The sequence below is a fragment of the Rhizobium sp. Rhizsp42 genome (genome assembly GCF_047304155.1).
In the GTDB taxonomy this organism is placed as follows: Bacteria; Pseudomonadota; Alphaproteobacteria; order Rhizobiales; family Rhizobiaceae; genus Rhizobium.
Genome location: NZ_JBGLYS010000032.1, coordinates 1 through 55,439, shown reverse-complemented (window position 1 = coordinate 55,439; position 55,439 = coordinate 1). Strand labels below are relative to the sequence as shown.

The following is a 55,439-nucleotide window of genomic DNA, read 5'->3' as shown; positions in this document are numbered from 1 at the left end:
GGACGTAGCGCTGGAAGTACCACTGCGACTTCTCGCGGTCCGATGGTGCCGGAAGCGCCACGACGCGGGCGACGCGCGGGTTGAGGCGCTGGGTGATGCGCTTGATGACGCCGCCCTTGCCGGCGGAATCGCGACCTTCGAAGATCACGACCACCTTTTCCTTGTGATAGGTGACCCAATCCTGCAGGCGGATCAGCTCGGACTGCAGCGCGATCAGCGAACGGAAATACTCGATGCGCGGCATCGATGGCGGGTGCGCCTTGCGGTAGATCTTGCGGATTTCCTCGGACAGCGCCGGCTCGGAGAGCTCGAGCTCGTAGTCTTCATCCAGCGTATCGGCCAGTTCGGCCTCGAGCCAGTCGGTTGAAGGCGTGCCTCTCATGGTGGTCATCTCGATCCCTGTTCAGATTTGTCGCTTCGGACGCTTGCGGAGGTGTCTTGCTTTGCGCCGCATGACGATATCATGAAAGCACGCACGGCAAGGCCACTCATGGCGCCAAATAAGCAGCGTGTCATGAAGGATATATGACGCTTCGGCCGGACGCAGAGATGCGTGCGGAAAGAGATCGGCAGGTGAGCGTGCTGTCGGGCTTTCGGATCAGCTCAGCGCGTCGGGGCGGTTGGCCTCTTTGACGTGGTCGTCGCTGTGCTTGCTGCGAATGCGGCGCACGGTGAGCCAGACGCCGAGGACGACGAAGGGCACGGCGGCGCCGGTCAGCGTCTCCGGCGCGATCTCGACGCCGACGCCATGCAGGAGCTTGGCGAGATAGCCGACGAGGCCGATGACGTAATAGGAGATGGCGGCGACCGAAAGGCCTTCGACTGTCTGCTGCAGACGCAGCTGCAGATGGGCGCGCTTGTCCATCGAGGCCAGGATCTCGGTGTTGAACTTTTCCAATTCGACATCGATCCAGCTGCGCAGAAGGGCCGTTGCGCGGGCGAGCTTGCGCGACAGGTCCGCCTGCCGCTCCTCGACCGACTGGCAGGTGCGCATGGCGGGCGCCAGCCGACGTTGCAGGAAGGCGCCGAGCGTTTCGTTACCGGGGAGCGCCTTTTCGGCCAGCATGGCGACGCGCTCGAGCACGATGTTGTAATAGGCGCGGCTGGCGCCGAAGCGGTAGAGGCTGAGCGCCGCGTTTGCTTCGAGCTCGGCGGCGAGGCGGGTGATCTCCGACAGCGTGGCGTCGGCTTCGGCGCGCGCATGCTGCTTCATGCCCTGCGTGATGGCGGTGAAGCTCGTTTCGATCTGGCGGATCTCGGGCGACAACGTCTGCGCCAGCGGCAGGCCCATCATGGCGAGCGTCCTATAGGTCTCTATGTCGAGCAGGCGCTGGGCGAGCATGCCGCGGGCGCCATCCGTCATGCCATGGTCGAGCACCAGGAACTTGGTCAAGCCATCGCCGTCCTGGCGGAAATCGGTAATCACGGTCGCCTGGCTGTCGGCCACCATGCTCTGACAGAGGCTGGTCGGGTCGAAATTGGCGATGACGTCGGCGACATCCTCGCTATCAGGGCGGATCTCGATGCGCACGCCGGAGATGAAGGCACCCGGTGCCGCGAAGCTGGCGCCGAAGGGATTGATCGGGATTTCGGCGCCGAATTCCACTGGTGCCGGCGTGTCCCAGAAATAGGTCGAGAATTCCGTGTGGCGCTCCCAGCGCAGCGTGCCGCTGCCCCAGCTCATCGTGTGGTGGCTGGTGTCGGCGGCGGGTGCCGGAACACCCTGGGCGAGCGAGAGCGCCTTCAGGATCGCCTGGTCGGCGGCGAAGTTGGCCTCGGTGAGGAAGGCGACCTGGAAGATGACGCGGGAGACGGGGATGAGCGTATAGGGGCGCGAATGGATTTCGCCGAGCGCGCGGGCCCGGACATCGGCTACGGGAAACGAAAAGCTACGCTTCGACAAATCTTGCCTCCTGACTGTGCCCCCACGGCCAGTTCTTCCCTTGGCTATTATCAAATGGCCCGGCGCGTACGACGTGGCGGTTTGACGCAGAACGATCATGCGCCGGCCAATCGCGCCGTGTCGAGCGTTTCAGCTCCGTCCGCTGGGCCGAGGTCAGTGCGAAGCCGGCAATGGCCAGCGTGTCACCTTGCCGGCAAACAGCGCCCACCAGACGATGACCGGCTGCAGGGCGAGGCGCGGCAGATGATACCACCAGCCCAAGGCGGCCGTGGTCGAGCCGAGGTCGTCTATGGCGTGCTTTATGTTGGCCGGAAACACACAGACGGCATAGAGCGCCAGGCAGATGCCGGCAGAGTGGCGTAACCGTTCAGTCGTCAAGCCGATCGCGCCGGCGATTTCGCACAGGCCGGTGAGCGCGATCACCTCGGCCGGGAAGGGAACCCAATCCGGGGTGATCGACAGGAACGCGGCTGGGAAGAGCAGGTGCGCGCAGCCGGCGATCATGTAGAGGCCGGCCAGGATAAACCTGCCGGTTGGGCTTTCCGCGTGGTCGGTGGAGGCATCGTCTGCGGCTTTGGTCATGCAGCATTTACGCAAATGACCGGCGTCTGGATGATGCGACATATGTCGCCGATGCGCCCGGTGTGTCAGGCGGCGTCGGCGAGCTCGATCAGGGCGCGGGCGGCGCTTTCGTCTGTGATCAGCGTGTTGCAGCCGATCCGCTTGATGGTGGCGCTGATGGCAACCGCCCGGTGAGCGCCGCCGGAGGAGAGCACGATGTGCTTGGCCTTCTTCAGCGTATCGAGATCGACGGACATCACCCGGCTGTTGATCGAATGATCGACCGTGTTGCCGTCCTTGTCGAGGAAATTGAACATGGTATCGCAGACGCAGCCGGCGTCGATCAACTCCTGCAGTTCGCCCTTTGAGATCCATCCCTCCGACAGCGAGGTCGAATGCGGGCCGATATCGCCGCAGCTGACGATCGCGAGATCAAGCGTCTCGGCGAGCCGATAGATGGTGTCGAGGCCGCACTTTTCGATGAGGTTGCGCTTGGTCTCGGTGGAATCGACCAGAAGCGGCGCGAGGAACATGTAGCACTCGGCGCCGAGCTGGCTTGCGAGCCGCCAGGTGTAGTCGATCGGGTTGGTCTGGTGGACAGCTACGATGCCGCCGAGGAGCGAGACGACCTTGCAATTGTCGCGGCGCGGCGGACGGAAGCTCGACAGCGAGGCCGTCATGGTGCGGCCCCAGCCGACGCCGATCGTGTAATTGTCGGGGATGGCTTCGGACAGAAACTGGCCGAGCGCCAGGCCGACGCTCTTGGCCAGCGCATTCGGATCGGAGGTGACGGGAGCGGGCACCACGATCGCCTCGTCCAGGCCATAGGCGCGCTCCAGCTTCACCGACAGCTCGACGCAATCGCCGATCGAATCGTTGATCCAGATCTGCACCTCGCTGCGCTTCATCGCCTCGTCGAGCAGCCGAATGACAGTCGTGCGGCTGATGCCGAGTTGCTCAGCGACATCTTTTTGCGTCAATCCCTGGTTATAATAGAGCCAGGCAGCGCGCAGTCTGAGCGAGGAGGCTTCCGAATAGGCGGTGTGCGTGCCGCGTTTTAGCTTGACCACATCTCCTCCAAAAGCAAAGGCGCCCTAGATCCTGCTTAAGACAGGGCATGGTTTGTCGCCGCGATAATGACCGGTGTGACACTTATGTCAATTGAAATGCACAAATGTCCTTGACATTATGGCCCTGGAATAGCGATAGTCTTGGTAACTGGTCGTTCCGTCCATTGTAGGAGGCACTGTGCGGGCATATGGCAAATCGCAGCGGTCTTGCGCCGGGGCTGGATTGCCCTTTGACGTCCTCGTTGCGGCAGCCCGAGACGGGAACGATGGGGTACTCGCCGACGTTTATGATGTAAGCCAAACGCGCGGGCACGATTTCACAGACAGCGACTTCAAAGACAGTACGGGCAATCCGTAGATCACCTCATTCGCCGGGCCTCAAGTGCTCCGGCTCGCAGCTCAAGTCAAAAGGACACGCGACCATGACATCCAAGCTTGACCAACTCCGCGAGATCACCACTGTCGTCGCCGACACCGGTGACATCGAAGCCGTTGCCCGCCTGAAGCCGGTCGATTGCACGACCAACCCGAGCATCGTTCTCAAGGCACTCGGCACGCCGATGTTCGCCGACGCGATCAAGGAAGCCGTTTCCTGGGGCAAGAAGCAGGGCGGCAATTCCGAAGCCGTTGCTTCCGCCGTAGCCGACCGTCTCGCCGTTTCCGTCGGTGCAGCACTCTCCAAGCTCGTTCCTGGCCGCGTCTCGACCGAGGTCGACGCCGACCTTTCCTTCGACACCAAGGCGTCGGTTGAAAAGGCACACGGCATCATCGCCGGCTACAAGGAACGCGGCATCGAGAAGGATCGCATCCTGATCAAGCTCGCTTCCACCTGGGAAGGCATTCGCGCCGCCGAAATCCTGCAGAAGGAAGGCATCGACTGCAACCTGACGCTCCTTTTCTCGCAGGCACAGGCGATCGCTTGCGCCGACGCCAAGGCATTCCTCATCTCGCCCTTCGTCGGCCGTATCCTCGACTGGTACAAGAAGTCGACCGGCAAGGAATTCACGCCTGAGGAAGATCCGGGCGTACTCTCCGTTCGTGAGATCTACAACTACTACAAGGCCAACGACATCAAGACGATCGTCATGGGCGCCTCGTTCCGCAGCGCCGGCGAGATCGAAGCACTGGCCGGTTGCGACCGCCTGACGATCGCGCCGAACCTGCTCGACGAACTGTCGAACGACCAGGGCAAGCTCGAGCGCAAGCTGTCGCCCGAGGGTGCCAAGCCGATCTCGAAGATCGCCGTCGACGAAAAGACCTTCCGCTGGATGATGAACGAAGACGCGATGGCGACCGAAAAGCTCGCCGAAGGCATCCGCGCTTTCGCCAAGGACCTCGGCACGCTGCGCGCCATGGTCACCAAGGAACTGCAGCTCGCAGCCGCCTAAGGGCTTTGCGTACTTGAATGGAAGGGCGGTGCCTGTGGCGCCGCCCTTTTCGTTTTGAGGGAACTCGAACCGCGTTCAGTCGATCGCCCAGATCCGCTTGGCATTGCCCTGATACAGCTTGTCGCGATCCTCGGCGCTGCAGCCTGATGTCAGCGCGTGCGTGGCCGCCACCCAGGGCGTCAACCCGCCGCCGAGTGTGCAGACGGGCCAGTCGCTGCCCCAGACGATGCGTTCCCAGCCGAAGCTTTCGATCGTGTGTTCAACATAGGGGCGCAGGCTGTCGACGGACCAGCGTTCGAGATCGCCATAGGCGATGACGCCGGAGATCTTGGCGGTGACGTTGGGGCGGCGGGAGAATTCGGTGATGCCGCGATGCCAGACGGCGCTCATGCCCGATTTGATCGGCGGATTGGCGCAGTGGTCGAGGATGAAGCGGACACCGGGGTTGAGGTCGACAAGATCGAGAATGCGTTCGAACTGGTGCGGGAAGACGCAGAGATCGAAGGTTAGCCGGGTATCAGCCAGCCGCGCGACGTTCTCGCGAAACAGCGGCCGCTCGGAGGTGTCGTCGGGGGCCACATGCAGCACGCGGCGGAAGCCCTTGATGAAGGGGTCGGCGAGGCAGCGTTCGAGATAGGCCGGAAAGCCTTCTTCCTCCGGTCGGCAGGCGGCGATGGCGCCGCGCACGAGGCTTTTAGGCCTTTCGGCGATCTCCTTGATGAAGGTCGTTTCCTGTTCGATCGCATCACCTGACACATCGACTTCCATGTGCAGCACATTGGTGATGCCGCAGCGAAGCGCGTCGCGCGCATAGTGCTCGTAGAGGCTGTCGCGGTCGAGATCCGGCACGTCGGGGAGCCAGGGATAGTCCAGGCGGTTACGGTCGATGACGTGCAGATGTGTGTCGAAGAGCATGCGGTTCCTCTCCCTTCATGCAGGCTGTCCTGTCGTCCTTCAGTCTCCCACCGGATTTTTCGATTGCTGACACCGGCCTCCCACCCGTGTCAGCGTCCGGCGTCGGACAATGTGATTGACGACATAATGAATATAATGTTTGCATATGAATGAATGCGCCGCAAGCGCCACGCATAACGGGAGGAATTATGAGCCACGGTCTGGAAGGCAAGAAGGTCGTCGTCACGGCGGCCGGTCAAGGGATCGGACGCGCTAGCGCGGAGCGGTTCATTTCGCTCGGCGCCCATGTCTACGCCACCGACATCAACCAGGCGTCGCTTTCGACGCTCGCGGGCGCGACGACCACGGTTCTCGATGTGCTCGATGGAAACGCGGTGCGGGCTTTAGCAGACGAGATCGGGCCGATCGACGTGCTCTTCAACTGCGCCGGTTTCGTGCATGCCGGCTCGATCCTCGATTGCGAGGAGAAGGACTGGGACTTCTCCTTCAACCTCAATGCCAAGGCGATGTACACGACCTGCCGCACCTTCCTTCCCGGGATGCTCGACAAGGGCAAGGGCTCGATCGTCAACATGGCGTCGGTGGCCTCGAGCGTGAAGGGCGTGCCGAACCGCTTTGCCTATAGCGCATCGAAGGCGGCCGTGATCGGGCTTACCAAGTCGATCGCATCGGATTTCGTCGCCAAGGGCATCCGCGCCAACGCCATCTGCCCGGGGACCGTCGATAGCCCCTCGCTGCACGAGCGGCTGCGCGCCACCGGCGATTACGACAAGGCGCTCAGCGACTTCATCGCCCGCCAGCCCATGGGCCGCATCGCAACCGCCGAGGAGATCGCGGCACTCGTCACCTATCTCGCCGGCGACGAGGCCGGGTTCACGACAGGCCAGATCCATGTGGTCGATGGCGGCTGGACCGGCTGAGGCCATATTGCTCTTGCCGGTATCAAGCTGATATCGTTGGCGATCTCGCAGCGGCGGAGCATTTGATGGCAGAGGTTACGTCTGGCGGCAGCGGCCGTCCCCTTCGGTTGCTGCGCAAGCACGCGATCTTTGTGATCGCGGTGCTCGTCGGCCTCGCGGTCTTCCTGCTTCTGACGACGCGCGAGGTGACGGCGCGTAACTTGTTGGCCGGCTGGAACGTCGCCGCGGTGATGTTCATCGTCGCCACATGGCGGCGGATGCTGAAGGCGAGCGTGGCGACGATCCGCAAGCGTTCGGCGGATCTCGATTTCTCGGATTCGCTTCTGATGTTCCTGTCGATCTCGGCAGCGCTTGCCAGCATCGCCGGCATCGGGCTTGAGCTGCATCAGGTCAAGGAGGCGGCGCCCAGCGTCGCGCTGACGCGGGCGCTGGCGGCCGTCGTCACCATCCTGATCTCCTGGGTGTTCCTGCACACGCTGTTTACCGTGCATTACGCGCACCGCTTCTATGGCGGCGACGATGATGGCGACGGCGTCAAGGGAGACGGGCTGAAGTTTCCCGAGGGGCTGGACGAGCCCGTCTACTGGGACTTCCTCTACTACTCCTTCACGATCGGCGTCGCCTCGCAGACCGCGGATGTGGCGACGAGCTCGACTGTCATGCGCAAGCTGACGCTCCTGCATTCCGTGCTGTCGTTTCTCTTCAATACGACAATCCTGGCGCTCGCCATCAATGTCGGCGCAAGCCTCCTTTAGAGGTAGGCGCGCGCGATAGAGCCGCTTGGCGATCTGGTGTAAGAGAAGTTTTCTTCACCTGGGGTTGTTTTGGGGGCTTCATGGGGTCGTTGTCGCGCGAGAGATTGGCGGCGCTTGCCGGTTGCGATGCGGAGCAGCTGGACGCCGTGGCGCGGCTTCAGATCATCGAGGCCGGGCCGGAGGGCTATGCGGCGAGCGATGTCAGCCGGCTGCGGTTGGTGCTGGCACTGAACGCCGCCGGCATCGCGCTGGAAACGCTCACCACCGGTCTCAGGCAACAGATCGTCTCGCTCGATTTCGCCAGCCAGCTGATGTTCGAGCCGGTCACCATGTCGGACAAGTCGCTTGCGGACGCGCTCGCCGATGCCTCGCTCGATCTCGGCCGCGTCAACGCGCTGCATTCCAGCGCCGGGCTTTCGCCGATGTCGCTGAAGCGGGCGCTGCGGGAGGATGATGAGGAGTTCATCCGGCTGATCACCGAATGCACCGGGCTCGGCGCTTCCGACGAGGGAATGCAGCGGGTGCTGAGGGTCTTCGGCCAATCGATGCGGCGCTGCGTGGATACGATGCGCGATCTCTTCCGCGCCGAGGTGGAGGCGCCGATGCTGGCCGCCGGCCTCAGCCATCGCGAGGTGCTCGCGGCGGGTGCGACCACCCGGCTTTCGCTGCAGCGCATCGGCATCCGCATGCTTTTCCTGCTGCAGCGGCGGATGCTTGAGGAGGCGGTGTTCGACAATGTGGTCGGGCGGCTGCAAGATGCCTTGCGCGGGCTGGGTGCCGAGGCCGAAAGCGATCAGGCGCTGCCGGCGGTGGCCTTCGCCGATCTCACCGGCTTCACGGCGCTGACGCGCGATATCGGCGATGGCAGGGCGGCCGAGAAGGCGGCGAGCTTCGAGGCGCTGGCGCAGCGTCTCGCCAACCTTGCCGGCGGGCGGATCGTCAAGCCGCTGGGCGATGGGGTGATGATGCTGTTTCCGGATGCGGAGGCGGCACTGAAGGCGTCGCTGTCGCTCGTCGCCGAGAGTGCTGCGCATCAGCTGCCGGAGGTGAGAGTGGGCGTTGCGACCGGTCAGGTGGTGCCGCGCGATGGCGACATTTTCGGCCACACGGTCAATCTGGCGGCGCGGATCGCTTCGGTCGCCGCACCTTCGCAGGTGCTCGTCTGCGGCGGCACGCATGATGCCGCCACAGACGAGAGTTCGGAGATGGATTTCGAGGCGCTGGAACCGGTATCGCTCAAGGGCGTCGCCGATCCCGTATCGCTGTTTTCGGTCAAGACCGGGCTATAGATTGGCTTCCTAGAATATTGCCTGGCCAGCCATCAGCGCGAGGATCAGGAAGATCACGAAGATGATCAGCGCGATACCGAAGAGAACGCGCGCGATCGTCGCCGTCGCCGCGGAAATCCCGGAAAAGCCGAAGAAGCCCGCGATCAGCGAAATCACGAAAAAGATAAGAGCCCATTTCAGCATGGAGGCGTTCCTTCTAGTTGGTCCGATAGAAGACGCGCCAGAGCGAAAAAGGTTCCATATCCAATGAGATAGCGGTGACGTTTTGCGACGTTGGGGGTTAGGCGACACGTCATGACCATCAATCCAAACCAATTAGTATTGACTAATTGATTAGTGATTGCTATTGAATGCATATGACAGAAGCCGAGACCATCACGACAGTCATGCGCGCGCTTGCCGACCCCACGCGGCGGGCGGTGTTCGAACGTATCGCCAATTCCGACGAGATCACCGTGGCGGAGCTCACCCGCAGCAGCAATGTGACCCAGGGCGCGATCTCGCAACATGTGAAGACCTTGAAACAGGCAGGCCTTGTCAGCGAGCGGCCGGAGGGCCGCAACGTCTATTATCGGGCGCAACCGGCCGGCCTGGAGCCGCTGGCGGATTGGATGAGCCACTATGGCGTTTTCTGGCGCGAGCGCTTTGCCGATCTGAGGGACCTCTTGAAGGAAATCGACCCATGACCGACCATGCCGACACGTCATCCATCGTCCTGGACGAGGTCTTTCCGCATAGGCGGGAGATCGTCTGGAAGGCGCTGACCTCAGGCGCGTTGATCGGGCGATGGCTGATGGAGCCCAAGGGGTTCGAGGCCGTTGTCGGCAATCGCTTCACATTCCAGACCAAGCCGGCCGACGAATGGGACGGCACCATCCGGTGCGAGGTGCTCGAGGTCGTGGAAGGGCAGCGGCTTTCCTATGCCTGGAGGGGCGGCCACGAGAGCAATCAGGGCTACGGCTCGAAGCTTGAGACGATCGTTACCTTCACCCTTGCCGAAGCGGAAGCGGGCACGCGGTTGCGCCTGGTGCATTCGGGCTTCGTGCTGCCGAAGAACGATGCCGCCTATCGCAACATGAGCGAGGGCTGGAAGAAGGTCGTCGAGCGCCTGGACACTGTTGTCGCGGAGGAGGCGTCGCAGACGCTGCATTAAAGTCAGAGGAGGAGAATGTCATGAACGCATCCTATACCGGCGGCTGCGCCTGCGGCGCCATGCGCTACGAGATCGCCGGCGAGCCCGTCGTCATGCTCGATTGCCAGTGCCGCCAATGCCAGCGCGACAGTGGCACCGGGCATCAATCGCACCTGACCTTCGTCGCCGCCGAGGTGACGCTGAAGGGAGAGGCATCGCAGTGGCAGAGCGTGGGCGATGGCGGTACGGTGAAGCGGCGCGCCTTCTGTCCGACCTGCGGCTCGCATGTCTATCTGACATTTCCCGACATGCCGGATGTGTTCATCGTCACGCCATCAAGCCTCGACGATCCCAGCCGCTACAAGCCGCAACTGGTGGCATGGACCGCCGCCGGCCACACCTGGGATCACCTCGATCCGGCCTTGCCGACATTCGCGGCCATGCCGCCGCGCTGACAATTCACCCTGTCTACGAAAACGCCGCCGCTGTTGCCAACGGCGGCGTTCTCGGTCTGCATGGCATGCGTCAGCCGTGGTTGATCATCACGTGGCGGACGGCGGTGTAGTCTTCCAGTGCGTAGACGGACATGTCCTTGCCGTAGCCCGATTGCTTCAGGCCGCCATGCGGCATCTCGTTGGTCAGCATGAAGTGGGTGTTGATCCAGGTGCAGCCATATTGCAGGCGGGCGGCGGTCTTCATGCCGCGGCTGATGTCCTTGGTCCAGACGGACGAGGCCAGGCCATAGTCGCTGTCGTTGGCCCAGGTGACGGCATCCTCGACATCGGTGAAGCGGGTGACGGAAACGACCGGGCCGAAGACCTCGCGGCGGACGATCTCGTCTTCCTGCGTGGCGCCGGCGATAACCGTCGGCGTGTAGAAGAAGCCCTTGTCGCCCGAGGTCTTGCCGCCTGTGGTGATCTCCATGTGCTTGTGCTCGCCGGCACGCGCCACGAAGCTCTCGACTCGGTCGCGCTGGCGCTTGGAGATCAGCGGACCGATCTCGTTTTCGGCGTCGTCGGCAAGGTTGAACTTGATCGAGGATACCGCGGAGGAGAGGTCGGCGACGAACTTGTCGTAGACCTTGGCGTCGGCATAGATGCGGCAGGCGGCAGTGCAGTCCTGACCGGCGTTGTAGTAGCCGAAGGTGCGGATGCCCGATACGACCGCGTCGATATCGGCGTCGTCGAAGACGATGACGGGGGCCTTGCCGCCGAGTTCCAGATGCGTGCGCTTAACTGTTTTGGCGGCTGCCTGCAGCACCTTCTTGCCGGTCGCGACATCGCCGGTGATCGATAGCATCGATATCTTCGAATGGTTGATCAGCGCGTTGCCGACGCTCTCGCCGCGGCCGAGGATGACGTTGACCACGCCTTCGGGCAGGATGTCGGAGAGGAGCTTCGCCATCTTCAGCGCCGTCAGCGGCGTTTGCTCGGAAGGCTTGAAGACGACGGTGTTGCCGCCGGCAATCGCCGGTGCCAGCTTCCAGGCCATCATCATCAGCGGATAGTTCCACGGCGCGATCGAGCCGACGATGCCGACGGCGTCGCGGCGGATCATCGAGGTGTGGCCGGGCAGATATTCACCGGCGACCGGGCCGTGCAGGTTGCGCACCGCGCCGGCGAAGAAGCGGTAGCAATCGACTATTGCCGGGATCTCGTCGTTCAGCACCGCGTTGATCGGCTTGCCGCAGTTCAACGCTTCCAGCGTCGCGAAGCCTTGGGCGTCCTTCTCGATCGCGTCGGCGATCTTCAGCAGATAGCCGGCGCGCTCGCCGGGTGTCGTCTGCGACCATGAAGAGAAGGCTTTCTCGGCGGCGTCGACGGCGGCGTCGATCTGGCCGAGCGATGCCTCGGCAAGGCTCAGCACCGTCTCGCCGGTCTTCGGGTTCAGGATGTTTTCTTCGATCTCGGTGCCCGCTTCGAAGCGGGATCCAATCAGCATCGCGGTGTCCATGATGTTCTCCCTTGTTATCGATGGGGCGGGATGGGGGTATCCCGCGCTCCGGTTATTTTCCAGCTCCGGCGACCTGATCGCCGTCGCGCGTGAGGTAGTAGGCTGCCAGGATCGGCAGGAAGGTGACGAGCACGACGACCATGGCGACCACGTTGGTGACCGGGCGCTGGCGCGGGCGGATCAGCTCTTCCAGCATCCAGATGGGCAGCGTCGATTGCTGGCCACCGGTGAAGGTGGTGACGATGACCTCGTCGAAGGAGAGCGCGAAGGCAAGCATGCCGCCGGCGAGAAGCGCCGTGCCGATGTTCGGCAGGATGACGTGGCGGAAGGTCTGGAAGCCATCGGCGCCGAGATCCATCGAGGCCTCGATCAGCGAGCCCTGGGTGCGGCGGAAGCGGGCGACGGCGTTGTTGTAGACCACCACGACGCAGAAGGTGGCGTGGCCGAGCACGATCGTCCAGACCGAAAAGGGAATGTCGAACAGGCTGAAGGCCGAGCGCAGCGCGATGCCGGTGATGATGCCAGGCAGCGCGATCGGCAGGATGACGAGCAGCGAGATCGCCTCGCGGCCGAAGAACTTCGTCTGGCTGACGGCGGCGGCGCAGAGCGTGCCGAGCACCAGCGCGATCGCGGTGGCGATGCAGGCGACCTGCACGGAGAGCCCAAGGGCGGCCCAGACATCCGGCCGGCTCCAGGCGATGCCGAACCACTGCAGCGTCAACCCCGGCGGTGGCCACTGATAGCTCTTTTCCTCCGTCGTGAAGGCGTAGACGAAGATCAGCAGGATCGGCAGGTGCAGGAAGAGCAGCCCGCCGGCGGCGGCGATCTTGAGCGCGATCGGCGCGCGTTGGCCACGGTCAGAGCGCATCGAAGGCTCCCTGTTTCTTGGCCAGCCACAGATAGACGGCCATGATGACGATGGGGACGACGGAGAAGGCGGCGGCGAGCGGCACGTTGCCGGCCGTTCCCTGTTGCGCATAGACCGCCTGGCCGATGAAAAGGCGCGAGGAGCCGATGATCTGCGGGATGATGTAATCGCCGAGCGTCAGCGAGAAGGTGAAGATCGATCCGGCGACGATGCCGGGCAAAGCCAACGGAAAGAGCACGGTGCGGAAGGTCTGGCCGGGTGTGGCGCCGAGATCCGACGAGGCCTCGATCAGGTTGCCCTGCACGCGCTCAAGCGCTGCCTGCGTCGGCAGGATCATGTAGGGCAGCCAGACATAGACGAAGACGAGGAAGGTGCCGATATAGCTCACCGACAGCGAATTGCCGCCGATGACGGGCAGAGAAAGCACGCCATCGAGCAGCCAGGCCAAATGCAGCTTGGCGAAGAACCAGGTGAGGATGCCTTCCTTGGCGAGGATCAGCTTCCAGGCGTAGATCTTGACCAGATAGCTCGACCAGAGCGGCAGCATGACGCCGAGATAGAAGAGCGCCTTCCATTTGCCCCTGGCGTAGCGGGCGGCGTAATAGGCGATCGGGAAGGCGACGACGGCCGAGGCGAGCGTCACCAGCGCCGCCATCAGCACCGTTCTGACGATGATGTCGAAATTGGTCGGCGACAGCAGCTGCGCATAGGTCGCCAGCGTGAATTCGTAGTTCACCAGGCCGGAGAAATCGTCGATCGAAAAGAAGCTCTGCAGCAGAAGTGCCAGGAGCGAGCCGATATAGATGATGCCGAGCCAGAGCAGCGGCGGCGTCAGCATCAGGAAGAGCAGCAGCTTGGGGCGGCGCCAGAACATGTCCGAAAGCCGGCCGAAGAAGCCGCCGCGTCCGGGCAGGATCGAGGTCGCCGTCTCCTCGTGGGTGAGCGCGATCGCGGTCATGCGGCGTCGTCCATGTAGTGCACGTCGATCGGCTGCCACGACAGGCGGACATCGGCGCCGACTTCGGGCACGGCAGCACCTGCAGGCAGCATGACATGCAGGCGCGTGCCTCTGGCGGCGACGGTGAGGCGCGTGGCGGCGCCGAGGAAGCTGGCATTCTCGACACGGGATTCGACGCCGTCGCCGGTGAGGCGGATCGCTTCGGGGCGCAGGCTCGCCCAGCGTTTCTCGCCGCCGAGCGCGGTCATCAGCTCGGGAGCGATCACATTCGAGGAGCCGACGAAATCGGCGACGAAGCGGGTTTTCGGGCGGTTGTAGATATCCTGCGGCGTGCCCTCCTGCACGATGCCGCCATCGTTGAAGACGGCGACGCGGTCGGCCATGGAGAGTGCTTCGCCCTGGTCGTGGGTGACAAAGACAAAGGTGATCCCCAGCGCCCGCTGCAGGCCCTTCAGCTCCTCCTGCATCTGCTCGCGCAGCTTCAGGTCCAGCGCGCCGAGCGGCTCGTCGAGCAGCAGCACGCGCGGCTTGTTGACCAGCGCCCGGGCGAGCGCCACGCGCTGCCGCTGGCCGCCGGAGAGTTGTCCGGGTTTGCGCGCGCCGTAGCCGGGGAGTTTCACCAGGTCCAGCGCCTGTTCGGCAGCTTTCGTACGCTCCATCTTGCCGACGCCCTTGACCATCAGCCCGTAGGCGACGTTGTCGAGGATGTTCAGGTGCGGGAAGAGCGCGTAGTCCTGGAAGACGGTGTTGACGTTGCGCCTGTATGGCGGCACGCCCTCGGCGGTCTCGCCGAAAATCTCGATATGCCCCGCTGTCGGCTGCTCGAAGCCGGCGATCAGGCGCAGGCATGTGGTCTTGCCCGAACCCGACGGCCCCAGCATGGCGAAGAACTCGCCCGGCGCGATCTCGAGATCGACGCCATCGACGGCGCGAACGGAGCCGAAATGGCGGGAGACCTTCTGGAAACGGACGGCGGGTGTCATTTGGGGGGGGGCTCCTCGGGATTTTTCATGTTGTCGTCGGGAGGGTGTGCCGTGTGGCTTACCCCCCCTCTGTCCTGCCGGACATCTCCCCCACAAGGGGGGAGATTGGCTGGGCGCATCCACCCGCTCCACACTCACCGTTTGGCAAGGCGCCCGCTCCGGGTCGATCTCCCCCCTTGTGGGGGAGATGCCCGGCAGGGCAGAGGGGGGTAAACCCGGGCGCTGAGGCCAAGGCCTGCGGTCAGCTGTTACCGCCCGCCAATCACGCCAATATAATCCGACACCCAGCGGTGATAGGGCACGCACTCGCCCTGTTCGCACTTGGCGGTTGGCGTGCGCCAGAACTTGATCTTGTCGAAGTGATCATAGCCGTTGGTGGCGCAACCGGTGTCGGTCATCAGTTCGTTGCCCTTGCAGGCTGATGGAACAGAGGGGACGGCGCCGAACCAGGCGGCGGCGTCGCCCTGGACCTTGGCGGACAGCGAATGCTCCATCCACATATAGGCGCAGTTCGGGTGCTCGCTGTCGGCATGCAGCATGGTCGTATCAGCCCAGCCGGTGACGCCTTCCTCGGGGAAGGTGGAGGCGATCTTCTGCTTGTCTGCCTGCATCAGGTTGACCTGGAAGGGCCAGGAGCCGGAGGCGACGACGCCTTCGTTCTTGAAGTCGTCGATCTGGATCATCGCGTCGTGCCAGTAGCGCGAGACGAGCTTGCGCTGGCCGCGCAGAAGGTCGAGGGCGGCCTTGTACTGGTCTTCGTTGAGCTCGTAGGGGTTCTTGATGTTGAGCTCCGGCTTGTGGGCCATGAGATAGAGGGCGGCATCGGCGATGTAGATCGGGCCGTCATAGGCCTGGACGCGGCCCTTGTTGGACTTGCCGTCGGGAAGCGTCTCTTCCTCGAAGACCACCTTCCAGCTCTTCGGCGCCTCGCCCTTGAAGGCGTCGGTGTTATACATCAGGACGTTCGGTCCCCAGAGATAGGGAACGCCGTAATGCACGCCGCCAACTGTGTACCAGGGCGCATCCTGCAGGCGCTTGTCGACGTTCTTGAAGCTCGGGATGAGATCGGTGTTGATCGGCTGGACGCGCTTGCCTGCCACGAGGCGGAGCGAGGCGTCGCCCGAGGCGGTGACGAGGTCGAAGCCGCCTTCGTTCATCAGCGACACCATTTCATCGGAGGTGGCGGCGGTCTTGACCGAGACCTTGCAGCCGGTTTCCTTCTCGAAGCCGGTGACCCAGTCGTAATTCTTGTCGCTTTCGCCGCGCTCGATATAGCCGGCCCAGGCGACGATGCTGACGGCGCCTTCGCCCTTGCCCAGCGTCTTCAGCGGCTCGGCCGCCACCACCTGCGTCACGAAGCTCAGGGTCGCAAGCGCAGCCGTGCACGATTTCAGAAGATATTTCATCTGATGTCTCCCGGTTTTGGTGCCACTTCGTGGCGTTTTGTTCCCGGCAGAAAAGGTGACGCGAAAAAGCCGCTTTCGCAAATTCATTTATCAGAATGGCGATATCGGAATTTCCGATAGGTACGCTGTGTGCGCTAAGTTTTAGCGCGGTCGTCCTGAGCGCATGGCCTCGGCGATCCCGACAAAATCCCTTGCGGCCTGCGGTAGGCTGGAACCCTTGCGCCAGACCATGCCGACCTGAACGACCGGAAGCGAGCCGGAGACGTCGCGGCTTTCGATGCGGTCGCCTTCCAGCGACCATGGGCGGTAGACGAGATCGGGGAGCAGCGCGACACCCGCGCCGGTCGCGACCAGACTGCGCACGGCTTCGACGGAGCGGGTGCGGAAGGCGACGTGCGGGCGGGCGCCCAGTGCGGAGAGGAGCTTGCCGGTGTTCTCCTCGATTTCGTCGACGGTCAGCATGATCAGCGGCTCGCGGGCGATGTCGGCGATCGAAATAATGTCGGCGGAGACAAGCGGATGGCCCATGGGGAGCCAGAGGCGATAGGGCGAGGTCTCCAGGATCTCGGCCTGCAATGCCATGCGGTCGCGCAGATTGGAGATGACCATGACCGCGACATCGAGCTCGCCGCCGACAAGCAGATGTTCGAGATAGCCGCCATTGTCCTCTATCGCCGAGACCTCGACGCCGGGGCAGGCGCGGCGGTAGCGGGCGAGCAGGTCGGAGAGCACGTAGCCGGCGACCAGCGAGGTGACGCCGATGTTGAGCGTACCCGAGGGCTGGTTGCTGGTGCCTGAGAAGCTGGCGCGGGCATCGGAAACGCTGGCCAGGATCTTGGTGGCGTGGCGCAGGAACTGGTGGCCGTTATGGGTGATCGTCAGCCCGCGCGGATGGCGGTCGAAGAGCTCGACGCCGAGGTCGGTCTCAAGTTCCTTCAGTGCTTCCGTAACCGAGGATTGCGAGATCGACAGGTTCTGCGCGGCCCGCGTGATCGAGCCCTGCTCGGCCACTGCAATGAAGTATTGAATCTGGCGAAGCGTGAAGGCCATGGCATGTTAGAGCATAGCGCCGGAGGCCATTGCAAGCGTGCACCATGCTGGACCTTTTTTGGGATAAGTCTCTGAATGGCACAAACTTCTTGCCGCTATTTAAGTATTCCGAAACGTCATTTCTCTAGCGTCCACACCAGTTTATTGCGTTGGAGTGACTTGATGGCGGAGCAGTTGGCGTGAAGGCCTTACTGCGCATCTTCCGGCCTTCCCGGAAATTGGTGCTGATCATCGTCGGAATTGCCCTTCTCGGGGGCGTTTCCGGCGGCGCAGCGCTGTATATCGGCAAGGACACCCTGCTCGGTCCTCCCGCGGAGACCGTGAACGGTGCCGCGTGCACCGACGTCAATCTCGTCACCATCAAGAAGCAGAAGCGGGTCTGGATCCGCAAATACATCAAGACCGAGCCGACCGACGGCATGACCCGCGTCAAGACGGCGCTTAGGGTAGCAAAAGCTGTCTACGAGGCGCAGAAGCCGGATCTCGTGCAGGTCGTGGTTCTCGATGCCAATGGACCGACGCTGCGCTCCGATATCCGCGGCCGCGCCATCGGCGCCGACGTCGTCTATATCCCGCATCCCGATCCTGTTATCGAAAGCATCGAGGGCAACAAGACCTACACCGCCCGCTACTACGACGGCACGGCGGCGGCCAACGGCCTGTTCTTCGGCGAGCGCGTCGACCTGCCAGAGGACGAGATCACCACGCTCAACGCATCCTTCAAGGACGTGTCCGACTGTATCGACCCGATCGCGGTTGCCGCGACCGAAGGCGGAGAGGGCAAGCCGGCTGCCAAGGGCGAGGGCGCGAAGTCGGCCGAGGGAGGACACGGCGCTGCACCGGCCGAAGGTGAGGCAGCCCCGGCGGCGGCGCCTTCAGGCGGACATTGATTGATTGGTTGGTCGGCGGGGTTTTCCCGTCTGACAACGGCGAACAACGCGTCGGCTCGACGGCATCTCGTTAGCGGAACACAAACAAAAAAAGGCGGCCAACCCTTTCGGGTTGCCGCCTTTTGCATGTCCGTAACCGGCCTTAGTCAGCCTTGGCCTTGCGGGCAGGGAAGAGGATGACGTCGCGGATCGAAGGGGCGTTGGTCAAGAGCATGGTCAGGCGGTCGACGCCGATGCCGAGGCCACCTGCGGGCGGCATGCCCTGGTCGATGGCGTCGAGGAATTCGTCGTCCAGCTGCTTGTCCTTCTCGCCGCGGGCATGGGCCTGCTCGAGCTGCTCGACCATGCGGCGGCGCTGTTCTTCCGGATCGTTCAATTCGGAGAAGGCGTTGCCCAGCTCCCAGGCGTTGCAATAGGTCTCGAAGCGCTCGACGAGGCGCGGCTCGCCCGGCACTTCCTTGGCGAAGGGCGAGATGTCCTTCGGGAAGTGGGTGACGTGGCTCGGCTGGATTAGCGTGCCCTCGACCTTCTCCTCGAAGATGAAGGCGAGGCATTCGCCCCAGGTCCAGTCCTTCTCGACCTCGAAACCGGCGGCCTTGGCGGCAGTGCGGGCTTCCTCGTCGGTCTTCATGGCGAGGAAGTCGATACCGGTCGCTTCCTTGACGGCGTCAGGCATGGGGACGCGCTTGAACGGGCCCTTGAAGGAGATCTGCTTGTCGCCGAAGGGGAATTCCGTCGTGCCGTGCACCTGCAGCGCCAGCTTTTCGAACAGGCGCTCGACGAGGTCCATGATGTCCTCGTAATCGGCATAGGCCCAGTAGCACTCCATCATGGTGAACTCGGGATTGTGCCGGGTGGAGACGCCCTCGTTGCGGAAGTTGCGGTTGATCTCGAAGACCTTGTCGGTGAGGCCCGACACCAGCGTGCGCTTCAGGAAGAGTTCCGGCGCGATGCGCAGGTACATGTCCTGCTTCAGCGTGTTGTGGTGCGTCTTGAACGGATCGGCCGTTGCGCCGCCATAGACGGAGTGCAGCATCGGCGTCTCGACTTCCATGAAGCCGTCGTCTTCCATGAAGCGGCGGATGCCGGAGAGGATCTTCGAGCGCTGCTGGAAGCGAAGCTTGGATTCGTCGTTGCTCATGATGTCGAGGTGGCGCTTGCGGTAGCGGATCTCGATATCAGCGATGCCGTTCCACTTCTCCGGCATGGGGAGAAGCGACTTGGTGAGCATGGTGATCTCTTGCGCGTTGATCGACAGCTCACCGCGCTTGGTGCGGCGCACGGTGCCGGTCACGCCGATGATGTCGCCGATGTCGATCATGGCGAGCATCTCGCGGGCAGCCTCGGGCGTCACGTCCTTGTGGCTGAAGATCTGGATCTTGCCGCCGGCGTCATGGATATCCATGAACATGCCGGAATTGCGTGAGGAATAGACGCGGCCGGCGACGGTGACGACGTCAGTCGTCTCGATGTCGGATTCCAGATCCTTGTACTTCTCGGCCAGCTCGGCATTGGTGATGGTGCGGTGGAAATGCGCCGGATAGACGTCGCCGATCTTTTCGCGCAGCAGCTTCAGCTTCTGGGCGCGAACCTCAGTCGCGTCGGAGGAGAGGGTGGCGGTTTCGGTCTTGTCGGTCATCTTGTCGGCCTTTTTCGGGCTGTGTTCGTTGCGGTTACCCCCCTCTGTCCTGCCGGACATCTCCCCCACAAGGGGGGAGATTGGCTGGGCTCACCCGATCGCCTACGCTCATTGTTTGGCGTAGACCGGACCGCTGGTCGATCTCCCCACTTGTGGGGGAGATGCCCGGCAGGGCAGAGGGGGGTACTTCAGAATGCCGACGTTAACGCCGGCACTTTCTTGTCAAATTACTTCGGTCCCACCAGCGAGGCGACGGCCTGGGCGGCCAGTTTCAGGCGCTGGCGGACGACCGAGCGGCCGAGGATGGCCATTGAGTCAAACAGCGGCAGCGAGCGCGACGAGCCGGAGACGGCGACGAAGAGCGGCGCGACGATGACCTTGAGCTTCTTGCCCATGCGGTCGCCGATGGCGCGCAGTTCGGCTTCGATGGATTCGACGTTCCACTCGAGGATCTTTTCCAGATCCGGCTGCACGGTGTTGAGGATCTCGAGGATCTCTTCCGGCGGCGACTTGATCTTGGCGAAGGCGGACGGATCAAGGTTGAGGTCCGACTTCAGGAGGAAGCCCATCAGCTCCGGCAGTTCGCCGAGCTTGGAGATGCGCGACTGCGACAGCGCCATGCCGGCCTTCAGGCGATCGTTTTCCATCGCCCAGGTGAGAACGCGGCTCTGGAACTCTTCTTCCGACATCTTCTCGCGGATCCACCGGCCGTTCAGCCAGTCGAGCTTCTGGATGTCGAAGATGGCGCCGGCCTTGGAGAGGTTTTCCGGGTCGAACTTGCCGGCCAGTTCCTCGATGTCGAGTAGTTCCTCGCCTTCGGCGATCTGCACGAAGAACAGGCCGAGGAAGTTCATAAGCGCTTCCGGGATATAGCCGAGCGCGGAGTAATAAGAGATCGAGGTCGGGTTCTTGCGCTTCGAGAGCTTCGACTTGTCGGCATTTCTCATCAGCGAGAGATGCATGAACACCGGCTGGTCCCACTCGAAATAGCGATAGAGCAGGATGTGCTTGGGCACCGATGCCAGCCACTCCTCGCCGCGGGCGACGTGGGTGATCTTCATCAGATGGTCGTCGATGACGTTTGCCATGTGATAGGTCGGCATGCCGTCGCCCTTGATCAGGACCTGCATGTCGACCGAATCCCACGGGATCGAGACATCGCCGTAGACGCCGTCGGTGAAGTCGCAGGAGCCCTCGGTCGGGATCTTCATGCGGATGACGGAGCTTTCGCCCGATGCGAGCTTCGCGGAGACTTCCTCGGCGGAATACTTCAGGCAGAGACCGTCATACTTCGGCGGCTTGCCGGAGGCGCGCTGGGCCTCGCGCATTTCGGTCAGGCGCTCGGGCGTGCAGAAGCAGCGGAAGGCATGGCCCTTGTCCAGCAGCTCCTGGGCGTAGGGCTGGTACATGTCCTTGCGGTCGGACTGGCGATAGGGACCGTAGGGGCCGCCGATATCGGGGCCTTCCGACCATTCCAGGCCGCACCACTTCAGCGCGTCGAGCACCTTGGTCTCGAATTCGGGCGTCGAGCGGGTGGCATCGGTGTCTTCGATACGCAGGATGAACTCGCCGCCGTGCTTCTTGGCGAAGAGATAGTTGAAGAGTGCGATGTATGCGGTGCCGACATGCGGCTCGCCGGTTGGCGAGGGAGCAATGCGGACGCGGACGCCGGAAGCTGTCATTTTATGTGCCCGTCAAATAAATGCCGGACGGCTTTCTGAGGGAAAGCAACGCTCGGCCTGAAGAATGCAGATAACTGGATCAGGAAACCGGCCGGAAAAGGGCATTTCGCCCGCTTGCCCGGCCAATTGTCCGTTTGGCTGGCTTTAAGGCCATATTCGGCTGCACACGTCAAGGAAAATGCCGCCCGCGCCGTCGGTTGCGCCAGTCCGGCACGCCACTCAGGTGACGTCTTAGGTAACCGGCCAGACCCAGAGCAGCAGCGGCACGCTGACGAGGATGATCAGGAAGGAGAGCGGCAGGCCGAGGCGGGGGTAATCGCTGAAGCGATAGCCGCCGGGGCCGAAGACCAGCGTGTTGCACTGGTGGCCGATCGGGGTCAGGAAATCGCAGCCGGCACCGATCGCGACCGCCATCAGGAAGGCGTCGGGCTTGTAGCCGAGCGTCTGGGCGAAGCTTGCGGCAATGGGCGCCATGACGAGCACGGTGGCGGCGTTGTTTAGGAATGGCGTGACCGCCATGGCGGTGATCAGGATCAGCGCCAGCGCGCCGTAATGCGGCATCTGCGCTGCGAGATGGCCGAGCCAGCCGGCGATCAGCTCGCTTCCGCCGGTGGTCCTCAATGTGTCGGAGACCGGGATCAGCGTCGCGAGCATGATCAGGATCGGGGCGTCGAGCGCCTTGTAGACATCGACCAGCGGGATGACGCGGAAGACGACCATGGCAAGTGCTGCGCAGAAGAAGGACGTCGCGACGGGCACGACGCCGGTGGCAGTGGCGGCCATGGCGGCGAGCAGGATCAAAAGCGGCAGATAGGCGCGGCGCGAGGTGCCGAGCATGATGTCGCGCTGAGCGAGCGGCAGACAGGCGAATTCCTGCAGGAACGCGGGCAAGTTGCGGCGGTTGCCCTGCAGCACCAGCACGTCGCCGGCGCGCAGGCGAACTTCGCTCAGGCGCTCGTTCAGCCGGTGGCCCTTGCGGGAGACGGCGAGCAGGTTGACGCTGCGGCGGTTCGACAGCGACAGCTGCCGCGCCGACCAGCCGACCAGCTGCGATTCCGACGCAACGATCGCCTCGATCGAGATGAGGTCGTTGCGCTCGGCGGGATCGGCGATCGGCTTGCCGGAGAGTTTCAGCTTGGCGTTGGAGACGATGCGGTCGAGCGCGTCTGGGCTTCCCTCGAGCAGCAGCGTGTCGCCGTTTCTGAGTTCCACATCGGGGAAGGGCGAGAGGCGGGTGTGGCCGCGCAGGATCGCGGTCGCCACGGCGTCGCCATCGCCGAGCTTGATGAGATCGCTGAGCGGCTTGCCCTCGACGGTCGATTCCTCCGCCACCGTGGCTTCGGAGAAGTAGGCCTTGGCGTCGAGCGCTTCTTCGAGCGAGGGGTTTTCGTTCTTTCGCTCAGGGACCAGCCAGTGGAAGAAGATCAGGAAGACGACGCCAACCAGCGCCAGCGTGGCGCCGACGGGGGTGAAGTCGAACATGGTGAAAGGCGTGCCGGTGATCTCGCCGCGCAGGCGCGAGACGACGATATTGGGCGAGGTGCCGATCTGCGTCATCAACCCGCCGAGCAGGGCCGCGAAGCTCATCGGCATCAGATAGAGCGAGGGCGACTTGCCGCTCTTGCGGGCGAACTGGAAGGCGACCGGGATCATGATCGCCAGCGCGCCGATGTTCTTGATGAAGGCCGAGAGGACGGCGACGACGATAAGCAGCAGCGCGAGCTGGGTGTGCAGCGTATCGAGATTGGGGAAGAAGCGCTTGATCGCGGTATCGACAATGCCCGAGCGGGCGACGCCGGCGCTGACGACGAGCGCGCTGCCGACGATGATGACGATATCGTCGCTGAAGCCGGAGAAGGCCTTGTCGAAGGGCACGAGGCCGACGGCGATTGCCAGCACCAGCGCGCAGCAGGCGACGAGATCGTAGCGAAAGCGGTCCCAGATGAAGACCGCCATCATCAGGCCAATGACGCCGAAGGCGAGAATCTGCTGTGTTGTCATGCGTTTCCGGGAATAGAGATCGGAAGCCGGGAGATTTCCCGACCTTCGCGGATAACTGTGCCGCGCGCGATGTACTTCAATGGCTTAGGGCGTGCAAAATTCGTGAGGGCATGCGGCGCCTGGGGTAGTTCGCATTGAGATTTCGGTCGCGGCCGGTATATGGACGCTGATGGGCGGATCGTATCGCCGAGGAGTGAGCATGGGTAACGAGACGCGCAAGGGCGCTGCGGGCAGCAAGCGTCCGGATGAAAAGGCGCCCGATACGCTCGCGCTCCTGAAAGCGATCGCGGACAGCCCGCGGCGCGATAACTCCAGCTATCACGACGCGATGGCGCAGGCGCGCCAGGCATTCGAGGCGGCGGAAGCGGCAATCGGCGGTCCCGTCAGGGTCAAGACCAAGATCAAGACCAAGCGCAACGGCGACTATGTCGTGAAGTGGACCTTCAAGCCGGCTAAGTAATCAGGCCGAGCCGGGCGTGAAGCCGAAATAATAGACCATGGCCATGACCACAGCGACGGTGAAGATGATGGCGACGAACCGCGTCATGCCGCGGCGGGCTTTCTTTTCTGTGCTCTTCATACGGACCAAACCGATCAAGCAGCGATATGGTTCCGCATTTGGTTGTGGTCAGCGCTGAAGTTCGGCCAGCGCGCGGCGCAACGGCAGGTCGGAAATCTGGATGAGACCGCTGAAGGGGATGTCCATGTCGAGCACCAGATAGATCGAGGCCGAGATCAGGAAGGCAGCGATGACGAACATCGAGACGACGATGATGTTCTTCGGCGCGCGGTAGCCGAAGCTCGCGAAAATCAGGACCAGCCATGTCGCCAGCATGGCGATCAGCGGCCTCGGGATGACGCCTTCGGATTGCTCGACGAGGACCCAGCGCTGCTCGACGATCCGCTGGTATTGCTGGCGGGCATTGTTCAAGAGCGCGATATGGCCGGGATCATCAGGGGTGAGCAGCGCCAGGCTGTTTCCGACCTCGTTCAATGCGAACTCGGCGGCGGGGTCGCCCTTGACCAGGGGGTCGCTGGATGGGGGCACGTTGCCGAGCGCAATCTCCACGTAGGTGGAAAGTCGCCGCTTGGTCTCGTTGGCTTCCAGCCCGTAGGTTCGAAGCGTCTGGTCGAAGAGAATGATCTCGGTGGCGAAGCTGTGGACGTTGCTGTCGATGCCTTCGAAGGTGTTCTTCGCCGAGTTGATCATCAGACTGAAGACCAGCGAGGTCATGACCACGAAGATATTGGCCACCAGTCGCACGACGGCATTGGTCTCTTCCTGTCGGTGGTGGCTCGGCAGCCTGTGATAGCTGAGCATGGTGCCGATCGAAGCCACGATCAGGCAGGCGCAGATAGAGGCAGCCAAAAACACTTCCCGAGACATCCCGATCATCCCCGCCCGATCCCCCAGATGGCGCCCGCGCCCTTCCCCTCAAAATTAGATGGTTTGGGCGATTTTGCCAGCGGGCGATTTTCCGCGCTGGACAAACCTGCGTGCGGGTATAGCTTCCGCGGCGGTATTTCATATTGGAGATTGATGATGACCGATGTTTTGAGCGTGCCGATAAAGCTTGCCGATGGGCGCGAGACCACATTGAATGAATACAAGGGCAAGGTTGTGCTTGTCGTCAACGTCGCCTCGAAATGCGGGCTGACAGCACAGTATGAAGGGCTGGAGAAGCTCTACGAGGACAAGCGCGAACGCGGCTTGGTCATCGCCGCCTTTCCGGCCAACAACTTCAAGGGCCAGGAGCCGGGCACCGATGCGGAGATCGTCGAGTTCTGCACGCTGACCTATGACGTCAAGTTCCCGATCTTCTCGAAGATCTCGGTGAAGGGCGACGATCAGCATCCGCTTTACAAGCTGCTGACGGGACTGGACCTGCCGAGCACGGGCGAAGGGCCGATGCGCGAAAAGCTGAGCGGCTTTGGTCTTGCCGTCGAGGGCGACACCGGCGTTCTCTGGAATTTCGAGAAGTTCCTGATCGGCCGCGACGGCAAGGTCGTCGCCCGCTTCGCGCCCGATGTGACCGCCGACGACCAGCGGCTGGTGCAGGCGATCGACAAGGAACTGGCAGCCGGCTGATCGGTTCAGGCGCGACGGTGCCGGCGGCGAAATTCGCTCGGCGAGCACCGTTCGCGATCCTGGAACAGCCGTGAGAAATAAAAGGCGTCGTCGAGGCCGATCGCGCGCGAGATCGCCTCGATCGCAAGGTCCGACGTCGTCAGCAGCTGCTTGGCATGATCGATGCGCAGGCGCAGCTGGAAGGCCTTGGGCGAGAGCCCGGTCGCGGCCGCGAAACGGCGGCGCAGCGTCGCCGGCGACAGGCCGAATTCAGACGCGAGTGCCGTCATGTCGACCGGCTCGAATGCCCGGCTCTCCAGCGCTTCCACTACCTTTTCGATCGTCGCATCCGCCTTGGCACTCGCTGTCGCGCGTGATGCCTGGCGGGCGGCTTCGACGACGATCCGATGAAGCGTCGCGGCCGATGCGGCGAGGCCGAGCGGATTGTCTTCGGCGAACTCATCCTGCAGCGTGGTGAAGAGGTGTCGCATCTCGCGCGGGTTTTCGAGCGACACCATCGGCGCTGTCTCGTCGATCAGGCGCTGGCGGAGCCATTCGTCGGCGAGGGTGCCTGAAAACAACGCCCAGCGCTCGTCCCAGCTTTCGCCCGGATCGGGCCCATAGCCGTGCGCCGTCCCGACAGGGAGCCAGAAGAGCGCCGGGCCCGATATCTCGATCGTTCCCGCCTTGTCGCAGTGCAACCATCCATGCCCGCGCTCCACCATCACGACGGCATGCGTCGGCAATCGACGGTTCTTCAGCCGACTGGTGACGCGCTGGCGGCCGAAGCCTGTGACGGCCAGGCTCGCGGCGCCTGATGGAGGCGAGCGATAGAGCGCGATTGTGGCGTCATTCATGAGCGAAAAGTCCAGCCCGTTCTTCCGTCCATGGTCTTCCTCCCTGGTGCAGGCGATAAAGCATTACGATATTCGCTTGGGAGGTGATCGAAATGTCAAGTCTTGCTGTTCAATCCCATGACGCACCCGCCATCGAGCTGTTCGCCGACGGCAAGCGCCTGTCGACCGCGCCGAAGCGCATGGGGCGGCTGGAGGAGACGGATCCCGGTATCGGGCTTGAAGCGATCCGCGAGCGCTACGAGCGGGACGGCTATGTCTGGCTGAAGGGGTTCCTGAAGCGGGATGACGTGCTGGCGTTTCGGGGCTGGGTCTTCTCGCATCTGGCGCGGTCCGGGCTGATCGAGGCGGGGTCCGACCCGACGCTTGGGCTGGCATCTGGCGCCGAGCCCGAGAAGCAGTTGGTCGATCGCATCCTGATGGCGCTGGTGCGCTCGGCGGCTTACGAGGGATTTTGCGCGCAGCCTCGGCTGACGCGGTTCATGGACCAGCTCCTTTCCGGCATCTCCTATTTGCACAAGCGCAAGATCATGCGCTTCACCCGCCCCGGCACGCCGACGGCGACGCCTGCGCATTACGATCTCGTCTATCTGCGCGGCGGAACGAGCCGGATCGTCACGGCCTGGATTCCGCTCGGCGATACGCCTGTCGATATGGGCGGGCTGGTCTATCTCGAGGGCTCGCATGCGATCGGCAAAAGGATGGAGGCGGATTTTGCGGAGAAGAGCGCTGAGCTCACGCCGGAAGAGCGGATCAGCGCCTATAACAGGAACATGAGCGAGGGCGGCTGGGTGTCGAAGGACCTGCCTGATATGGCCGAGCGCTTCGATACGCGCTGGCTGATCGCCGATTACGAGGCGGGCGATGTGGTTCTGCACAGCCCCTACATGATCCACGCCGCGACCACCAACCGCAGCGCCGAGGGTCTGATCCGCCTTTCGACCGATATCCGCTTTCAAAATGTCGAGGACGAGATCGATGCGCGCTGGGCGAACCATTGGACGCTCGGCGACATGCTCTGAAACACGGCCCTGATGCGAAACGGGCGCGGCCTGGTGGCCGCGCCCGTTTTGTTTTTAGTGCAAGGTTTCCTTGCTGGTGCCGCCGCGCTTCTTCTTCTTGGCGTTGCGGGCCAGCATATTGAGCACCTCGACGAGGGCGGAGAAGGCCATGGCGGCGTAGACGTAGCCCTTGGGGACGTGGAAGCCCATGCCTTCGGCGATCAGCGTCATGCCGATCATCATCAGGAAGCCGAGCGCCAGCATGACGATGGTCGGGTTCTTCTCGATGAAGTTGGCAAGCGGGGTCGCGGCTACCAGCATGACCGTGACGGCTGCGATAACGGCGATCACCATGATCGGCAGGTGCGGCGTCATGCCGACGGCGGTGATGATGCTGTCGACGGAGAAGACCAGGTCGAGCACCAGGATCTGGCCGATGACGGCGGTGAAGCTGGCGACGACAGCAGCGGATGCCGCATCGTTCTCGTGGTCGACAGGGTCCACGGTGTGGTGGATTTCCTTGGTCGCCTTCCAGAGCAGGAAGAGACCGCCCGCGATCAGGATCATGTCCTTCCAGGAGAAGCCGTGGCCGAAGACTTCGAAGACCGGCGTCGTCAGCTTGACGATCCAGGCGACGGTGCCGAGCAGCGCCAGGCGCATGATCAGAGCCAGGCCGATGCCGAGCTTGCGGGCCTTTTCGCGGGTTTCGGGTGGAAGCTTGTTGGTGAGAATGGAAATGAAGATGAGATTGTCGATCCCGAGGACCACTTCCATCACCACCAGGGTGACGAGGGCCACCCAGGCGGCCGGGTCCTGCACGAGCATCATGATGTCTTGCATCTATGTATATCCCTTTGCGCCACATTAGCGGTCGCTCGAATGTAATCGCGCGCCCTTGCTTAGCAAGTACGTCTTGCCAGCCAAGTCTTGGAAAGCGCGCAAGGAGTATACGAAAGTCGGCGGGGTTTTATTCCGCGATGTTGATATGCAAATCGTCGTTTGCGGGGACCGCTCCTGTGCCGGAACGGTCCTGATACCGGGATGTCAGGGGCGGATCAGCCCTTGTTGGCGATCCCGTAGGTCGCCATGAACATGCGTACGGCGCCATTGATGACGCGCTCCGCCTCTTCCTTCGATGGCGGCTTTTCCATGCTGCCAAACAGGCGGAACTTGAAGAAGCTGCCGCTGGAGAGATCGAGGAACTGGGCGGCCGCAAGTTCGATGTCTGATATATTGAGCTGGCCGGCTTCGACATAGCGAATGAGATAGTCGCGCAGGATGGTGCGCAGGTTTTCCGGGCCGTTGAAAAAACGCTGACAAAGCGCCGGCATGCGGTCGCGAACACCGAGCACGGTGCGCATGGCGCTGATGACCTTCTCGTCGGTCATATGGGCGATGAAATCCATGCCGAAGTCATGGAGACCGGTTTCCACGTCCTCGCGCTCGGCAAGCGTGGTGCGCATCGCGGCAACGAAGGCGGCGCGTTCGCTCTCGATCATCGCGGCGAACAGCTCTTCCTTGTTGGCGAAGTATACGTAGAGCGTACCCTTCGAAACGCCGGCCTCGCGCGTGATGTCGTTCATGCTGGCGGCGTCGAAGCCGTACTTCATGAACGCGCGGCGGGCGCCGTCGAGAATCTGTTTGCGTTTTGCGGGGTCTTCACCCGCGGCCCATCTGCCTCCTGCAGATGTCGATTCCTCCACTGACACGTCGGAAAAGTCTGTCATAGCTCCTTAACCATATTCGCACATGCGAATGTTTCGTTAACAAAATCGAACCGGGTGGTTCGATACATCTTGATATGAACGTAAAAAGGCTCTATGTCAACTAAACCGAACCGTTCAGTTCGATCAGTTTTACTCGATTTACCGGTATTCTCTCATGTCGTCTAGCCAGAACGCCAATGTCACCAGGATTGTCAGCAAGCCTGCCGAAGGTGAGGCTCAGGAAGCCGTCACCGCGGAAGCCCCGCGCACGCCGCAGACCGTGGCCGCTCCAGTCGAGACGGCACCTGAGCAGAAGAAAAAGAAGCGCAGCCCCGTGCTGCCGATCCTTGGGCTCGCCCTTCTCGCCGGTGCCGCCTATTTCGGCTACCAGTGGTTCACGGTCGGCCGCTTCATGATCTCGACGGATGACGCCTATATCGAAGGCGATATCGCCACGATCTCTCCCAAGGTCACCGGCTACGTCGCCAAGGTGAACGTCGTCGCCAACCAGCAGGTCAAGGTCGGCGATACCCTGGCCACGCTTGACGACGGCGACTACAAGCTGGCGTTGGAGCAGGCACAGGCCTCGCTCGACACCGAGAAGCTGTCGCTGCAGCGCATCGACGCGCAGATCGCCGGCGGCGAGGCGAGCCTCGACCAGGCCAAGGCGCAGAAGGTCGCGCTCGACGCCACCGTTCGCGGCGCGCAAATCACCCAGACCCGCGCCAGCGAGCTGCAGGCGAAGTCGGTCGGCACGACCGCATCGCTCGACACCGCCAACATCGCGCTCGACCAGGCGAAGGCCAATCTCGTCGGCGGTGACGCCGCGATCGCATCGGCGGAAGCCAATGTGACGCTGCTGCATGCGCAGCGCCGCGAAGCCGAAGGCACGATCCGCCAGCTCGAACTTGCCCGCGACAAGGCCGCGCGCGACCTGTCCTTCACGGTTCTCAAGGCGCCTTATGACGGCGTTGTCGGCAACCGCTCGGTTCAGGAAGGCGATCTGGTTTCGCCCGGCCAGCGCCTGATGGCGCTCGTTCCGGTCCGCCAGCTCTATATCGACGCCAACTTCAAGGAAACGCAGATCCAGCATCTGGTTCCGGGCTCCAAGGTCAATGTCCATGTCGACGCCTATGACGATCATGCGATCGTCGGCACGGTGGAATCGATCTCGCCGGCATCGGGCTCGGTGTTCTCGCTGCTGCCGCCGGAAAACGCGACGGGCAACTTCACCAAGATCATCCAGCGCGTACCGGTTCGCATCGCCCTGCCGCAGGACGCGCTCGACACGGGTCGCCTGCGCGCCGGTCTCAGCGTCGTTGTCGACGTCGACACGCGCACGGCGCCGGATGCCGCCAAGTAAGACGCCTCGGGCGTAACCTGGCCACGTAATAGACGAGGTAGGCCGATGGCCGCGAGCACAACAGCAGGATCGATGCCGGCCGCGCCGGCAGCCGACACCATGGACCCCCGCAAACTCATCGCGTTCTTCGCGATGGTGGTGGGGATGTTCATGTCCATTCTGGACATTCAGATCGTGTCGGCGTCGCTGGCCGAAATCCAGGCCGGCCTCAGCGCCGGCACGGATGAAATCGGCTGGGTGCAGACGTCTTACCTGATCGCGGAAGTCATCATGATTCCGCTGTCGGGTACGCTGGCGCGCATCATCTCGACGCGCTATCTGTTCGCCTTCTCGGCGGCAGGCTTCACGGCTGCCAGCGCGCTCTGCGCCACCGCGACGAATATCGATCAGATGATCGTCTATCGCGCCATCCAGGGCTTCATCGGCGGCGGCATGATCCCGTCGGTGTTTGCCGCGGCGTTCACGATCTTCCCGCCCTCCAAGCGCAGCATCGTCTCGCCGATCATCGGCCTGATCGCGACGCTGGCGCCAACCATCGGCCCGACGGTCGGCGGCTACCTCAGCCATGCCTTCTCCTGGCACTGGCTGTTCCTGGTCAACATCATTCCCGGCATCATCGTCACGATCGTGACCTGGAATTTCATCGATTTCGACAAGCCGGAATTCTCGCTGTTCAAGAAGTTCGACTGGTGGGGCCTTGTTTCGATGGGCGTCTTCCTCGGTGCACTGGAATATGTGCTCGAAGAGGGCAACTCGAACGACTGGTTCAATGACCGCAACATCCTTCTCGGCGCGATCGCATCTGCCATCGGCTGCGTGATCTTCTTCTATCGCGCCTTCAAGGTGGATTTCCCCGTCGTCGATCTCAGGGCCTTCAGCAACCGAAACTTCGCGGTCGGCTCGCTCTTCTCCTTCGTCATGGGTATCGGTCTCTACGGCCTGACCTACATCTACCCGCTCTATCTCGGGCGCATCCGAGGCTACGATTCGCTGATGATCGGCGAGACCATGTTCGTCTCCGGTCTCGCCATGTTTTTCACGGCGCCGATCGCCGGCAAGCTGTCGACCAAGATGGACCTGCGCATGATGATGGTGCTCGGCTTCGCGAGTTTCGCCGCCGGCACCTGGATCATGACCGGCGTGACCACGGATTGGGACTTCTACGAGCTCTTCATCCCGCAGATCCTGCGCGGCTTCGGTCTGATGATGTGCATGGTGCCGATCAACAATATCGCGCTCGGCACGATGCCGCCGGCGCGCATGCGCGGCGCTTCGGGCCTGTTCAACCTGACGCGTAACCTCGGAGGCGCCGTCGGTCTCGCGGTCATCAACACCGTGCTCACCAATCGCCAGGACGTGCACTACCAGCGCATCCGCGAGCATCTGGACTGGGGCAACCCCGTGGCGAGCGATCAGATCAACAACATGGCGTCGAAATTCGACACCTATGGCATGGATGGCGCGGCCGTCGCGATCAAGCAGATGGTCGGCATGGTGACCAAGCAGGCGATGGTGATGTCGTTCAGCGATATCTTCGTCATCCTTACCGGACTTTTCGTGGCGATGATCCTCGGCATCGTGCTGATCGACAAGCCGGCGCCGCCGCAAGGCGGTGGCGGGGGCGGCGGCGGCCACTGACGGATCACGACAGCATTGACGAGTTCTGGCGCCGGCTTGGGAAACCAAAGCCGGCGTTTTCGCGTATGTACAGCGATATCATCGGGATCGACCGCGCTTCATGTTCAAAGTTTCCGCCAGGTTCGCTGCACTTCTCACCCTTATGCTGTCCGTTGTCGTGAACCATGTGTTCGCCGCCAGTCCGCCCGCTGACGAGGCGCGTATCGATGTCGGCGGCTACAGGATGAACAGCCTTTATCTCAAGGCGCGGCGGCCGGATCTGCCGCCGATCGTGTTCATCCACGGCGCCAGCGCCAATCTCTACGATTCAGTCTTTTCGTTTCGCGACCTGTTGGAGGGGCGTGCCGATCTTCTGTTCGTCGATCGTCCCGGCCATGGGCGTTCGGATCGCGGCGGCCAGGAAAATGCATTTCCAGACGGGCAGGCCGATGCCATTGCTGATGTCATGGCGAAACGCGGTATCAAGAAGGCGATCATCGTCAGTCATTCCTTCGGGGGCGCGGTGGCGGCGAGCTTCGCGCTCAGGCATCCCGACCGGGTGCTCGGCCTCGTTTTCCTATCGCCTGCGGTCTACCCGTGGCCGGGTGGTATCGCCTGGTACTACGATGCCGCGAAGGTGCCGGTAACAGGCGCGCTGTTCAGCGCGATCGTCGTGCCGCCGGTGGGGCTTGCGATGATCGACAGCGCCACGCGCTCGGTTTTCGCGCCCAATCCTCGGCCGCCCGGCTACATCAAGGAGACGCGGGCACTGCAGGCGCTTGGGCCGAAAGCTTTCCGCGACAACGCCATCGATGTCGCCAATCTCCTGGAATGGACGAAGCGCAATTCACAGCACTACGGCCGCATCCATGCGCCGACGGTGATCATCTCGGGCGACACCGACAGCGTCGTCTCGCCCGATATCCACGCACGCCATCTTGCCCGCACTATTAAGGGCGCGCGGCTGCTGATGATCCATAACATGGGCCACAAGTCGGACTATGTCGCGCGGGATGTGGCGGTGGCGGCGATCGAAAGCATTGCCGGCAGGCCGCGTGATCTGAAGCGTTTGTCGCGCAGGCTCGAAGCCGAAATCGCGAGGGATCACGAAAAATAGCAGTCATTTCAATACGCAGAACACGTCGCCAAAAAATCTGATTTACGTACATCAGAAATGGCGTTAAAGGTCTCGTCAGGAGGAGCGATGAGACCTACGGTTCACGATATTGCCGCAGCTGCGGGCGTCAGCCTTGCGACTGTCGATCGGGTGCTGAACCAGCGCCCGGGCGTCCGGCATGTGACGCGGGAGAAGGTCGAAACCGCCATTCGCGAGATCGGTTATGTGCGCGACGTCGCCGCCGCCAATCTCGCGAAGGGGCGGACTTATTCGTTCGTGTTCATCGTCCCCGCCAGCGACAATTCCTTCATGCACGGGCTGAACGCCGAGGTGATGGCCGCCGTTGCGCGCTCGCCGGTGGAGCGCACAGATATCCGTACCGTCGAGGTTCCGGCCTTCGATCCCACGGCCCTTGCCGCAGCACTCGATACGCTGCGCATCGAGCGTCCCGCCGGCGTGGCATTGGTCGCCACCGATGCGCCCGAGGTGCGTGATGCGGTCGACCGGCTGGTGCAGGATGGCATTCCCGTCGTCACCGTCGTGTCCGATCTTACCGGCTCTCAGCGCCATCATTACGCCGGCGTCGACAATATCGCGGCGGGGCGCACAGCGGCGCGGCTGCTCGGGCGTTTTCTCGGTGGCGCCAAGGGTGACGTCGCGGTTCTCGCCGGCTCCATGCTGGTGCGCGACCATCGCGAGCGGCTGGAAGGCTTCGCGGCCGTCATGGCGGAAGAGTTTCCCGGTCTCTCCATCCTGCCCGTCATCGAGGGGCGCGACGATCCTGACATGGCCCATATGCTGGTTTCGGATGCGCTGTCGAAGCGCGACGGCATCATCGGCGTCTACAGCCTCGGCGCCGGCAATCGCGGCCTGATCCGGGCGCTGAAGGAGAAATCCGTCGACCGAGCGCTCACCGTCATCGCGCACGAACTGACTGATCATACGCGCACGGCCCTTCTCGACGGTACGATCGACGCAATCTTGAACCAGGATGCGGGCCACGAGGTGCGCAGCGCCATCCGCGTGTTGAAGGCGAGGGCCGACGGGCTCTCGGTCATCGACGCGCAGGAGCGCATCCGTCTCGATATCTTTCTGAAAGACAATCTGCCGTAACGGCAAAGGGAGAAACACATGTATCTGGGTCTCGATCTCGGAACCTCCGGCGTCAAAGCCATGCTGATCGATGGCGATCAGAAGATCATCGGCTCGGCCAATGGTTCGCTCGACGTGTCGCGTCCGCATCACGGCTGGTCGGAGCAGGAGCCTTCGCACTGGGTGCGCGCCACCGAGGAGGCGATCGCTGGGCTGAAGGCGAAGCATCCAAAGGAGCTTGCCGCCGTGAGGGGCATCGGCCTTTCCGGTCAGATGCACGGCGCGACGCTGCTCGATGCCGACGACAAGGTGCTGCGTCCCTGCATTCTCTGGAACGACACGCGCAGCTATCTCGAAGCGGCGGCGCTCGATGCCGATCCGAAATTCCGCAAGCTCACCGGCAACATCGTCTTCCCCGGCTTCACGGCGCCGAAGCTTGCCTGGGTCGCCAAGCACGAGCCTGAGATTTTCGCCAAGGTGGCCAAAGTGCTGCTCCCCAAGGATTATCTCCGCCTATGGCTGACCGGCGAGCACATTTCCGAAATGTCGGATTCGGCCGGCACGTCCTGGCTCGATACCGGCAAGCGCAAGTGGTCGTCCGAACTCTTGGCCGCGACCGGCCTTGATGAAAAGCATATGCCAACGCTGGTCGAAGGCACGGAAGAGGGCGGCAAGCTGCGCGGCGAGCTCGCCTCGCAGTGGGGCATCACCGGTTCCGTCGTCGTTGCCGGCGGGGCGGGCGATAACGCGGCATCCGCCTGCGGCATGGGCACCGTCAGCCATGGCGCGGCCTTCGTCTCGCTCGGCACTTCGGGCGTGCTCTTCGCCGCCAACGGTTCCTATCTGCCGAAGCCGGAAAGCGCCGTTCACGCCTTCTGCCACGCGCTGCCCAACACCTGGCACCAGATGGGCGTCATCCTGTCCGCCACCGACGCGCTGAACTGGCACTCGCACGTGACGTCGAAGTCGGCTGCGGATTTGACTGCCGAACTCGGCGAAACGCTGAAGGCGCCATCGGGGGTCACCTTCCTTCCCTATCTCTCCGGCGAGCGCACGCCGCACAACGACGCCGTCATCCGCGGCGCCTTCATCGGGCTCGAGCATGAGAGCAGCCGCGTGGTGCTGACCCAGGCGGTGCTCGAAGGTGTGTCGTTTGCGATCCGCGATAATCTCGAGGCGCTGCGCTCGGCCGGCACCGACATTTCCCGCGTCACCGCCATCGGCGGCGGCTCGCGCTCGCGCTACTGGCTGGCCTCGATCGCCACAGCCCTCGGCGTCCCCGTCGACCTGCCCGCCGATGGCGACTTCGGCGCCGCCTTCGGGGCGGCGCGGCTTGGGCTGATTGCGGCCACGGGCGCTGATCCGGTCGCGGTCTGCACGCCGCCGGAAACGGATGGGACGATCGAGCCTGATGCTGCGCTGAGCGGGGCGTATGAGGAGGCCTATGGCCGGTATCGTGCGCTTTATCCGGCGATCAAGGCGCTGGCGCATTGAGGGCGGAAGGACGCCTGTACTGAGGTCGGAGCCCCCTCATCCGCCTGCCGGCACCTTCTCCCCGTTGGGGAGAAGAGACTTGTGGCGGGCCGCTCGCTCCGGTCTCCCCTTCTCCCCAACGGGGAGAAGGTGGCCCGAAGGGTCGGATGAGGGGGCCACACGGAATAACGGACACTTTTTTAAACCACACCCAAGGAGGAGTACCCCATGAGCACCGGATTTTTCGGCGATATCCAGAAGATCAAGTATGAAGGCCCGGACAGCACCAATCCGCTGGCCTTCCGCTATTACCAGCCGGACGAGATCGTTCTCGGCAAGCGGATGGAAGACCATCTGCGTTTCGCGGTCGCTTACTGGCACACCTTCACATGGCCGGGCGGCGACCCCTTTGGTGGGCAGACGTTCCTGCGTCCGTGGTTCGAAGACACGATGAAGGCTGCGAAGCTGAAGGCTGACGTCGCTTTCGAATTCTTCTCGCTGCTCGGCGCGCCCTATTATTGCTTCCACGACGCCGACGTGCGCCCGGAGGGCAAGAACTTCGCCGAGAACACCAAGAACCTCAACGAGATCGTCGATTACTTCGCCGAAAAGCAGGCTGCCACCGGCACCAAGCTGCTCTGGGGCACGGCGAACCTCTTCTCCAACCGCCGCTTCATGTCGGGTGCCGCAACCAATCCCGATCCCGATGTCTTCGCCTTCTCCGCCGCGACCGTAAAGACCTGCATGGACGCGACGATGACGCTCGGCGGCGAGAACTACGTTCTGTGGGGCGGTCGCGAAGGCTATGAGACGCTGCTCAACACCGACCTCAAGCGCGAGCTCGACCAGATGGGCCGCTTCCTCAATCTCGTGGTCGAGTACAAGCACAAGATCGGCTTCAAGGGCCAGATCCTGATCGAGCCGAAGCCGCAGGAGCCGACCAAGCACCAGTACGACTACGACGTCGCGACGGTTTACGGCTTCCTGAAGAAGAACGGCCTCGAAAACGAAGTGAAGCTCAACATCGAGCAGGGCCACGCGATCCTCGCCGGCCATTCCTTCGAGCACGAGCTGGCGCTTGCAAACGCGCTCGGCATCTTCGGCTCGATCGACATGAACCGCAACGACTACCAGTCCGGTTGGGATACCGACCAGTTCCCGAACAACGTTCCGGAAATGGCGCTGGCCTACTACCAGGTTCTGGCAGGCGGCGGCTTCACCTCCGGCGGCACCAACTTCGACGCCAAGCTGCGCCGCCAGTCGCTCGATCCCGCCGACCTCTTGATCGGTCACATCGGCGGCATGGATTGCTGCGCCCGCGGTCTCAAGGCTGCCGCCAAGATGATCGAGGACAAGGCGCTGTCGCAGCCGCTCGCCAACCGCTATGCCGGCTGGGATTCGGCCGAAAGCCAGAAGATGCTGCGCGGCGAATATTCGCTGGAGCAGATCACCGCCCGCGTCGAGAGCCAGGACATCAACCCGCAGCCGAAGTCCGGCCAGCAGGAACTGCTCGAAAACGTCGTCAACCGCTACGTCTGATCGGTGGCGGATTGTTGGAACAAAGAAGCCGGGGAGCATTCGCTTCCCGGCTTTTTCAATTGCGTTATCGGCTCAGGCCTCAGAACACTTGGCGCAGGATGATGAAGAGCACGAAGGCGATGGCGATGGAGGCGGGCAGCGTCAGGATCCAGGCCATCAGCATGTTGCGCACCGTCGACCATTGCAGGCCGGAACCGTTCGCCGCCATCGTGCCGGCGACGCCCGACGACAGCACGTGGGTGGTCGAAACCGGCAGGCCGAGATGGTCGGCGGCGCCGATGGTGACCATGGCGACGACTTCGGCGGCTGCCCCCTGGCCATAGGTCAGGTGGGTCTTGCCGATCTTTTCGCCGACGGTGATGACGATGCGCTTCCAGCCGACCATGGTGCCGAGGCCGAGTGCGATGGCGACGGCGATTTTGACCCAGAGCGGGATGAACTTGGTCGCGTTGTCGACCGCCTTGTGATAGGCGCTCACCGCCTGCAGGTCGGCCGGCTCCATAGTAAGCAGCTTCTGCTTGTCGATCAGCTTCAGGGCTTCGCCGATCAGGTAGATGTCGTTGCGGACGTTGCTGACCAGATGCGTGGGCACGGCCTCCAGCGTCGGGAAGCCGGCGACTTCGGCGCTTGTGGCGTGGATGAACTGCTGAAGGGCGGGCGTCGTTGCGTCCGTCCAGACCTTGTTCTTCACGGCGTTGCTGACCTCGACGCGGAAATCGCCGGCGGCCGCACCCGGCTTCACATATTTGCCGAGCGCGGTTTCCACCTGGGCCGACGCGCTCTTGTAGGCTTCGAGGTAGTTGACGTCAGGCGTGCGGTTGAGCGCGAAGGCGGTGGGGACGAGGCCGATCAGGATCAGCATGATCAGGCCCATGCCCTTCTGCCCGTCGTTCGATCCGTGGGCGAAGCTGACACCGGTGCAGGTGAAGATCAAAAGGCCGCGGATCCAGAGCGGTGGCGGGTTGTTGCCCTTCGGCTCCTCGTAGAGCGCCTTGTTGCGCACCAGCACCTTCATGACCAGAAGCAGGACGGCGGAGAGGCCGAAGCCGATCAGCGGCGAGATCAGCAGCGACAGGCCGATATTGGTGGCCTGCGACCAGTCGACACCGCTGGTGGCGCTGCCTGCAGGCGCCAAAAACTGGTTGGCGAGGCCGACGCCGATGATCGAGCCGACAAGCGTGTGCGAGCTCGAGGACGGCAGGCCGAGATACCAGGTGCCGAGGTTCCAGAGGATGGCGGCGATCAAGAGCGCGAAGACCATGGCGAGGCCGGAGCCGGAGCCGACCTGCAGGATGAGCTCGACCGGAAGCAGCGCCAGGATGCCGAAGGCCACCGCGCCGCTCGACATCATGACGCCGAGGAAATTGAAGAAGCCCGACCAGATCACGGCGAGTTCGGCCGGCATGGAGCGGGTGTAGATGACTGTCGCGACGGCGTTGGCGGTGTCGTGGAAACCGTTGACGAATTCGAAGCCGAGCGCGATCAAAAGCGCCAGTCCGAGCATGATCCAGGGAACGGCGGCAACGCTGGTGAGATCGCGCCCGAGCGCGTAACCGACATAGCCGAGACCGGCGACAAGCAGCAGGATGATCGCTGGAAGGAACCACTTTTTCGAAGCCGACCCGTGCAGCGGGTGGTTTTCGTGATCCCGGTGGATAGTCTCGTTGGTGATATCAGCCATCTCAGTTCCTCTCTCAGAAGCCGTCCCTTCGAGTTATGCCTGCTGCGTGAACCTCTCATGACAATTGTCAATTCCATGTGCCGGCATGGCACGCGATGTCGCACTGCGGCTGACCTCGATCTCGGCTCTATTGCGAACAGAAATCAGCATGCATGATCGGGAGGATCGCATGAGCTCGCCTTTCTAGCTCGCTGCCTGCGCCGAGATGATCTGACGCGACCGACCGATCGAATGGCGGGCCTCCAGGCTGAAGGAAATGGGCTTCGGCGTCGGGCTGTGGAACTGGCCGGAGCATGATGAGATGGTATCGCGCGGGCGCCGCAGGGATGGGCTATGCCGGGCCGCTCGGCATGGAAGCGTTTGCCTCGGGTGATCCCGAGGCGGCGCTTGCGGCGTGCCGCGAGGCGTTTACGGTTTAACGGCCGCCTTTGCCTCTCGATCGGCGTGCGCAGCCACCTTCGCCGTCAGGCCGATGCCAAGCGCCTTCATGACGGATAGCGTCGTCTTCAGTGTCGGGTTGCCCTCGGCGCTGAAGGAGCGATAGAGCTGCTCGCGGGATAGCCCCGTCTCACTGGCAATCTGGGTCATGCCCTCGGCGCGCGCAACGACGCCCAGCGCATGGGCGATATAGGCGGCGTCCTCGGTCTCGAACGCTTCCTCGATGAAGACGGCAATTGCTTCGTCCGATGTCAGGTCATCGGCTGGATCGTAGTGGGTGAATTTCTCAGCCATTGTTCTCATTCCATTCGCTGAGCAGCCGTTTCGCCTCGGCGATATCGCGCTTCTGGCTGAAGCCAGAACATGACGGATTGTGATTTTAAAACTACAATCCGTCAATGATCCGCGTCTGGCGAAGGCGAGGCTTACGGAATCAACCGGTCGGCCCGCAGTTGCTTGAACAGGTCGAAGAATGCGTCATCGGTGGGCTGGTAGTCGAGGAAGCCCATGCGGCGGCTTTTCGACATGTCGGTGACCACCTCGATCGGCCGGCCGAGGTCGGCGTCGGTGTGCCAGGGCGAGGCCAGGCGGTTGATATCAGGCTCGGCGAGGCCGTGGCGCCTGGCGATTGCGCGCCAGAGGTCGGCATCGTCGGCCATCTGCTGTTCGAGCGGGCGGACCACGCCGTCGAAGGCGACCGGTTCGATGCCGAACCACGCGGCGATCCGGCTCCACATCCAGCTCCAGCGGAAGACGTCGCCGTTGACGACGTTGAAGCCGTGGTTGGCGGCGGCTGGTGTCGTCGATGCCCATTCGATGTGGCGCGCCAGCAGGCGTGCGTCGGTCATGTCGGTGAGGCTCTCCCACTGCGCGGCAACGCCGGGGAAGCGGAAGGGGCGGCCGGTTTCCTTGCAGATGCTCGCATAGACGGCGAGCGTCGTGCCCATGTTCATGGCGTTGCCTACCGCCTTGCCGACGATGGTGTGCGGCCGGTGGACGCTCCAGGTGAAGCTGTCGCGGGCCGCCGCCGCGAAGACCTCGTCTTCCTGTGCGTAATAGAAGTTGTCGATGTCGAGACGGGCCTGCTCCTCGCGAAACGGCGTCTGCGGCAGGCTGCCCTTGCCATAGGCTTCGAAGGGGCCGAGATAGTGCTTGAGGCCGGTGACCAGTGAGACGTGGCGCACCGTGTCCGAGGGCCTGACGGCATCAAGAAGATTGCGCACCATGGCCGAGTTCACGCGGATGTTCTCCGCTTCCGTCGGCTGCCGCAGCCAGGTGGAGATGACGATGTGCGTGGGGGCGACATCGTCAAGCGCGGATTTCAGCGATGCGGGATCGAGCAGGTCGGCGGCAAGCGGCTGCACGCCGGGCGCCTGTTGCGGCTTGCGCGCGAGGCCGAGGACCTGCCAGCCCTTGCCGCTCAAGAGTTCCGCCGTGGCGCTGCCGACGATGCCGCTTGCGCCTGCGATCAATGCCTTGTTCAAATGCCTGTCTCCTGATGTCTCTCGGGCTGTTTTTCCGCATGTAGCCATTTCGGCCGTTTGTCGCTAGAAGGCACCCATTCGAGACATAGACACCCTGAGGTAACCACATGCGAGCCGGCTCACCCGATCACGAATGGCGCGAGGATTGCGCGCCGCGCCGCGTGCTGGAGATCTTTTCCAGCAAGTGGACGAGCATGATCCTGCATGTGCTGGACACGCGGCTCGACGGCTGCGCGCGCACCGGCGTGCTGCAGCGAAGCCTTCCCGGTATCTCGAAGAAGATGCTGACGCAGACGCTGCGCGACATGGAGGCGGACGGGCTGGTGACGCGCCGGGTCTACGGAACGGTGCCGCCCGCCGTTGATTACACGCTGACGCCGCTTGGCAAACGGCTCGTGGAGCCGATCGAACTGCTCTACGGCTGGGGGCGGGCCAATGCGGATGCGCTCGACAGCCTGGCCGAAAAGCGTGCGGAGAAGGGGTGAAACGTTAGCTGTCCGGCATGGCCGCGTCCGCGCTCTATACCAACATATAGGCCATTTCATACCTCGGTTGCCTGTCGGTCCGTTGGGGCTCGCGCTAGCTCTCAAGCTGAGCATTCGCGCTCTCCTGCAACCGACAATCGAGAGGCCCCCATGTCCGATGATACCAATCACCAACGCCGCCGCTTCCTTGGCGCTGCGGCCTTCGCTGCCGCCGCTGTCGGCATTGCCGGCACTGTGCGTGCGCAGACGGCGGGAGCGGGAAGTAGCGCGCTTGCGTCGGTCAAGTCGGGCACGCATACGTCCTTTCCAGCGCTGAAGCAGGTCAAGACCGGCGTGCTCGATATCGGCTACGCAGAGCTCGGCCCGGCCGATGGGCCCGCCGTGTTGTTGCTGCATGGCTGGCCCTACGACATCTACAGCTTTGTCGATGTCGCGCCGGTTCTTGCTGATGCCGGTTATCGCGTGCTCATTCCCTATCTACGGGGATACGGGACGACGCGGTTCCTGTCTTCGAAGACACCGCGCAACGGACAGCAGGCGGCGATTGCCGTCGACATGATCGACTTCATGAATGCGCTGAAGATCGAGCGCGCGGTTGTCGGCGGTTATGATTGGGGCGGGCGGACGGCGAATATCATGGCCGCGCTCTGGCCGGAGCGTTGCAAGGCCATGGTCTCAGTCAGCGGCTACCTGATCGGCAGTCAGGCGATCAACGAAAAGCCGCTGCCGCCGAAGGCGGAACTCTCCTGGTGGTATCAGTTCTATTTCGCGACCGAACGCGGGCGTGCGGGCTATGATGCCAACAGGCACGATTTCGCCAAGCTCATCTGGACGCTCGCCTCGCCGCAATGGCATTTCGACGACGCCACCTTCGATCGCACGGCAAAAGCCTTCGAAAATCCGGATCATGTTGCCATCACCATTCACAATTACCGCTGGCGGCTCGATCTCGCCAAGGGCGAGAAGAAATACGATGCGCTGGAGCGCAAGCTCGCGAAGTTGCCCGATATCGGCGTGCCTGCTATCACCATGGAAGGCGATGCCAATGGCGCGCCACACCTGGATGCTGCCTCCTACGCCAAGAAGTTCACCGGCAAATACGAGCATCGGACGATTACCGGCGGCATCGGTCACAACCTGCCGCAAGAGGCGCCGGCGGCCTTCGCCCAGGCGATCATCGATGCCGATAGGCTTGCGTGAGTGGCTGCCATGACAGGGAAAATCATGCTGCTTGCCGCCGCCACGGCTGTCGGCGCCACCGTCTTCGCGATCGGCTCGCTCGCCGGCGAAACACCTGCCGCCAAGCCCGTTTCGCCGATCTACGGCGTTTCCCTTCCCGAGGGCTACCGGCAGTGGGAGTTGATCGCGCCGGCGCTCGAGGATGCACCTCTGAACGAGCTGCGCGTGGTCGTCGGCAACGATATCGCCGTCAAGGCCTATCGCGACGGCACGCTTCCTTTTCCTGATGGCAGCGTGCTCGTCAAGCTCGCCTGGAAGCGCACGCCATCGACCGAGTTCGCGCCCGCCTCGGTTCCGGGTGCGGCAACGACGGTGCAGGTCATGGTCAAGGATGCGAAGAAGTACGCGGCCTCCGGCGGTTGGGGATTTGGCCGGTTTATCAATGGCGTTCCAGCCGACCAGGCTCAGCACGAGACCTGTTTTGCCTGTCACGAGGCGCGCGTGAACAATCACGACTATGTCTTTACGCGCTATGCGCCGTAGCTGACATTGCGCCCATACTGGCATAAGGCCGGGAAGTGCAAGCTTCCCGGCCTTTTCCGTTCGGATCACGTGACGCCGACAGCTCTGCGGTATCTGGTCGCATCGGTGCTCTAAATGCGAATCTGAACATCCGCTTAAGTTGTTTTCAAGCAAATGAGCCACTAAGGGCTGCTGTTCGTGGGCAACGGGTTGCAGAGATGGGCTATGCGACCGTTGTCGATGCTCAGATCATAAAGCCTGAAATTGAATCCATGAATTTTAAAGCAATTTACCTGGCCATGTCTCCGCTGAAGAGACTGCCATACCTCGCCGGACAAATCGGACTTCTGCTGACGGGCGCAGCCGTTCTCGGCGCGCTTCGCCTGACGGAATACCTCTATCCGACGCGTGACGAGATCATCTTCTATGTGACGATCGCGGTTGCCTTGGGGTTTCTGCTCTATGCGGTGTTCCTGACGCTGAGGCGTATGATGGATATCGGCATAGCATCGTGGAACGCGGCGTTGGTCGTGACCTATCTTGTCGGCAACGCCGTGTATCCTCTTCTCAAGGTGTTTCCGCTTGTCGGCCAGGGCGTCATCGGCATCTATTTGCTGTTGATGCTATTGGTTCGCACGGGTGCCGTGTCGAAAAGAGAGCCCCAGATTCCAGCGTAATCGGCTCGCCCAGGCGTTCTACCTTTTTTCCCAGCCCTTCGAAGGCACCGATACCGAGTTGCGGACGACGAGATCCGGCCGCAGCAGGATCTCGGTCTCGGCGGGCTGGCCGTCGCCCAGGAATTCCAGCAGCAGCGCCATCGCCTGCTTGCCGATCGCGGTGCGCGGCTGGCGCACCGTCGTCAGCGGCGGCGACATGAAGACGGCCTGGGGCACGTCGTCGAAGCCGGTGACGGAGAAGTCGCGAGGGATGTCGTAGCCGCGGGCGTTAAGGCCGATCATCACGCCGATCGCCGTCTGGTCGTTGACGCACATGAAGGCGGTCGGCAGCGTGTCGCGCATAAAGAGCTGCTCCACGGCGTGGCGGCCGCTTTCGAGCGTACCGTCGCCTTCGAGAATGATGCGCTGGCTTTTCGCGACGCCGGCTGCATCCAGCCCCTCGTCATAACCCTGGCGGCGTCTGGAATAGGCTAGCCTCGTCTTGCTGTCGCCGATAAAGGCTATTCTACGGTGGCCTTCCGCCAAGAGCAGATCGACCGCCTTGCGCGCACCCTCGATATCGTCGACGCCGACATAGGGAATGCCGCCGTTGAAGACCGGCTCGAAGACGCCGACGCTGGGCGGAAGCCGCGCGGTCATCGTCTGGTGGCCGAAGGGCAGGATGCCGGTGAAGAGAATCAATCCGGCGGCTTGGTTTGAATTCAGGAATTTGAGATATTCGAGGCCGCGCTGGGCGTCATTCTGCGTATGGCCGATGAGAATGCCGTAGCCATGGGCGCGGGCCTCGTTCTCCAGGCCGATCAGAATGTTGGAAAAGTTGGGGTCGCCGATGTCGGGAGCCACGACCAGGATCATGTTGGAACGGCCGAGACGCAGGCTGCGGGCCATGGCGTTCGTCGTGTATCCTGTTATCGCGATCGCCTGGTTGACCTTCAGCCGCGTCGAGTTGGCGACCTTCTCCGGCGTATGGATCGCCCGCGACACGGTCGCGATCGAAACCTCGGCGATCCGGGCGACATCCTCGATGGTTGCTGGCGTGGAATTCGACACTGCGTTCTGCCTTGGGGCTCAATTCGCGGCGACACTACACAGACTGAAGGATACGTCAAAGGGCGAAGCCAAGAGAACTTCGTGATACGATGATGTAAACCTTTACATCGCACATGTAAAGGTTTACACAAGGGTCAAGCGGGTGGGAGCCCGCAGGGGAGGACATCATGAGTTTGGAGACTGTCGAGGCTGCGCCGGTGGTGTTGTCGGCCCGACGCATATGCAAATCCTTCAATGGGGTGCAGGTCCTCTTCAGTGTCAATTTCGAGCTTCGCGCCGGTGAAATCCATGCGCTGATGGGCGAAAACGGTGCGGGAAAGTCGACCCTCGTCAAGGTGATGTCCGGCTTCGAGCAGCCAACCTCGGGCGAAATCATTCTCGATGGTCAGCCGGTCGTGTTGCCGCCGAATGGCGCGGCCGAGGCGCTCGGCATCGTCATCATCCACCAGGAATTCAATCTCGCGGACCATCTGACGGTCGCCGAAAGCCTGTTTCTCGGTCGCGAGGTCACGCGTTTCGGCGTGCTCGATCGCAAGTTCATGCGGGCCGAGACCCGCAAGGCGCTCGATCTGCTCGGCTCGCATGTCGATGAGAACGCGCTGATCAGCACGCTTTCGATCGCCGACAAGCAGATGGTCGAGATCGCCAAGGCGATCAGCCGTGATGCGCGCGTGGTGTTCATGGATGAGCCGACGGCGGTGTTGTCGCGCGAAGAAACCAACTTCCTGTTCAAGCAGGTCCGCAAGCTGCGCGACAAGGGCACCAGCTTCGTCTTCGTCTCGCACAAGCTCGACGAGGTCATGGAGCTGACCGACCGGGTGACGGTGCTGCGCGACGGGCAGTGGGTGAAGACGGCGCCGACGGCGATGCTCGACGGTGAATCGATCGCCCAACTGATGGTTGGGCGCGAACTTTCCAGCCTCTACCCGACCAAGAACGAACCCGATGTCGACGAAGAGATCGTGCTGAAGGTTGAGGGCATCTCGACCGGCTATGTGCAGGATGCGAGCTTCGAGGTGCGCAAGGGCGAGATTATCGGCTTTTCCGGCATGATCGGGTCCGGCCGCACGGAGCTGATGGAAGCGATTGCCGGTCTGCGCGGCCGCACCGCCGGCGAGGTGGTCATCCGCGGCGAGAGTGTTCAGTCGGGCGATGTGCATGCGGCCAATCGCGCCGGGCTCGCCTACATGACCAAGGATCGCAAGCACAAGGGCCTGCTGCTCGGCTCCAACATGCTGGCAAACCTGACGCTGCAATCGCTGGGGCAGCATTCGCGGCACGGCTATCTCAGCCCCAGCAGCGAGGCGGCAGCGCTGGCGAAGGCGCGGCGACGCTTCGATATTCGCGTGCGCGACGCCAATATCGTGGCCGGGCGCATGTCTGGTGGTAACCAGCAGAAGCTGCTGCTCGCCAAGGTCATGGAGACGGACCCGGAAATCATCATCATCGACGAGCCGACGCGCGGCATCGATGTCGGCACCAAGCAACAGATCTATCATTTCATCTCGGCGCTTGCGCGCGACGGGCGCTCGATCATCGTCGTCTCCTCGGAGATGCCGGAGGTGATCGGGCTCTGCACCCGGGTGGCCGTGATGCGCGAGGGGCGGATCGTCGGCGTGCTCGAGGGCGACGAAATCTCCGAGCAGGAGATCATGCGCTATGCGGCGGGCCTGAAGAAGAAGGCCGCCTGAGGCGGTCGCAAGAAACAAACCGCCCAAGCGGCGGAACGACGGACAAAATGCCTGCAGGCATGACGGGAGGATGGCTTTGGATATGAGTGCGAACGACGAGACCAGTCAGATCAGACGGCGTTCCTGGCGGGATATCGATCTCAGGGCGGTCGCGCCGTTCGCGGCCTTGGCGTTGCTGCTTGTCGTCGGCGCGCTGGTCAATCCGAATTTCATCGGCATCACCAACCTCGCCAACGTCGCGACGCGCAGCGCCTTCATCGCCATCATCGCCGTCGGCGCCACCTTCGTCATCTCGTCGGGGGATCTCGATCTGTCGGTGGGCTCTATGGTGGCCTTCGTCGCCAGCCTGATGATCCTGTTGATGAATTCCGGCCTTATCGCCGATCCGGCCTTGATGCTGGCGGTTGCCGTCGTCTTCACCATCGTTGCCGGTGCGCTCTGTGGGCTGGCGAACGGGCTGATCACCACCGTCGGCAAGATCGAGCCGTTCATCGCCACGCTCGGCACCATGGGCATCTATCGCGGCCTGACGACATGGCTCTCACAGGGCGGCGCGATCACGCTGCGCTCGGCCGAGCAGCAGTCGCTCTATCGCCCCGTCTATTTCGGCTCGATCGCCGGCGTGCCGGTGCCGATTATCGTCATCCTCGCGGTCACCGCGGTCGCCGCCTTCATTCTCTATCGCACGCGCTATGGCCGGCATGTCACGGCCGTCGGCTCGAACCGTGATGTGGCGCGCTATTCCGGCATCGCCGTCAACAAGGTGCGCACCATCGCCTTCGTCATCCAGGGGCTTTGCGTGGCCATCGCCGTGCTGCTCTACGTGCCGCGTCTCGGCTCGACATCGGCAACAACGGGCATCCTGTGGGAGCTGCAGGCGATCACCGCCGTCGTCGTCGGCGGCACGGCCTTGAAGGGCGGGGCAGGGCGCGTCTGGGGGACGATCTGCGGCGCCTTCATTCTGGAGCTCGTCGGCAACATCATGCTGCTCTCGAACTTCATCTCGGAATATCTGATCGGCGCCATCCAGGGCTCGATCATCATCATCGCCATGCTCGTGCAGCGGTCGCTGGCGCGCAGGTAGCAAGGGATTGGCCGGGTCGGCGGGGCGCCCGGTCTCAAGGTTCGCAAGCCCTGGGGTTTAATGGGAGGAAAACAGACATGCGTAAGACACTATTCAGTTTGGCGGTCGTGACGGCGGCGCTGCTCGCCGGCGTCGCTCACTCGGCGGACAAGAAGACCATCGGCGTATCGATCCCGGCGGCCGACCACGGCTGGACCTCCGGCGTGGTGTTCCATGCCGAGCGCGTCGCCAAGCTTCTGATGGCCGAGCACCCTGACCTCACCGTCATCGTCAAGACCTCGCCGGATGCCGCAAGCCAGGCAAACGCCGTGCAGGATCTGGCAACGCAGGGCATGGACGCGCTGGTCATCCTGCCGTCCGATCCGGATCCGCTCGTCAACGCCATCAAGGAAGTCAAGGACAAGGGCACCTTCGTGGCGCTGGTCGACCGTGCGCCGAGCACCAACGACGACAGCGTGCGTGACATCTACATCGCCGGCAACAACCCGGCGCTTGGCGAAGTCGCCGGCAAGTACATCAAGGAAACCACGCCGGACGCACAGGTCGTCGTCATCCGCGGCCTGCCGATCCCGATCGACCAGCAGCGCCAGGACGGCTTCGACAAGGGCATCGCCGGCTCCAACGTCAAGGTTCTCGATCGCCAGTTCGGCAACTGGAACCGCGACGACGCCTTCAAGGTGATGCAGGACTATCTCACCAAGTACCCGAAGATCGACGTGGTCTGGTGCCAGGACGACGACATGGCCGTCGGCGTGCTGCAGGCGATCGAGCAGGCCAAGCGCACCGACATCCAGTATGTCGTGGCCGGCGCCGGCTCCAAGGACATGGTCAAGAAGGTCATGGACGGCGACAAGCTGATCCCGGTCGACGTTCTCTATCCGCCGGCAATGGTTGGTACCGCGATGGAACTGACGGCCGCGTCGCTCTACGACCAGGTCCCGGTTCGCGGCACCTACATCCTCGACGCCACGCTGGTGACGAAGGACAACGCCAAGGACTTCTACTTCCCGGATTCGCCGTTCTGATCCTTGTGAACACGAGGCGCCCGCTCGAAAGGGCGGGCGTCTTTCATTGTGGCGGCAGGCCTGCCTTGGCGAGGTCGCCGACAAAGCGCTCGATGAAGGTTTCGCTCATCGCCGGCTTGAGGCCGAAATAGAATTCACGCCTGGCATCATTGAGCGTCATGCCCGGCCGGAAGCTGTAGAGCTCGTCGATCGTACGGCGCGCCTCCTCGATCTTACCCTGCCGTCCCTGGATCGCCACCAGCGCCATCGCCGGCCAGAAGGTGACGTTCGGTGAGCGCATCGATGCGCGGGCAGCGTCCGCCGCCTCGTCGAGCTTGTCCATCTGGTAGTTCGCAAACGCCATCATGCTGTGAAAGGTCCAGAGATGCGGGTCGCGCGGGCTGAGACGAAAGGCTTCGCTGAATTCGGGCATGCCCTCCTGCGGTCGGTCGGCGTAGCAGAGCGCCTGGCCGAGCGCGAAGTGCGCCTGGGCAAAGCTGTGGTCCAATTTCACCGCATGACGAAGATGGGCAATCCCTGCCTCCGTGGCGCCGTCGAGCGCAAGCGCCCGGCCGAGCGCCAGATGCGCGGCGGGCTCCTTCTGATCGAGCGTGATTGCGCGTTCGGCAAGCTCGATCGCCTCGCATATGCGCCCCGAACGCTCCTCCAGCGAGCCATACCAGCCGAGCTGGATGTGGACGTAAGCGAGCCGCGCCTGCGCCTGCGCGAAACTCGGATCGATGGCGATCGCCTGCTCGAACAGCTGTTTTGCGGTGTTCAACTCGTCGATGGTGAAGCGGTAGAGATGCCAGAGACCCTTGAGATAGATTTCCCAGGCGGTCATGTCGACGATCGAGCGGCCGCGCAGTGCTGCGAATTCGATGGCGCTCAGTTCGGGCTCGATGGTTCCGGTGATCTCGGAAGCGATCTCGTCCTGGAGGTCGAAGATGTCGGCCAGCATGCGGTCATAGCGCTCGGCCCAGAGCAGCGTGCCCTCGCTTCCATCCAGGAGCTGCGCGGTGATGCGGATGCGGGTGTCGGAGCGGCGCACGCTGCCTTCGAGCACGTATTTGACGCCGAGATCCTCGGCGACGCGGCGGGCATCGACGGCGCGGCCCTTGAAACTGAAGGAAGAATTGCGGGCGGCGACCAGCAGCCAGCGACAGCGCGCCAGGGTCGCGATCAACTCATCGGTAAAGCCGTCGGAAAAATGCTCCTGCCCCTCGATGCTGGACATGTTCGTAAAAGGAAGCACGGCGATCGACGGACGCTTGCGCTCGGGCGCCTGGCTTGGCATCGCCCGGTCCGGAGTATCCTCATCGGGGCCGTCCGCCTGGCCGCCCGGCGGAAACCAGCGCCACACCCTGACGGGGTGCTCGATGTTCTTCAGTTTGCGATTGCCGAAGTCGGTGGCCTCGAAATCGAGCGCCGTACCGATCTGGTCGCGCACCTGCTGCGAGAGGCAGATGCCGCCGGCCGGCGCCAGCGCCTGCAGCCGCGCGGCGATGTTGACGCTCTCGCCGAAGATATCGCCATCCTCGTTGAGGACATCGCCGACATGGATGCCGATCCGCCAGATCATCCGGCGGTCGGGCACGACATCGTGATTGCCGGCGAGAATGGCCTGCTGGATCTCCATCGCGCAGCGCAACGCGTCCACCACGCTGGCAAACTCGGCCAGCGTGCCGTCTCCGACGAATTTCACGACATGTCCGCGATGCCTGGTGATGGTGGGGACGATGGTCTCGGTGTTGTGGCGTTTCAGCGCCGCGAAGGTTCCCGCTTCGTCAAGGCCCATCAGCCGGGAGAAGCCGACAACATCCGCATCCAAGATTGCCGCCAGCCGCCGCGTCATGGACCACCCTCCTGGTCGACCAAGAGTAGCACGCGGTGGCGGGAAGTCTACAAAGATGCGCCGTGGCACGGCCTCTCACGACGCAAGCGCCAAGAAATGCGGTACGTACGTCTTGCGGGTAGGTGCCCGACATGGTTTAGTCCCCACCGCGAAATTATGTTGATCATGATCGATTGGCATTCTCGCCGAAATCGGCTTGCAGAGTGTCAATCGCGTGTTAAAACTGAACCAGAAACGTTTACGGTCATCTTTTAGGGAGGAATTGACATGAAAACGATCAAGGGCCCAGGCTTGTTCCTCGGGCAGTTCGCGGGCGACGCCGCACCTTTCAACTCGTGGGATTCGATCACCAAGTGGGCAGCCGACATCGGCTACAAGGGCGTGCAGGTACCGACCTGGGCGGGCCAGCTGATCGACCTCAAGAAGGCTGCATCGTCCAAGGATTATTGCGACGAGTTCGCCGGCGTGGCGCGCCAGAACGGCGTCGAGATCACCGAGCTTTCCACCCATCTTCAGGGCCAGCTGGTCGCGGTGCATCCTGCCTATGACGAAGCCTTCGACGGCTTTGCGGCACCCGAAGTGCGCGGCAATCCGAAGGCGCGCCAGGAATGGGCCGTCGAGCAGGTGAAGATGGCGCTGACCGCCTCCAAGCATCTCGGCATCAAGGCGCATGCGACCTTCTCCGGCGCGCTTGCCTGGCCTTACATCTATCCGTGGCCGCAGCGCCCGGCCGGTCTCGTCGAGACCGCCTTCGACGAACTTGCCAAGCGCTGGACGCCGATCCTCAATCACGCCGACGAAAACGGCGTCGACATCTGCTACGAGATCCATCCCGGTGAAGACCTGCATGACGGCGTCACCTTCGAGATGTTCCTCGAGCGCGTGAAGAACCATCCGCGCGCCAACATGCTCTACGATCCCTCGCACTACGTGCTGCAGTGCCTGGATTACCTCGACAACATCGACATCTACAAAGACCGGATCAAGATGTTCCACGTCAAGGATGCCGAGTTCAACCCGACGGGCCGCCAGGGCGTCTATGGCGGTTACCAGGGCTGGGTCGAACGCGCCGGCCGCTTCCGCTCGCTCGGCGACGGTCAGGTCGATTTCGGCGCGGTGTTCTCGAAGATTACCGCCAACAACTTCGACGGCTGGGCCGTGGTCGAATGGGAATGCGCGCTGAAGCATCCGGAAGACGGCGCGCGCGAGGGTGCCGAGTTCGTCAAGTCGCACATCATCCGCGTCACCGAACACGCCTTCGACGACTTCGCCGGCAGCGGCACGGACCAGGCGGCCAATCGGCGGATGCTGGGGATTTAATCAGCGAAGACCCCTCCCCAACCCCTCCCCACAAGGGGGAGGGGCTCAAGTGAGGCGCCGCCGCGCGTCCTCTCCCCCCTTGTGGGGGAGATGCCGGCAGGCAGAGGGGGACTTTTCCGCAAAGAACAATTTTGGAGAAACCAATGACAATCGAAGCATCAACGCAGCAGACGCGCGAACCGCGCATCCGTCTTGGCATGGTCGGCGGTGGCGCCGGCGCTTTCATTGGCGCGGTGCACCGCATCGCTGCCCGCATCGACGATCAGTATGAGCTGATCGCGGGCGCTCTGTCGTCGACGCCGGAAAAGGCGATGGCCTCGGGCGCCGATCTCGGGCTCGACCCGACCCGCACCTATTCCAGCTATCGCGAGATGGCGATCCGCGAGGCGAAGCTGAAGAACGGCATCGAGGCGGTTTCGATCGTCACGCCGAACCACGTGCACTATGACGCCGCCAAGGAGTTCCTGCGCCGCGGCATCCACGTCATCTGCGACAAGCCGCTGACCTCGAACCTCGCCGACGCCAAGAAGCTGAAGAAGGTGGCCGACGAGAGTGGCGCGCTCTTCATCCTCACGCACAACTACACCGGCTATCCGATGGTGCGTCAGGCGCGCGAGATGATCGCCAATGGCGAACTCGGCGATATCCGCCTGGTGCAGGCCGAATATCCGCAGGACTGGCTGACCGAAGCTGTCGAACAGCAGGGCGCCAAGCAGGCCGTGTGGCGCACCGACCCGGCGCAGTCGGGTGCGGGTGGTTCCACCGGCGATATCGGCACGCATGCCTATAACCTCGCCACCTTCGTCTCCGGCCTCGAGCTCGACAGCCTTGCCGCCGATCTCGACAGCTTCGTGCCCGGCCGCCGCCTCGACGACAACGCCCATGTGATGCTGCGCTTCAAGGCCAAGGGCTCGGAAAAGCCGGCCAAGGGCATGCTCTGGTGCAGCCAGGTGGCCCCCGGCCACGAGAACGGCCTGAAGGTCCGCGTCTACGGCACCAAGGGTGGTCTGGAATGGGTGCAGGCCGATCCGAACTATCTCTGGTTCACGCCGTTCGGCGAGCCGAAGCGCCTCATCACCCGCAACGGCGCCGGCTCCGGAGCCGCCGCTGCCCGCGTTTCGCGCATTCCATCCGGTCACCCGGAAGGCTATCTCGAAGCGTTCGCGACGATCTACACGGAAGCCGCGCATGCCATCAACGCGCACAAGAAGGGTAAGGCGGTCGACAAGGCCGTCGTTTATCCGACCGTTGATGACGGTGTGAAGGGCGTTGCCTTCGTGGATGCCTGCGTGGCGTCGTCGAAGCGCAATGGGGCTTGGGTGAAGGTGTAAGCCGTTTGGGTTGGGCGAGGGGGTGTGCCGTGTGTTACCCCCCTCTGTCCTGCCGGACATCTCCCCCACAAGGGGGGAGATTGGCTGGGCGCAATCGCTCGCCCTACGTTTGTTGTTTGGCGGAGACCTTTCCGCGAGTCGATCTCCCCCCCCTTGTGGGGGAGATGCCGGCAGGCAGAGGGGGGTATCCTCGCTCCGCCGCCCGCTTCTCAACCAATCAAGCCGCAACCACACCCTGCTTGCGCTTCACCATCGCATCGACACTGAACGGACCAGCGCCGGCGGTGACGATGTAGAGGAAGACGAAGCAGAAGAGGATGGCGGCGACGCCGCCGTTTTGCGCGGGGAAGAAGCCGCGCGAGGCGTGGCCGATGAAATAGGCGAAAGCCATCAGGCCGGAGAGGACGAAGGCGGCGGCGCGGGTCTGAAAGCCGATCAGCACGAGGAAGCCGAGCGTCAGTTCAAGCAAGCCGGCAATCCAGGACATCGACCCGACATCGGGCACGCGCTCGGCAGCGGGGAAATGCAGGATCTTCTGCGTCCCATAGCTGAAGAGAACGAGCGCGGAGACGATGCGCAGCAGGCTGAGCAAAGCCGGCTGCAGGGCGTGGATCGAAGCGAACATGAAAGACCTTTCTTTAGGAATGACTGTTCGAAGCCTTTAGCCACGGTCCCGGCAATGACAATTCACGAGTTTTGACATCGGCGTTATTGGCCGCCTGCCGGCGTTTGATGGCTCAGATGTAGAGTGCCGCCATCTTGCGCCAGGCGCTGGCGCGGTGGGCGCGGCCATCCCAGACATGCAGTTGGTGGCCGACCTGCTTGTCCGACAGAAGCCGGCTCAGATAGTGGTTGTTGTCGAGAAACGGATCGGCATTGCCGATCGTCATGACGATCTCGACCTCACGCAGCTTGTCCAGCTGCCATCCGTGATGGAGCCCCGGCAGGAAGTGCGTCGGGGTGTGGAAATAGACGGCGTTGTCGTAATAGCCGTCAAGCAAGTCGCCGAAGGCTTCGACCCTCAGCGTCAGGTCGTAGCGCCCGGAGAAAGCGACGAGCTTGCGGAACAGATGCGGGTGGCGGAAGACGAGGCTGGCCGCCTGGAAGGCGCCGAGGCTGCAGCCATGCACGATGGTGCAATCATGCCCGTTTCTGGCGGCCATCAGCGGCAGGACTTCGTGGAGAATATAATCCTCGAAGGCCTGGTGGCGGTGGATGCGGTCGGCCGGATGGCGGTCGAAGCCGTAGAAAGTCTCCGTGGCCAGACCCTCGATGCAATAGAGCTGCAACTGGCCGGCTTCGAGCTTGTGGGCGAGGCTGGCGACAAGGCCGATCCGTTCGTATTCCCAGAAACGGCCGTCGCGCGTCGGAAACATCAGCACCTTGGCGCCGGCATGGCCGAACACCAACAGCTCCATCTCGCGATGCAGGCGCGGGCTATGCCAGCGCAGATATTCCCGGTTCATGAAGCTTCAAAAAACCTCGCAGCTTTTCGCGCAGAGCAAAATTCTGTTCCGTCATTCCAGGATAGTCGAAATGTCCGGCGTCGAGGATGAAGATTTCATTATATTTTGACGGCGGCACCGCGTTGGCCACGGCGAACTGGCAGGGCGGGGCGACGGCCGGATCGAACAGGGCTGCGGCCACCAGCATCGGCACCTTGATGCGGCTTGCTGCGGTCGCGGCATCGAACAGGCGCAGATGACCGAGCACGTCGGGATGGGTCTTTTGATAGGTCTGCACGGAATCGGCGCTGCCGACTGTCGGTAGCGTGAGCCACTGCTTACGGTCGCCGAAGGTGGGAACGATCAGGTGGCCGCGATCGATGCGATTGTCGAAGGGGATCGCCAGCGCGCCCAGCCCGCCGCCGAAGCTGCCGCCGATATAGCCGATGCGGTTTGCGAGCCATGGATAGAGCGCCTGCAGCGTCGAGACGGCGATCCAGAGATCCTCGACGCAGCCGCCGATGACGTAGTCGTCGGGCCTGTCGATATTGTGGAGCACATGGCCGGGCGCTTCCGGCGGGATCGGCGCCTGTGCGCTCCGCGACATGCCGCGCGCGCAGGGGAAGAGGATGGCGGTCTGTTCCACCGGCAGGTCGAAATCCGGCGCATCGCGGCCACCATAGCCATGGCCGACCACCAGCCCGCGCCGCACCGGCGCGTCACGCGGCAGAAGCAGCCAGCCGCCGATCGTGATGTCATCCGTCGAGGTGTAGGTGATGTCGAGCACCTGCCAGGCGGGGTGGGTGAGGCTGCTCTTTTTCAGCGTCGGCTGCGGATCGATGGCGAGCGCCCGCTTGTACCGCTTCTGCCAGAAGGCGTCGAAGCCTGGTGGTGCCTCGGGCGGGACGATGGCGCGCAGCGCGTCGAGCGTCATGCCGTAGGTGGGGTCGAAGGGGAAGGGATGCATCTTGGGGATGGTCATGGGGGAGTTGTTTCGTGG

Annotated in this window: 54 protein-coding genes and 1 pseudogene (1 of these 55 running past the window's edge); 28 read left to right on the top strand and 27 right to left on the bottom strand. The window is 63.0% G+C overall.

Translation table 11 applies throughout. The features are described 5' to 3' along the window. The 4 genes from ppk2 to ACCD05_RS24750 form a co-directional block, all read right to left on the bottom strand. On the bottom strand, positions 1-391 hold the 5' portion of the coding sequence (gene ppk2 / locus ACCD05_RS24765) for a polyphosphate kinase 2 (protein ID WP_018902013.1). 527 nt of this gene lie to the left of the window's left edge; 391 of the gene's 918 nt are visible here — the first part of the coding sequence; it begins with the start codon at positions 389-391; the stop codon falls past the left edge of the window. A gap of 207 nt (positions 392-598) precedes the next feature. After that, positions 599-1,903, bottom strand: coding sequence for a DUF3422 family protein (locus tag ACCD05_RS24760; protein ID WP_413395993.1), 1,305 nt, complete (start codon positions 1,901-1,903; stop codon positions 599-601). Positions 1,904-2,056: 153 nt separating this feature from the next. Further along, on the bottom strand, positions 2,057-2,485 hold the full coding sequence (locus ACCD05_RS24755) for a hypothetical protein (protein WP_413395991.1): 429 nt from the start codon (positions 2,483-2,485) through the stop codon (positions 2,057-2,059). Between the two features lie 65 nt (positions 2,486-2,550). Continuing rightward, positions 2,551-3,534, bottom strand: a complete 984-nt coding sequence (locus ACCD05_RS24750; RefSeq protein ID WP_047509771.1) for a sugar-binding transcriptional regulator — start codon at positions 3,532-3,534, stop codon at positions 2,551-2,553. Positions 3,535-3,956: 422 nt separating this feature from the next. On the opposite strand from ACCD05_RS24750, the gene tal reads away from it, so the two are divergent. Next, positions 3,957-4,922: a transaldolase gene (gene tal, locus ACCD05_RS24745; protein ID WP_047509769.1), complete on the top strand. Its 966-nt coding sequence runs from the start codon at positions 3,957-3,959 to the stop codon at positions 4,920-4,922. 75 nt (positions 4,923-4,997) lie between these two features. Here the strand turns inward: tal and ACCD05_RS24740 are convergent, their stop codons facing one another. Next, positions 4,998-5,837 (bottom strand): amidohydrolase family protein, encoded by an 840-nt coding sequence (locus ACCD05_RS24740; protein ID WP_413395988.1) that lies wholly within the window; start codon positions 5,835-5,837, stop codon positions 4,998-5,000. 188 nt (positions 5,838-6,025) lie between these two features. Here ACCD05_RS24740 and ACCD05_RS24735 point away from each other — a divergent pair, with 188 nt between their 5' ends. From ACCD05_RS24735 to ACCD05_RS24725, 3 genes are all read left to right on the top strand, one after another. After that, positions 6,026-6,757, top strand: a complete 732-nt coding sequence (locus ACCD05_RS24735) for an SDR family oxidoreductase (protein ID WP_413395987.1) — start codon at positions 6,026-6,028, stop codon at positions 6,755-6,757. A 65-nt stretch (positions 6,758-6,822) separates the two neighbouring features. Then, positions 6,823-7,512 (top strand): DUF1345 domain-containing protein, encoded by a 690-nt coding sequence (locus ACCD05_RS24730; protein WP_413395985.1) that lies wholly within the window; start codon positions 6,823-6,825, stop codon positions 7,510-7,512. An 80-nt stretch (positions 7,513-7,592) separates the two neighbouring features. Then, positions 7,593-8,801, top strand: a complete 1,209-nt coding sequence (locus tag ACCD05_RS24725; protein ID WP_413395984.1) for an adenylate/guanylate cyclase domain-containing protein — start codon at positions 7,593-7,595, stop codon at positions 8,799-8,801. A 9-nt stretch (positions 8,802-8,810) separates the two neighbouring features. Here ACCD05_RS24725 and ACCD05_RS24720 read toward each other — a convergent pair whose 3' ends face one another. Continuing rightward, on the bottom strand, positions 8,811-8,984 hold the full coding sequence (locus tag ACCD05_RS24720) for a DUF1328 domain-containing protein (protein ID WP_413395982.1): 174 nt from the start codon (positions 8,982-8,984) through the stop codon (positions 8,811-8,813). 173 nt (positions 8,985-9,157) lie between these two features. Here ACCD05_RS24720 and ACCD05_RS24715 point away from each other — a divergent pair, with 173 nt between their 5' ends. From ACCD05_RS24715 to ACCD05_RS24705, 3 genes are read left to right on the top strand one after another with little or no spacing between them, the layout of a single operon-like run. Continuing rightward, positions 9,158-9,487, top strand: a complete 330-nt coding sequence (locus tag ACCD05_RS24715) for an ArsR/SmtB family transcription factor (RefSeq protein ID WP_413396013.1) — start codon at positions 9,158-9,160, stop codon at positions 9,485-9,487. Beyond that, entirely contained in the window at positions 9,484-9,954 is a 471-nt protein-coding gene (locus ACCD05_RS24710) for an SRPBCC family protein (RefSeq protein ID WP_413395980.1), read from the top strand. The genes ACCD05_RS24715 and ACCD05_RS24710 overlap by 4 nt, the downstream gene beginning before the upstream one ends. Before the next feature lie 20 nt (positions 9,955-9,974). Next, the gene (locus tag ACCD05_RS24705; protein WP_413395978.1) at positions 9,975-10,388 is read left to right on the top strand and encodes a GFA family protein; all 414 of its coding nucleotides are present in this window, start codon (positions 9,975-9,977) and stop codon (positions 10,386-10,388) included. Positions 10,389-10,458: 70 nt separating this feature from the next. On the opposite strand, the gene ACCD05_RS24700 is transcribed toward ACCD05_RS24705, so the two are convergent. The 6 genes from ACCD05_RS24700 to ACCD05_RS24675 all read right to left on the bottom strand — a co-directional run bounded on the left by ACCD05_RS24700 (position 10,459) and on the right by ACCD05_RS24675 (position 17,151). Then, a complete protein-coding gene (locus tag ACCD05_RS24700; protein WP_413395976.1) occupies positions 10,459-11,886 on the bottom strand; it encodes a gamma-aminobutyraldehyde dehydrogenase in 1,428 nt (475 codons plus the stop codon). Between the two features lie 52 nt (positions 11,887-11,938). Beyond that, positions 11,939-12,754, bottom strand: coding sequence for an ABC transporter permease (locus ACCD05_RS24695; RefSeq protein ID WP_413395974.1), 816 nt, complete (start codon positions 12,752-12,754; stop codon positions 11,939-11,941). Further along, positions 12,744-13,712 carry an ABC transporter permease gene (locus ACCD05_RS24690; RefSeq protein WP_413395972.1) on the bottom strand — a complete coding sequence of 323 codons (969 nt, stop codon included), beginning with the start codon at positions 13,710-13,712 and terminating at the stop codon, positions 12,744-12,746. Before ACCD05_RS24690 ends, ACCD05_RS24695 begins: the two co-directional genes overlap by 11 nt. Next, complete coding sequence (locus ACCD05_RS24685) at positions 13,709-14,695, bottom strand: ABC transporter ATP-binding protein (protein ID WP_413395970.1); 987 nt, start codon at positions 14,693-14,695, stop codon at positions 13,709-13,711. The genes ACCD05_RS24690 and ACCD05_RS24685 overlap by 4 nt, the downstream gene beginning before the upstream one ends. Positions 14,696-14,943: 248 nt before the next feature. After that, complete coding sequence (locus ACCD05_RS24680) at positions 14,944-16,101, bottom strand: ABC transporter substrate-binding protein (protein ID WP_413395968.1); 1,158 nt, start codon at positions 16,099-16,101, stop codon at positions 14,944-14,946. A gap of 141 nt (positions 16,102-16,242) precedes the next feature. Next, positions 16,243-17,151, bottom strand: coding sequence for a LysR family transcriptional regulator (locus ACCD05_RS24675; RefSeq protein ID WP_018901998.1), 909 nt, complete (start codon positions 17,149-17,151; stop codon positions 16,243-16,245). Between the two features lie 179 nt (positions 17,152-17,330). Between ACCD05_RS24675 and ACCD05_RS24670 the strand changes: the two genes are divergently transcribed. After that, entirely contained in the window at positions 17,331-18,041 is a 711-nt protein-coding gene (locus ACCD05_RS24670; RefSeq protein ID WP_413395966.1) for a hypothetical protein, read from the top strand. 142 nt (positions 18,042-18,183) lie between these two features. Here ACCD05_RS24670 and lysS read toward each other — a convergent pair whose 3' ends face one another. The 3 genes from lysS to ACCD05_RS24655 all read right to left on the bottom strand — a co-directional run bounded on the left by lysS (position 18,184) and on the right by ACCD05_RS24655 (position 23,363). After that, complete coding sequence (gene lysS / locus ACCD05_RS24665) at positions 18,184-19,680, bottom strand: lysine--tRNA ligase (RefSeq protein WP_111564940.1); 1,497 nt, start codon at positions 19,678-19,680, stop codon at positions 18,184-18,186. A gap of 227 nt (positions 19,681-19,907) precedes the next feature. Continuing rightward, positions 19,908-21,362: a glutamate--tRNA ligase gene (gltX, locus tag ACCD05_RS24660; RefSeq protein ID WP_413395963.1), complete on the bottom strand. Its 1,455-nt coding sequence runs from the start codon at positions 21,360-21,362 to the stop codon at positions 19,908-19,910. 231 nt (positions 21,363-21,593) lie between these two features. Next, positions 21,594-23,363 (bottom strand): SLC13 family permease, encoded by a 1,770-nt coding sequence (locus ACCD05_RS24655; RefSeq protein ID WP_018901994.1) that lies wholly within the window; start codon positions 23,361-23,363, stop codon positions 21,594-21,596. A gap of 199 nt (positions 23,364-23,562) precedes the next feature. On the opposite strand from ACCD05_RS24655, the gene ACCD05_RS24650 reads away from it, so the two are divergent. After that, the gene (locus tag ACCD05_RS24650; protein WP_413395961.1) at positions 23,563-23,823 is read left to right on the top strand and encodes a hypothetical protein; all 261 of its coding nucleotides are present in this window, start codon (positions 23,563-23,565) and stop codon (positions 23,821-23,823) included. A gap of 168 nt (positions 23,824-23,991) precedes the next feature. Here ACCD05_RS24650 and ACCD05_RS24645 read toward each other — a convergent pair whose 3' ends face one another. Further along, the gene (locus ACCD05_RS24645) at positions 23,992-24,750 is read right to left on the bottom strand and encodes a hypothetical protein (protein WP_413395960.1); all 759 of its coding nucleotides are present in this window, start codon (positions 24,748-24,750) and stop codon (positions 23,992-23,994) included. Between the two features lie 153 nt (positions 24,751-24,903). On the opposite strand from ACCD05_RS24645, the gene ACCD05_RS24640 reads away from it, so the two are divergent. Then, positions 24,904-25,452 carry a glutathione peroxidase gene (locus ACCD05_RS24640; RefSeq protein ID WP_413395958.1) on the top strand — a complete coding sequence of 183 codons (549 nt, stop codon included), beginning with the start codon at positions 24,904-24,906 and terminating at the stop codon, positions 25,450-25,452. Between the two features lie 5 nt (positions 25,453-25,457). Here the strand turns inward: ACCD05_RS24640 and ACCD05_RS24635 are convergent, their stop codons facing one another. Beyond that, a complete protein-coding gene (locus ACCD05_RS24635) occupies positions 25,458-26,288 on the bottom strand; it encodes a helix-turn-helix domain-containing protein (RefSeq protein ID WP_413395956.1) in 831 nt (276 codons plus the stop codon). A 92-nt stretch (positions 26,289-26,380) separates the two neighbouring features. On the opposite strand from ACCD05_RS24635, the gene ACCD05_RS24630 reads away from it, so the two are divergent. After that, positions 26,381-27,307, top strand: a complete 927-nt coding sequence (locus ACCD05_RS24630) for a phytanoyl-CoA dioxygenase family protein (RefSeq protein ID WP_413395955.1) — start codon at positions 26,381-26,383, stop codon at positions 27,305-27,307. A gap of 54 nt (positions 27,308-27,361) precedes the next feature. On the opposite strand, the gene ACCD05_RS24625 is transcribed toward ACCD05_RS24630, so the two are convergent. Together ACCD05_RS24625 and ACCD05_RS24620 are read right to left on the bottom strand one after the other, a co-directional pair. Then, on the bottom strand, positions 27,362-28,126 hold the full coding sequence (locus tag ACCD05_RS24625) for a TerC family protein (protein ID WP_047509731.1): 765 nt from the start codon (positions 28,124-28,126) through the stop codon (positions 27,362-27,364). A gap of 215 nt (positions 28,127-28,341) precedes the next feature. After that, positions 28,342-29,013, bottom strand: coding sequence for a TetR/AcrR family transcriptional regulator (locus tag ACCD05_RS24620; protein WP_413395954.1), 672 nt, complete (start codon positions 29,011-29,013; stop codon positions 28,342-28,344). A 154-nt stretch (positions 29,014-29,167) separates the two neighbouring features. On the opposite strand from ACCD05_RS24620, the gene ACCD05_RS24615 reads away from it, so the two are divergent. The 6 genes from ACCD05_RS24615 (at position 29,168) to xylA (ending at position 37,193) form a co-directional block, all read left to right on the top strand. Next, positions 29,168-30,355: an HlyD family secretion protein gene (locus ACCD05_RS24615; RefSeq protein WP_018901985.1), complete on the top strand. Its 1,188-nt coding sequence runs from the start codon at positions 29,168-29,170 to the stop codon at positions 30,353-30,355. Positions 30,356-30,400: 45 nt separating this feature from the next. Continuing rightward, complete coding sequence (locus tag ACCD05_RS24610; protein ID WP_413395952.1) at positions 30,401-31,993, top strand: DHA2 family efflux MFS transporter permease subunit; 1,593 nt, start codon at positions 30,401-30,403, stop codon at positions 31,991-31,993. Positions 31,994-32,093: 100 nt separating this feature from the next. Next, positions 32,094-33,089: an alpha/beta fold hydrolase gene (locus ACCD05_RS24605; RefSeq protein WP_413395950.1), complete on the top strand. Its 996-nt coding sequence runs from the start codon at positions 32,094-32,096 to the stop codon at positions 33,087-33,089. 87 nt (positions 33,090-33,176) lie between these two features. Next, positions 33,177-34,202, top strand: a complete 1,026-nt coding sequence (locus ACCD05_RS24600; RefSeq protein WP_413395948.1) for a LacI family DNA-binding transcriptional regulator — start codon at positions 33,177-33,179, stop codon at positions 34,200-34,202. 18 nt (positions 34,203-34,220) lie between these two features. Continuing rightward, a complete protein-coding gene (gene xylB / locus ACCD05_RS24595) occupies positions 34,221-35,675 on the top strand; it encodes a xylulokinase (RefSeq protein WP_413395946.1) in 1,455 nt (484 codons plus the stop codon). Between the two features lie 207 nt (positions 35,676-35,882). After that, positions 35,883-37,193: a xylose isomerase gene (gene xylA, locus ACCD05_RS24590; RefSeq protein ID WP_413395944.1), complete on the top strand. Its 1,311-nt coding sequence runs from the start codon at positions 35,883-35,885 to the stop codon at positions 37,191-37,193. Positions 37,194-37,272: 79 nt separating this feature from the next. On the opposite strand, the gene ACCD05_RS24585 is transcribed toward xylA, so the two are convergent. Continuing rightward, on the bottom strand, positions 37,273-38,874 hold the full coding sequence (locus ACCD05_RS24585) for an inorganic phosphate transporter (RefSeq protein WP_413395942.1): 1,602 nt from the start codon (positions 38,872-38,874) through the stop codon (positions 37,273-37,275). Positions 38,875-39,022: 148 nt separating this feature from the next. Between ACCD05_RS24585 and ACCD05_RS24580 the strand changes: the two are divergent. After that, positions 39,023-39,172, top strand: a pseudogene (locus ACCD05_RS24580) (hydroxypyruvate isomerase); the annotation flags it as partial. Then, on the top strand, positions 39,168-39,293 hold the full coding sequence (locus ACCD05_RS24575) for a hypothetical protein (RefSeq protein WP_413396017.1): 126 nt from the start codon (positions 39,168-39,170) through the stop codon (positions 39,291-39,293). The pseudogene ACCD05_RS24580 and the gene ACCD05_RS24575, both read left to right, overlap by 5 nt. Here the strand turns inward: ACCD05_RS24575 and ACCD05_RS24570 are convergent. Further along, on the bottom strand, positions 39,283-39,606 hold the full coding sequence (locus ACCD05_RS24570; RefSeq protein ID WP_413395940.1) for an addiction module antidote protein: 324 nt from the start codon (positions 39,604-39,606) through the stop codon (positions 39,283-39,285). The genes ACCD05_RS24575 and ACCD05_RS24570 overlap by 11 nt on opposite strands. A gap of 131 nt (positions 39,607-39,737) precedes the next feature. After that, the gene (locus ACCD05_RS24565; RefSeq protein ID WP_413395938.1) at positions 39,738-40,844 is read right to left on the bottom strand and encodes an SDR family oxidoreductase; all 1,107 of its coding nucleotides are present in this window, start codon (positions 40,842-40,844) and stop codon (positions 39,738-39,740) included. Positions 40,845-40,903: 59 nt separating this feature from the next. Here ACCD05_RS24565 and ACCD05_RS24560 point away from each other — a divergent pair, with 59 nt between their 5' ends. The 4 genes from ACCD05_RS24560 to ACCD05_RS24545 all read left to right on the top strand — a co-directional run bounded on the left by ACCD05_RS24560 (position 40,904) and on the right by ACCD05_RS24545 (position 43,659). Beyond that, positions 40,904-41,281, top strand: coding sequence for a winged helix-turn-helix transcriptional regulator (locus ACCD05_RS24560; RefSeq protein ID WP_413395936.1), 378 nt, complete (start codon positions 40,904-40,906; stop codon positions 41,279-41,281). A 150-nt stretch (positions 41,282-41,431) separates the two neighbouring features. Beyond that, a complete protein-coding gene (locus ACCD05_RS24555) occupies positions 41,432-42,481 on the top strand; it encodes an alpha/beta fold hydrolase (protein ID WP_413395934.1) in 1,050 nt (349 codons plus the stop codon). A gap of 9 nt (positions 42,482-42,490) precedes the next feature. Then, positions 42,491-43,003 (top strand): cytochrome P460 family protein, encoded by a 513-nt coding sequence (locus ACCD05_RS24550; RefSeq protein WP_413395932.1) that lies wholly within the window; start codon positions 42,491-42,493, stop codon positions 43,001-43,003. Positions 43,004-43,200: 197 nt separating this feature from the next. Then, positions 43,201-43,659 (top strand): hypothetical protein, encoded by a 459-nt coding sequence (locus tag ACCD05_RS24545; protein WP_413395930.1) that lies wholly within the window; start codon positions 43,201-43,203, stop codon positions 43,657-43,659. Positions 43,660-43,677: 18 nt separating this feature from the next. Here the strand turns inward: ACCD05_RS24545 and ACCD05_RS24540 are convergent, their stop codons facing one another. Next, on the bottom strand, positions 43,678-44,709 hold the full coding sequence (locus ACCD05_RS24540; protein ID WP_047509703.1) for a LacI family DNA-binding transcriptional regulator: 1,032 nt from the start codon (positions 44,707-44,709) through the stop codon (positions 43,678-43,680). Between the two features lie 167 nt (positions 44,710-44,876). Between ACCD05_RS24540 and ACCD05_RS24535 the strand changes: the two genes are divergently transcribed. The 3 genes from ACCD05_RS24535 (at position 44,877) to ACCD05_RS24525 (ending at position 48,509) form a co-directional block, all read left to right on the top strand. Next, on the top strand, positions 44,877-46,400 hold the full coding sequence (locus tag ACCD05_RS24535) for a sugar ABC transporter ATP-binding protein (RefSeq protein ID WP_112981756.1): 1,524 nt from the start codon (positions 44,877-44,879) through the stop codon (positions 46,398-46,400). Between the two features lie 82 nt (positions 46,401-46,482). Then, entirely contained in the window at positions 46,483-47,484 is a 1,002-nt protein-coding gene (locus ACCD05_RS24530; RefSeq protein ID WP_018901969.1) for an ABC transporter permease, read from the top strand. Between the two features lie 77 nt (positions 47,485-47,561). Next, the gene (locus ACCD05_RS24525; RefSeq protein ID WP_018901968.1) at positions 47,562-48,509 is read left to right on the top strand and encodes a substrate-binding domain-containing protein; all 948 of its coding nucleotides are present in this window, start codon (positions 47,562-47,564) and stop codon (positions 48,507-48,509) included. A gap of 43 nt (positions 48,510-48,552) precedes the next feature. Here the strand turns inward: ACCD05_RS24525 and ACCD05_RS24520 are convergent, their stop codons facing one another. Continuing rightward, positions 48,553-50,343 carry an adenylate/guanylate cyclase domain-containing protein gene (locus ACCD05_RS24520; protein WP_413395927.1) on the bottom strand — a complete coding sequence of 597 codons (1,791 nt, stop codon included), beginning with the start codon at positions 50,341-50,343 and terminating at the stop codon, positions 48,553-48,555. 267 nt (positions 50,344-50,610) lie between these two features. Here ACCD05_RS24520 and ACCD05_RS24515 point away from each other — a divergent pair, with 267 nt between their 5' ends. Both ACCD05_RS24515 and ACCD05_RS24510 read left to right on the top strand, forming a co-directional pair. Next, positions 50,611-51,663, top strand: coding sequence for a sugar phosphate isomerase/epimerase family protein (locus ACCD05_RS24515; protein WP_413395925.1), 1,053 nt, complete (start codon positions 50,611-50,613; stop codon positions 51,661-51,663). A 143-nt stretch (positions 51,664-51,806) separates the two neighbouring features. Then, positions 51,807-52,994, top strand: coding sequence for a Gfo/Idh/MocA family protein (locus ACCD05_RS24510; protein ID WP_047509694.1), 1,188 nt, complete (start codon positions 51,807-51,809; stop codon positions 52,992-52,994). 217 nt (positions 52,995-53,211) lie between these two features. On the opposite strand, the gene ACCD05_RS24505 is transcribed toward ACCD05_RS24510, so the two are convergent. From ACCD05_RS24505 to ACCD05_RS24495, 3 genes are all read right to left on the bottom strand, one after another. After that, complete coding sequence (locus ACCD05_RS24505) at positions 53,212-53,619, bottom strand: DoxX family protein (protein ID WP_413395923.1); 408 nt, start codon at positions 53,617-53,619, stop codon at positions 53,212-53,214. 112 nt (positions 53,620-53,731) lie between these two features. Further along, positions 53,732-54,460: an esterase family protein gene (locus ACCD05_RS24500; protein WP_209191735.1), complete on the bottom strand. Its 729-nt coding sequence runs from the start codon at positions 54,458-54,460 to the stop codon at positions 53,732-53,734. Further along, entirely contained in the window at positions 54,432-55,421 is a 990-nt protein-coding gene (locus ACCD05_RS24495) for an acetylxylan esterase (RefSeq protein ID WP_413396011.1), read from the bottom strand. The genes ACCD05_RS24500 and ACCD05_RS24495 overlap by 29 nt, the downstream gene beginning before the upstream one ends. Positions 55,422-55,439 lie beyond the last annotated feature (18 nt).

Bases quoted from the DNA above. Each gene is read 5' to 3' on its own strand.
- ACCD05_RS24495 (WP_413396011.1), bottom strand. From the start codon at position 55,421: ATGACCATCCCCAAGATGCATCCCTTCCCCTTCGACCCCACCTACGGC.
- xylB (WP_413395946.1), top strand. From the start codon at position 34,221: ATGTATCTGGGTCTCGATCTCGGAACCTCCGGCGTCAAAGCCATGCTG.
- lysS (WP_111564940.1), bottom strand. From the start codon at position 19,680: ATGACCGACAAGACCGAAACCGCCACCCTCTCCTCCGACGCGACTGAG.
- ACCD05_RS24675 (WP_018901998.1), bottom strand. From the start codon at position 17,151: ATGGCCTTCACGCTTCGCCAGATTCAATACTTCATTGCAGTGGCCGAG.
- ACCD05_RS24645 (WP_413395960.1), bottom strand. From the start codon at position 24,750: ATGTCTCGGGAAGTGTTTTTGGCTGCCTCTATCTGCGCCTGCCTGATC.
- ACCD05_RS24640 (WP_413395958.1), top strand. From the start codon at position 24,904: ATGATGACCGATGTTTTGAGCGTGCCGATAAAGCTTGCCGATGGGCGC.
- ACCD05_RS24510 (WP_047509694.1), top strand. From the start codon at position 51,807: ATGACAATCGAAGCATCAACGCAGCAGACGCGCGAACCGCGCATCCGT.
- ACCD05_RS24500 (WP_209191735.1), bottom strand. From the start codon at position 54,460: ATGAACCGGGAATATCTGCGCTGGCATAGCCCGCGCCTGCATCGCGAG.
- ACCD05_RS24570 (WP_413395940.1), bottom strand. From the start codon at position 39,606: ATGGCTGAGAAATTCACCCACTACGATCCAGCCGATGACCTGACATCG.
- ACCD05_RS24685 (WP_413395970.1), bottom strand. From the start codon at position 14,695: ATGACACCCGCCGTCCGTTTCCAGAAGGTCTCCCGCCATTTCGGCTCC.
- tal (WP_047509769.1), top strand. From the start codon at position 3,957: ATGACATCCAAGCTTGACCAACTCCGCGAGATCACCACTGTCGTCGCC.
- ACCD05_RS24515 (WP_413395925.1), top strand. From the start codon at position 50,611: ATGAAAACGATCAAGGGCCCAGGCTTGTTCCTCGGGCAGTTCGCGGGC.
- ACCD05_RS24650 (WP_413395961.1), top strand. From the start codon at position 23,563: ATGGGTAACGAGACGCGCAAGGGCGCTGCGGGCAGCAAGCGTCCGGAT.
- ACCD05_RS24635 (WP_413395956.1), bottom strand. From the start codon at position 26,288: ATGAATGACGCCACAATCGCGCTCTATCGCTCGCCTCCATCAGGCGCC.
- ACCD05_RS24550 (WP_413395932.1), top strand. From the start codon at position 42,491: ATGACAGGGAAAATCATGCTGCTTGCCGCCGCCACGGCTGTCGGCGCC.
- ACCD05_RS24525 (WP_018901968.1), top strand. From the start codon at position 47,562: ATGCGTAAGACACTATTCAGTTTGGCGGTCGTGACGGCGGCGCTGCTC.
- ACCD05_RS24710 (WP_413395980.1), top strand. From the start codon at position 9,484: ATGACCGACCATGCCGACACGTCATCCATCGTCCTGGACGAGGTCTTT.
- gltX (WP_413395963.1), bottom strand. From the start codon at position 21,362: ATGACAGCTTCCGGCGTCCGCGTCCGCATTGCTCCCTCGCCAACCGGC.
- ACCD05_RS24695 (WP_413395974.1), bottom strand. From the start codon at position 12,754: ATGCGCTCTGACCGTGGCCAACGCGCGCCGATCGCGCTCAAGATCGCC.
- ACCD05_RS24705 (WP_413395978.1), top strand. From the start codon at position 9,975: ATGAACGCATCCTATACCGGCGGCTGCGCCTGCGGCGCCATGCGCTAC.
- ACCD05_RS24585 (WP_413395942.1), bottom strand. From the start codon at position 38,874: ATGGCTGATATCACCAACGAGACTATCCACCGGGATCACGAAAACCAC.
- ACCD05_RS24565 (WP_413395938.1), bottom strand. From the start codon at position 40,844: ATGGCTACATGCGGAAAAACAGCCCGAGAGACATCAGGAGACAGGCAT.
- ACCD05_RS24625 (WP_047509731.1), bottom strand. From the start codon at position 28,126: ATGCAAGACATCATGATGCTCGTGCAGGACCCGGCCGCCTGGGTGGCC.
- ACCD05_RS24720 (WP_413395982.1), bottom strand. From the start codon at position 8,984: ATGCTGAAATGGGCTCTTATCTTTTTCGTGATTTCGCTGATCGCGGGC.
- ACCD05_RS24735 (WP_413395987.1), top strand. From the start codon at position 6,026: ATGAGCCACGGTCTGGAAGGCAAGAAGGTCGTCGTCACGGCGGCCGGT.
- ACCD05_RS24575 (WP_413396017.1), top strand. From the start codon at position 39,168: ATGATGAGATGGTATCGCGCGGGCGCCGCAGGGATGGGCTATGCCGGG.
- ACCD05_RS24680 (WP_413395968.1), bottom strand. From the start codon at position 16,101: ATGAAATATCTTCTGAAATCGTGCACGGCTGCGCTTGCGACCCTGAGC.
- ACCD05_RS24715 (WP_413396013.1), top strand. From the start codon at position 9,158: ATGACAGAAGCCGAGACCATCACGACAGTCATGCGCGCGCTTGCCGAC.
- ACCD05_RS24505 (WP_413395923.1), bottom strand. From the start codon at position 53,619: ATGTTCGCTTCGATCCACGCCCTGCAGCCGGCTTTGCTCAGCCTGCTG.
- ACCD05_RS24520 (WP_413395927.1), bottom strand. From the start codon at position 50,343: ATGACGCGGCGGCTGGCGGCAATCTTGGATGCGGATGTTGTCGGCTTC.
- ACCD05_RS24530 (WP_018901969.1), top strand. From the start codon at position 46,483: ATGAGTGCGAACGACGAGACCAGTCAGATCAGACGGCGTTCCTGGCGG.
- ACCD05_RS24740 (WP_413395988.1), bottom strand. From the start codon at position 5,837: ATGCTCTTCGACACACATCTGCACGTCATCGACCGTAACCGCCTGGAC.
- ACCD05_RS24545 (WP_413395930.1), top strand. From the start codon at position 43,201: ATGGGCTATGCGACCGTTGTCGATGCTCAGATCATAAAGCCTGAAATT.
- ACCD05_RS24615 (WP_018901985.1), top strand. From the start codon at position 29,168: ATGTCGTCTAGCCAGAACGCCAATGTCACCAGGATTGTCAGCAAGCCT.
- ACCD05_RS24630 (WP_413395955.1), top strand. From the start codon at position 26,381: ATGTCAAGTCTTGCTGTTCAATCCCATGACGCACCCGCCATCGAGCTG.
- ACCD05_RS24655 (WP_018901994.1), bottom strand. From the start codon at position 23,363: ATGACAACACAGCAGATTCTCGCCTTCGGCGTCATTGGCCTGATGATG.
- ACCD05_RS24755 (WP_413395991.1), bottom strand. From the start codon at position 2,485: ATGACCAAAGCCGCAGACGATGCCTCCACCGACCACGCGGAAAGCCCA.
- xylA (WP_413395944.1), top strand. From the start codon at position 35,883: ATGAGCACCGGATTTTTCGGCGATATCCAGAAGATCAAGTATGAAGGC.
- ACCD05_RS24600 (WP_413395948.1), top strand. From the start codon at position 33,177: ATGAGACCTACGGTTCACGATATTGCCGCAGCTGCGGGCGTCAGCCTT.
- ACCD05_RS24560 (WP_413395936.1), top strand. From the start codon at position 40,904: ATGCGAGCCGGCTCACCCGATCACGAATGGCGCGAGGATTGCGCGCCG.
- ACCD05_RS24605 (WP_413395950.1), top strand. From the start codon at position 32,094: ATGTTCAAAGTTTCCGCCAGGTTCGCTGCACTTCTCACCCTTATGCTG.
- ACCD05_RS24555 (WP_413395934.1), top strand. From the start codon at position 41,432: ATGTCCGATGATACCAATCACCAACGCCGCCGCTTCCTTGGCGCTGCG.
- ACCD05_RS24610 (WP_413395952.1), top strand. From the start codon at position 30,401: ATGGCCGCGAGCACAACAGCAGGATCGATGCCGGCCGCGCCGGCAGCC.
- ACCD05_RS24620 (WP_413395954.1), bottom strand. From the start codon at position 29,013: ATGACAGACTTTTCCGACGTGTCAGTGGAGGAATCGACATCTGCAGGA.
- ACCD05_RS24725 (WP_413395984.1), top strand. From the start codon at position 7,593: ATGGGGTCGTTGTCGCGCGAGAGATTGGCGGCGCTTGCCGGTTGCGAT.
- ACCD05_RS24730 (WP_413395985.1), top strand. From the start codon at position 6,823: ATGGCAGAGGTTACGTCTGGCGGCAGCGGCCGTCCCCTTCGGTTGCTG.
- ACCD05_RS24690 (WP_413395972.1), bottom strand. From the start codon at position 13,712: ATGACCGCGATCGCGCTCACCCACGAGGAGACGGCGACCTCGATCCTG.
- ACCD05_RS24535 (WP_112981756.1), top strand. From the start codon at position 44,877: ATGAGTTTGGAGACTGTCGAGGCTGCGCCGGTGGTGTTGTCGGCCCGA.
- ACCD05_RS24700 (WP_413395976.1), bottom strand. From the start codon at position 11,886: ATGGACACCGCGATGCTGATTGGATCCCGCTTCGAAGCGGGCACCGAG.